Consider the following 56,369-nt stretch of genomic DNA (forward strand, 5'->3'; position numbering starts at 1 on the left):
GCGGCAACGCCCGGCGCCTGGTGGTGCAGGTCACCCCGCAAACCAACGGCTCCTTCTCCCCGGTGCAGTTCCAGGACGAAGTCGCCTTCCCCGGCGACATGAGCGACCTCGACCAGGACAAGGCCGCCAACATCCTCCTCTACTTCAAGCAGCGGGTCCTCGCGCCCTCGCGCCTCGCCGGCAACGTGCTGCTGGTCCACGAGACCATCGACCAGGTCAAGGAGCCGCGCCTGGCGTGGATCTACAACGCCGGCCAGCGTCGCGTGCGCCGGGCGCCGCAGGTCGCCTACGACGGCCCCGGCACCGCCGCCGACGGCATGCGCACCGCCGACAACTTCGACATGTTCTCCGGCGCGCCCGACCGCTACGACTGGAAGCTCATCGGCAAGAAGGAGATGTACATCCCCTACAACAGCTACAAGCTCGACTCCACCTCCCTCAAGTACAAGGACATCGTCCAGGCCGGCCACATCAACCAGGACCTGACCCGCTACGAGCTGCACCGTGTCTGGGAAGTCGAGGCCACGCTGAAATCCGGCGAACGCCACATCTACGCCAAGCGCCACATGTACATCGATGAAGACAGCTGGCAGGTCGCCCTGGTGGATCACTACGACGGTCGCGGCCAGCTGTGGCGCGTCGGCGAAGGCCACGCCGAGTACCACTACGGCCAGCAGGTCTCCGGCTACACCCTGGAGGCCCTGTACGACATCATCGCCGGCCGCTACATCGCCCTGGGCCTGAAGAACGAGGAGAAACACGGCACCGAATTCGGCTTCAAGGCCAGCGGCGCCGACTACACCCCGGCCGCCCTGCGCAACGCCGGCATCCGCTGATCCACCCGCTCCACCCGCGCCCCGGCATGTCCGGGGCGCGCGCGTTCCGGGGCTGCGTTATGGCGCACAATCATTCGCGGCCATAGCGCTTCACCTGCCGCTGCCTTGGGTCTAGTCTCAATGACCACGGTTCATCCCATAACAACAACATCCGCGAGAACCGCCATGCCCCGCAGCAGCTCCGGCGTTCCGTCCGTTCGCGCCCCTCACTCCAGCATCCCGCGCCTGCCGCCGGCCCATGTGCCGCGCCCCCGGCTGACCGAACGCCTGCTCGCCGAACAGAGCCGGCTGCGCCTGCTCTGCGCCCCGGCCGGCTTCGGCAAGAGCGTGCTGTTCAGCGAATTGCTGCTGGGCCTGCGCGACCCCGGCCAGGTGCTCTGGCTCAACCTCGCCGGCCAGCCGCTGCACCCCGAGCAGCTGATCGCGCAGATCGCCGGCGCCCTGCAGCGCCCGGTCCCCGACCTGCCCGCGCCGCTCGCCCTGCTGCAACTGCTCGATGGCGGCGGCAAGCCGCTGTGGCTCGTGCTCGACGACTACCCGAGCCAGCCCCCGGCAGCACTCGATGCCTGCATCGACCAACTGCTCGCCCGCGCCCTGCCCAACCTGCAGCTGCTGGTCAGCGCCCGCCAGCGGCCGGACTGGAACCTGCCACGCCTGCTGCTGGCCGGCGAACTGCAGGAACTGGACGCCACCCACCTGGCCCTGGCCCGCGACGAACTGGAGCGCCTGGTCGACCAGCTCGCTCCCCAGGCCAGCGACGCCCAGCGCGAGGAACTCTGGCAGGAGAGCGAAGGCTGGTGCGCCGGCGCCCGCCTGCAGCTGTCCAGCCGCAATCACCCGCACGGCCCCGGCACCGCTGCCGCCGCCAGCCATTGCTGGCTGAAGGAATACCTCGACCACGAACTGCTCGCGCGCCTGGGTGACGAGGAAGCCCGCTGCCTGTTCGCGCTGGTCCACCTGCCCAAGGTCTCCGCCGAACTGTGCCGCCAGCTGTGGGAGGAAAGCGACGGCGCCGAACTGTTCTCGCGCCTGCTCGCCCGCCAGGCCTTCTGCATGCCGCTGGACGAGGACGGCCACTGGTACCGCGTGCTGCCCGCGGTGGCCAAGGTCCTGCGCAACCGCATCTCGGCCACCGCCGCGGCCCACCTGCACCTGGCTGCGTGCCGGGTGTTCATCGCCGCCGGCCAGGTGGAAGACGCCATCGAACAAGCGCTTTGCGCCGGGCAACCGGAAGTCGCCGCCAACTACCTCGAACACCTCGGCCAGGAATGGCTCACCGGCGAGCAGCACCTCGCCCACCTGCTCGCCTGGCGCGGCCGCCTGCCGCCGCTGCTGCTGGAGAGCACGCCGCGCCTGCTCACCCTCAACGCCTGGGCGCTCTTGCTGGCCTGGCGCCTGGACGAAGCCGAGGACTGCATCCACAAGCTCGGCCGCTTCCTGCCCCAGGCCGATGCCCGCCGCAACCGCAAGCTGCTGGCCAACTGGCAGGCCCTGCACGGCGTGCTCGGCGCCCTGCGCGGCCGCCCCGGTCAGGACGCCGCGCTGCACTGCCAGCAAGCCCTGGAGCACCTGCCCGAGCGGGACTGGATGCCGATCCTGCTGTGCCACTCCGCCCTCGCCCGCATCGCCATGGCCAGCGGCCAGCCCGACCTCGCCCCGGTGCGCCTGCACGACGCCCTGGAGATCGCCCGGCGCCAGGGCAGCCTGCTGTTCGAAACCCTGATCAACCTCGACCGCACCCGCCTGCTGCTGCTGCGCGGCGAGTTCGCCCGCGCCCAGGGGCTGGTCACCCAGAGCTTCGCCCTGATCGGCCAGCGCAAGGCGGTGGACGGCCTGCTGCTCGGCCGCCTGCACCTGATCCAGGGCGAACTGCACCTGATCCACGGCCGCCTCGACGACGCCGAGACGGAACTGCGCATCGGCCTGGAACAGGCCCTGGAATGCGCCGACCCCTTCGCCCTGCACGGCTACCTCGGCCTTGCCGAACTCCGCTCGCGGCGCGGCGAGTTCGACCAGGCCTTCGTCCACCTGCGTGATGCCGAACGGGAAATGCATTGCCGCCAGGTCTGGCGCCTGTCCTTCAACGGCGTGCTCAGCCTGCAGAGCATGCGCGTGCTCGCCCGGCAGCAGCGCTGGGACCGCGTCGAGCCGGTGGGCCTGCGCATCCAGCGCTACTTCGAGGGCGACAGCCCCTGGATGCCACCGCTGGACTACCCCACCCTGCCGTTGCGCAACCTGCTCCTGCTGGCCCGGGGGCACCTGGCGGCGGGCCGCGCCGAACAGGCCGAGGCGATGCTGCGCCCACTGCTGCAGCGCTGCGAATTCCTCCAGTACCGACCGCTGGCCTGCGAAGTCGGCCTGGCGCTGGCCGAGGCGGCCCGCTGGCTCGGCCAGGGGGATGCCGCCAACCTGGAGCGCGAGGCTCGCCAACAGGCCGCCCACCTCGGCATGCAGGGCCTGCTGCAGGAGTGGCCCGCCGCCGGCCAGACCGGCGAGCGCAGCGGCACGGCGGGCACGGGCGACCACAGCAACCTGCTCAGCCAGCGCGAACGCTCGGTCCTGCAGCTGCTCGCCGAGGGTTTCTCCAACCAGGAGATCGGCAGCTACCTGTTCATCTCGGTGAACACGGTGAAAACCCACACCAAGAAGATCAACAGCAAGCTCGGCGTGAAGCGCCGCACCCAGGCGGTGATGCGCGCCAAGAGCCTCGGCCTGCTGGTTTGAGGCGCAACCGCGACAATCCACCACAGGGCGCGCCCGCCCGTCCTGCACTTCCCCCTCTGGAACGGGCTTTTCGGCGATATTTGACCCTGTAGTCAAATATTCATCAAAGCTACAGAAGCCCCGTTTTCCAGACACTTATGGCAACTATAAAAAACGCTGACTAACAGTCGCGCCGCCAATGACGGCAGGATGTCGCGGCCTCCCGGTGGGTCGGGCATGGCCTGATGGACATCCATTCATGTCAGGGATGTCATTCCCCGCCCACAGGGCCTCCGGATAGGCTGCGCAGCCAGTCCGGACGGCGCTTTGAATCAAATGGCCGTTTTCCCGGTCAATTGGTGACTTGTAGTTACTGCCGCGTTTTACTTCAGAACTTCTTGAAGCACTCGCGGTTCGCCTGCAAAATGCCGCGCCCGCCGGTCAGCACCCAGTGCACCGAGCGGTTTTGTGCTGATCCGCCCCCGCCAGAGCGCCAACGTAGTGCGCTGGTCAATCACAACGATCACGCAGGAGAATTTACGTGCACATCGGTGTTCCTCTCGAAACCCTGGCCGGTGAAACGCGGGTAGCCGCGACTCCCGAGACCATCAAGAAACTGATCGGCCAAGGCCATCAGGTCACCGTCCAGAGCGGTGCCGGCGTCAGCGCCAGCATCACCGACGCGGCCTATGAAGCCGTCGGCGCCACCCTCGGCAGCGACGCCGCCGCCTTCGGTGCCGACCTGGTGCTGAAAGTCGTCGCCCCGTCCGACGCCGAACTGGCCCTCATGAAGGCCGGCGCCGTGCTGGTCGGCATGCTCAACCCGTTCAGCAACGAGACCATCGCGCGCATGAATGCCCGTGGCATCACCGCCTTCGCCCTCGAAGCGGCGCCGCGCACCTCCCGCGCCCAGAGCCTCGACGTGCTGTCGTCCCAGGCCAACATCGCCGGCTACAAGTCCGTGCTGCTGGCCGCGCATCACTACCCGCGCTTCATGCCGATGCTGATGACCGCCGCCGGCACCGTCAAAGCCGCACGCATCCTCATCCTCGGTGCCGGTGTCGCCGGCCTGCAGGCCATCGCCACGGCCAAGCGCCTGGGTGCGGTGATCGAAGCCTCCGACGTGCGCCCCGCGGTGAAGGAGCAGATCGAATCCCTCGGCGCCAAGTTCGTCGACGTGCCCTTCGAGACCGATGAAGAGCGCGAATGCGCCCAGGGTGTTGGCGGTTACGCCCGCCCGATGCCGGCCTCCTGGATGGAGCGCCAGGCCAAGGCCGTGCACGAGCGCGCCAAGCAGGCCGACATTGTCATCACCACCGCGCTGATCCCGGGCCGCAAGGCACCGACCCTGCTGCACGAGGCGACCGTCGCCGAGATGAAGCCGGGCTCCGTGGTCATCGACCTGGCGGCGGCACAGGGCGGCAACTGCCCGCTGACCGAAGCCGAGCAGGTGGTGGTCAAGCACGGCGTCACCATCGTCGGCTACAGCAACCTGGCGGCCCTGGTGCCGGCGGATGCCTCGGCCCTCTATGCGCGCAACCTGCTGGACTTCCTCAAGCTGGTCATCGACAAGAACGGCCAGTTCCACGTCAACCTCGAAGACGACATCGTCGCCGCGTGCCTGATGTGCCGCGACGGGCAAGTCGTCCGCACCAACGGCTAAGGGGCAGCGGACATGGATATGATTTCTGACGGCATCTACAACCTGATCATCTTCGTGCTGGCGATCTACGTCGGCTACCACGTGGTCTGGAACGTGACCCCCGCCCTGCACACCCCGCTGATGGCCGTGACCAACGCCATCTCCGCGATCGTGATCGTCGGCGCCATGCTGGCCGCCGCCCTCACCGTCACCCCGCTGGGCAAGGCCATGGGCACCCTGGCCGTGGCCCTGGCCGCGGTCAACGTCTTCGGTGGCTTCCTGGTCACCCGACGCATGCTGGAAATGTTCAAGAAGAAAGCGCCCAAGGCGTCGGCGGAGAAGCACTGACCATGAGCATGAACCTGATCACTGTTCTCTACCTCGTCGCCTCGGTGTGCTTCATCCAGGCACTGAAGGGCCTGTCGCACCCGACCACGTCCCGTCGCGGCAACCTGTTCGGCATGATCGGCATGGCCATCGCGGTGTTCACCACCGTCGGCCTGATCTACAAGCTCGGCGCTGAGCTCGCCACCCAGGGCATCGGCTACGTCATCGTCGGCCTGCTGGTCGGCGGCACCACCGGCTCGGTCATGGCCAAGCGCGTCGAAATGACCAAGATGCCGGAGCTGGTCGCCTTCATGCACAGCATGATCGGCCTGGCCGCCGTGTTCATCGCCATCGCCGCCGTCGTCGAGCCCCAGTCCCTGGGTATCGTCGCCGCACTGGGCGACGCCATTCCGAAAGGCAACCGCCTGGAACTGTTCCTTGGCGCAGCCATCGGTGCCATCACCTTCTCCGGTTCGGTGATCGCTTTCGGCAAGCTCTCGGGCAAGTACAAGTTCCGCCTGTTCCAGGGTGCCCCGGTGGTGTTCAAGGGCCAGCACATGGTCAACCTGGCGGTCGGCCTGGCGATCCTCGGCCTGGGCCTGTACTTCACCTTCACCGGTGACATCCGCGCCTTCGCCCTGCTGGTGGCCCTGGCCTTCGTCATCGGCGTGCTGATCATCATCCCGATCGGTGGCGCCGACATGCCGGTGGTGGTGTCGATGCTCAACAGCTACTCGGGCTGGGCGGCGGCCGGTATCGGCTTCTCGCTGAACAACTCGATGCTGATCATCGCCGGTTCGCTGGTGGGCTCCTCGGGCGCGATCCTCTCCTACATCATGTGCAAGGCGATGAACCGCTCGTTCTTCAACGTCATCCTCGGCGGCTTCGGTGCCGATGCGGATGCCGGCGCCGCCACCGGCAGCAAGGAACAGCGCCCTGTGAAGTCGGGCTCCTCCGACGACGCGGCCTTCCTGCTGACCAACGCCGACACCGTCATCATCGTCCCCGGCTACGGCCTGGCGGTGGCCCGTGCCCAGCACGCGCTGATGGAGCTGGCCGAGAAGCTGACCCACCGTGGCGTGACCGTGAAGTACGCGATCCACCCGGTCGCCGGCCGTATGCCGGGCCACATGAACGTCCTGCTGGCCGAGGCCGAAGTGCCTTACGAGCAGGTGTTCGAGATGGAAGACATCAACTCCGAGTTCGGCCAGGCCGACGTGGTCCTGGTGCTCGGCGCCAACGACGTGGTCAACCCGGCCGCGAAGAACGATCCGAAGTCGCCGATCGCCGGCATGCCGATCCTCGAGGCCTACAAGGCCAAGACCGTGATCGTCAACAAGCGCTCGATGGCCAGCGGCTACGCGGGCCTGGACAACGAACTGTTCTACCTCGACAAGACCATGATGGTCTTCGGCGACGCCAAGAAGGTCATCGAAGACATGGTCAAGGCGGTCGACTGACCCCTGCCCCGCACCACCGAAAACCCCGGCCCAGTGCCGGGGTTTTCTTTTATGGGTACCAGGGAACACAGGGCCACACCGCAGGATGGGTAGAGCGAAGCGAAACCCATCACCGAGCCACGCCGGATCGCGAATGAATTCGCTCCCATGCCCATGGCCGCGCCCCGCTCGCTTGCCTCACCCCTACCCGGTCTTCGACCTTGGTATAGAAGGCGGCGGCCCTCGGAGCCCCTAGACTGCGCGGCTCGTTCCCCCCGTTGCCCGAGGTTCCCCCATGCACCCTGATCGCGTACGCCTGCCCTCGCTGCTGGGCAAGGTAATGAGTGCGGCCGATGCCGCGTCCCTCATCGAAGACGGCATGACCATCGGCATGAGCGGCTTCACCCGCGCCGGCGAGGCCAAGGCGGTGCCCCGGGCGCTGGCCGAGCGCGCCAGGCAGCAGCCGCTGCAGATCACCCTGATGACCGGGGCGAGCCTGGGCAACGACCTCGACAAGCAACTCACCGAAGCCGGCGTGCTGGCCCGGCGCATGCCCTTCCAGGTGGACAGCACCCTGCGCAAGGCGATCAACGACGGCAGCGTCATGTTCATCGACCAGCACCTGTCGGAAACCGTCGAACAGCTGCGCAACCACCAGCTCAAGCTGCCGGACATCGCCGTCATCGAGGCCGTGGCCATCACCGAGGAAGGCCACATCGTGCCCACCACCTCCGTGGGCAACTCCGCCAGCTTCGCCATCTTCGCCAAGCGCGTGATCGTCGAGATCAACCTGGCCCACGACACCAACCTCGAAGGCCTGCACGACGTCTACATCCCCACCTACCGGCCGACCCGCACGCCCATCCCCCTGACCCGCGTGGACGACCGCATCGGTACCACCGCCATCCCGATCCCCCCGGAGAAGATCGCCGCCATCGTCTTCACCGAACAGCCGGACTCGCTCTCCACCGTGCTGCCGCCGGATGCCGAGACCCAGGCCATCGCCGACCACCTGATCGGCTTCTTCGCCCGCGAAGTGGAGGCCGGGCGCCTGTCCAACAGCCTGGCGCCCCTGCAGGCCGGCATCGGCAGCATCGCCAACGCCGTGATGTGCGGGCTGATCGACTCGCCCTTCCAGAACCTCAGCATGTACTCCGAGGTGCTGCAGGACTCCACCTTCGACCTGATCGACGCCGGCAAGCTGCGCTTCGCCTCCGGCAGCTCCATCACCCTCTCCGCGCGCCGCAACGCCGATGTCTTCGGCAACCTCGAACGCTACAAGGACAAGCTCGTGCTGCGCCCGCAGGAGATCTCCAACCACCCCGAAGTGGTGCGGCGCCTGGGCATCATCGGCATCAACACCGCCCTGGAGTTCGACATCTACGGCAACGTCAACTCCACCCACGTCGGTGGCACGAAGATGATGAACGGCATCGGCGGCTCGGGGGACTTCGCCCGCAACGCCCACCTGGCCATCTTCGTCACCAAGTCCATCGCCAAGGGCGGCGCCATCTCCAGCGTCGTGCCCATGGTCAGCCATGTCGATCACACCGAGCACGACGTCGACATCCTCGTCACCGAACAGGGCCTGGCCGACCTGCGCGGCCTGGCCCCGCGCGAACGCGCCCGGGCGATCATCGACCACTGCGTGCACCCGGATTACCGCGCCGCACTGGACGACTACTTCGAGCGCGCCTGCGCCAAGGGCGGGCACACCCCCCATCTGCTGCGCGAAGCCATGGACTGGCACATCAACCTGGAAGAAACCGGGCGCATGATCGCCAGCTGAATCGGTACAGCGGGCGTTTTGCTGACGAACAGGTCAAAAAACAGCTTCCGGTAAAAGGCCAACTGTACTGCTGCCAATCCCTGCCGAAGTTCGCTTCGGCAGTGAAAAATCCGGTTTCCCGTCGTTCGCCGAGGGTTTCAACGGGGCACCAATACAGCTGATGGAAATTTCGCAGGCACAGTTAGTTAGCTTGCTCAGTACTACCCGTACAATTTCAATCAGCTGTGACTACTGGGTCGTTTGTTCTGGACAGAAAATAGGCACCAGACAAACCCCTCTAGCCCCGCCACAAGCGGGAAGGAAGCGCCACCATGGAACGTACCCTCAGTTCCGACCTGATCCTCAGCTCCTCCGAATCCAGCGCCAAGGCCTCCTGGCCGCTGCGCGTCATCTCCACCCTGCTGATGTGGCAGCGTCGCATCTCCAGCCGCCATCAGCTCGCGATGCTCGACTCCCGCCTGCTGGCCGATGCCGGCATCAGCGAGGCGCAGCGCGAACTGGAGCTGAACAAGCCCTTCTGGCGCTAAGCCCGAAGCGGCGCCAGCCGCACTGCAACACCTGACAGAACCCGCCGCAGAGGTATCGCCGGCGGGTTTCGTTTTTTCGGGGCCCGGAAACCTGCGTAACAGCGCGGCCCGATAGGGCCGGTACAGTTGGCCAAGTTGGGGCACTGACCCCCTACAATTGCGCCCCGCTGTCCCTGCCGCCACGCGCCCCGGCGCGCGAACATGGTCTCCCATAACCCGAACCCGCCCAGACGCGGGAAGGAAGACCGCCATGGAACGCAGCTTCGTTTCCCCTGCCCCCGCCGCCCCGTCCCTGCAACGCACCCCGCTGGCCATCCGCCTGTTCGCCCGCGTGGCCGAATGGCAGCGCAACATGCGCACCCGCTACCAGCTGGCACAGTTGAACGCGCAGCAACTGGCGGACATCGGGCTCAGCGAGTGCGACCGCAGCCAGGAGCTGGACAAGCCCTTCTGGCGCTAGGCGCGGACACCACGCGTGCCACCACTGGAACGACTCCCGCCGCTTCGCTAGGCTCTACACCACGGGGCGCTGCGCGTGCAGCGCCCTTAGTCCCGCACAGGAGTTATTCCCATGTCCCTCTCCCGCCTGCTCGGCGCAGCCGCACTGCTGGCCCTGGCCACCAGCGCCTCGGCCACCAGCTTCGTGGTCACCACCGATGCCGTCGTCGGTGCCGTCGGCGCCACCTTCGATGCCACCTCGGACGTCACCTCTTCCCTGCGCGACGACAAGCTCGTCCTCGCCGCCCGTGACGACGCCGCCAGCTTCGTCGCCAGCGCAGGCGACATCCGTGGCGCGCGCCTGGAGGCCGCCCTCGTGCACATCCGCAGCGTCCAGCCGCAGCTGCAGGCCAGCGACCTGCAACTGGCCCAGGCCATCCTCGCCCTGTGACGCCCCTCCCGGCGGGCGCTCCCCGCGCCTGCCGGCCCTGGCCGTGAACCCCGCATTCCGCTAGCCTTGGCGCCCGCCGCGCCCCGGGCCCGGCAACCTCCTGCGCCGCTTCGCTCGGTTTGAACTGCGCCAGGGGTTTTCCGTCCAATAACCCGTACAGTTTTCACCTTCGGAGAGATCCAATGCGTCGCACGCTGATTGCCGCCGCCACCGCCCTCACCCTCGTCGCCGGCGCCGTCCAGGCACAGACCCTGGTTGCCACCAGCAACATCATCGTCCGCGCCTTCGGCCGCAGCATCGACTTCACCTCCGATACCACCACCTCGATCCGCGACATGAAGGTGATCCGCGAAGCCCGCGACGATGCCGCCAGCTTCGTCGCCAGCGCAGGCGACATCCGCGGCGTCCAGCTGGAGGCCGCCTTCAGCACCCTGCGCGAGCGCCTGCCGGAGGCCCGCGACGCCAGCGACGAGGCCCTGGCCCAGGCCATTCTCGCGCTCTGATCACCCTCTGACCGCCGTCTTGGCCGTGCGCCTGCCCACTGTCCTGCGCTGGGTTTGCCTGGCGGGATTGCTGGCGAGCGCAACAGTTCGGGCCGAGCTGCAACTGGACCTGAACAGTGACGGCCTGAGCGCGCCCCAGCGCCAGGCCAGCCAAGCGTTGCTGGATGAAGCCCTCGCCGCCCTGCCACCGAGCTTCGTCCAGCGCCTCGACCGCCGCGTCGAGGTCACCTGGGCCGATGACCTGCCCGACAACGCCTACGGCCGCGCCACCCGCATCGACGCCCTCGACCTCAACCGCGCCCTGCTGCCGGAGCTGGCCGATGGCAGCGCCGCGCAGGAAAAAACCCGCCGCCCACACGGCACCGTGCGCCGCGAACTGCTGGCCACCGTGCTCCACGAACTCACCCACCTCTACGACCGCGCCCGCTGGCGTACCCCGGCCGAGCGCAGCCTGCAGTTCCGTTGTGGCCTGGCGGCCGACAGCACCGGGCTGGTGGGGCAGCGTGGCGAATGCCGGGGGCAGGTGGCGCGGCGCTTCAGCCTCAGCGACGACCCGCGCCTGCTCGACCTCGCCGGCTGGCCGCAACAGGTCGGCCGGCGCGGTGACCGCGAGGCGGAGAACCACCAGGTCGCGCGCAGCCCGGATCTCTACGAGCTGAGCAACCCGCGCGAGTTCGTCGCGGTGAACATGGAGTACTTCCTCCTCGACCCCGCCTTCGCCTGCCGCCGCCCGGCGCTTTACCGCTACCTGCGCCAGCATTTCGGCTGGGCCCCCGCGCAGCAGGCCGAGTGCGCCGGGGAGCTGGCCTACCTCAACGCCGGGCGCGACTTCGGGCGCGAACCCCTGGGCCGTCTCGACCCCGAGCGGGTCTACGAAGTGGACTACCTGTTCGCCGAAGCCAACGACAACTGGGTCAGCCGCTGGGGCCACAGCATGCTGCGCCTGGTCATCTGCGCCCCCGGCCGACCGCGCGGCCCGGACTGCCGCCTCGACCTCGACCAGCACCTGGTGCTGTCCTATCGCGCCTTCGTCGGCGACGTGCAGCTCTCCAGCTGGGACGGCCTCACCGGCGCCTACCCCTCGCGCCTGTTCGTCCTGCCGCTGTCCCAGGTGATCGACGAATACACCAAGGTCGAAATGCGCAGCCTCGCCTCGGTGCCGCTCAAGCTCGACCGCGACCAGGTGGAGCGCCTGGTGGAGCGCGCCACCGAGATGCACTGGAGCTACGACGGCGACTACTGGTTCCTCTCCAACAACTGCGCGGTGGAGACCCTCAAGCTGCTGCGCAGCGGCACCGCCGACCCGCGCCTGGCGGATCTCGACAGCATCATGCCCAACGGTTTGCTGGCCCTGCTCGAAGGGCGTGGCGTGGCCGACCCGCAACCGCTGCGCGACCCGAAGGAAGCCCTGCGCCTGGGCTACCGCTTCGACTCCTTCCGCGACCGCTACCAGGCCATGTTCGCCATCGCCCGCGAGCGCCTGGCCCTGCCCCAGGCCGATGTCGAGACCTGGCTCGACCTGCCCGCCGACCGGCGCCGACCCTGGATCGCCGACGCCGACCTGCGCGCCAGCGCCGCCCTGCTGCTGCTGGAGCAGGCGGCCATGCGCAAGCAGATGCTGCTGGCCCAGGACGAACTCAAGCGCCGCTACCTCGACAGCCGCGAGAAGCTCGGCAATGCCGAGTTCTCCAGGGCCGGCGGCACCCTGGAGCAGATCCTCGCCAACAGCGGCTTCCTCAGCCGCCCGGCGGACATGCTCGAAGGCGGCTACGGCCTGCCCCAGGCCAGCGAGTGGCAGCGCCTGGAGGCCGAGAGCAGCAGCCGCCAGCAGAAGCTGCGCAGCCTCACCGACGACCTCGACCGCGAAGTGCGCCACCTGATCGACCCGCGCATCCTCGCCGAGCTGGACGCCGTGCAACTCAACCTCGACCAGCTCAGCGCCCACCTGCGCCAGCTGCACAAGGACGCCGGCGGGCTCGAGCTGCCCTGACGGCTTTGCCCCACGTCCAGCCCCACCGGTGGGCTGAAGCCCACCCTACGATCAAGGCGCAGGCCGATAGGGAATGACTTGCGCCGAAAACCATCCGCGTGGGTTTCGCTCCGCTCTACCCACCCTACGGGGAGCGGCCACGCCGTGGCATGAGCCCCGTAGCTCGGGTGCGAACCGGCGTTCCGTGCACAGGACCTTCGGGGTTTCACCCGCCCTACGCAGAAGCAGTGCCCAGCAGGTCGTTACGTCGCCAGACTTATCCACATCCTCACTAAGCATCTTTACGCCCTTTCCTACACAACCGGATGAAGACGGTGCAGGAATCGGATTGGATCGCCTCCGTACAATCCGATTCCCCTGTGATCCCGTTGTTTGCGCGCTTTTGGCTCCCTAGTGTCGCCGCCGGTGCTCAACACACCTCTCACAGCGGCTACCGTCCCCGACAGCGCGGCGGTCAGTGTCATGGCCGGGTAGCGCGCAGCAATAAAAGACTCCTTCGGGGGGAAATCTGCGGGCCGTCTGTGAGCGGTGTTGAAGTGCCCGGCCACCCTCTCAACAGGGGTGGCATTCAACGAACTCACAGGAGCCATTCGATGATGGAGTCATCCCAAGCCGATCAGGCACAGTCCCCTGACACCCCAACCCTCTACCCCCGCATTTTCATCCGCCACCGTCGTCAGCTGCGTGCCTTCCTGCTCGACGACCAGGCCTGGTTCAGCGTGCGCGACCTCGGCCGACTAATGCAGCACCCGCTGGAGGAGCGGGTCCGCAACAACCTTGATGCCGATCAATGGCAGTGGGCCTGGTTCCTCGATGCCGAAGGCGCGCTGGAGCACGGCCTGCTGATCAGCGAGTCCGCCGTGTACGCCACGCTCATCCACTACTACCACCCGGAGAACCGCTGCATCCGCCATTGGCTGACCCACGAGGTGGTCCTGACCCTGCGCAGCGAAGAACGCGGCGACCTCGCCCAGCCCCGCCGCCGGCAGCTCGTCAGCGAGGGCCATCAGGTGAGCGTGCTGGAGTGGCAGGGGCGGCTGTGGGTGCCCTACGCCGACCTGCCCCGGGTCGCCGTGCTCAGTTGAGGGCGGCGCTCGCCCCTCACAGCTTCTCTTCCTGCTCCTCCGGCAGGCCCGGGTCCAGGTGCAGCCAGGGCAGCCGGCTGCGCACCCAGATGTGGCGGTCCGGCAGGGCCTCGGCCACGTCGTCCAGGGTGGCGATGGTCACGTCCATGGTGCCCGGGGCCTGCTGGGTGAAGAGGCCGAGCAGACAGCCGCAGCCGCCGCAGAAATAGCGCGAGCAGCCGGGGGAGGAGTGGTACTGCGCCGGCTCGCCACGGGTCCAGGTGAAGGACGCCAGCGGCACGGTGATCCAGGTGGTGACGATGCCGCCGGTGGTGCGCCGGCAGTCCGAACAGTGGCAGTGGGCGATATCGGTGAGCGGGGCTTCGATGCGGTAGCGCAGCCGCCCGCAATGGCAGCCGCCCATATGGACCTGGGTCATGGGTACGTCCTCCTGTGCAGTGGGAAAACCTAGTCGCTGCAAGGCGCATCGGCCAATGGTCGGCTTGCGGATGTGCGCGGCGTTGCACAAGATGGCCGCCTCCCGACCGGACCACCGGAACCCGATGTGACCGCACTGCTTGCAGCCCTCTGGCCCCTTTTCGCCCTGATCGTCGGCGGCTACGCGCTGCGCCTGAAGGGCTTCCCCGGCGATGCCTTCTGGCCCGCCGCCGAGCGCCTGAACTACTTCATCCTCTTCCCTGCGCTGCTGTTCAGCAGCCTGGCCACGGCGCCGCTGGACAACCCCGCGCTGCCGCGCCTGGCCCTGGCGGTGCTGCTGGGCCTGGGCGTCGGCTGGGCCGTCCTGCTGCTGGCCCGCCGCGTGATGGGCTGGCCGGCGGCACGCTTCGGCGCCATCACCCAGGGCGTGCTGCGCTTCAACACCTACCTGGGGCTGGCGGCCATCGGCAGCCTGTTCGGCAAGGAGGGCCTGGCCATCGCCGCGCTGATGCTGGCGCTGATGGTGCCGACGGTGAACCTGCTGTCGGTGTGGTCGCTCACCGCCGAGCGCGGCGTCAGCGCCCGGGGCCTGCTGCTGCCGATGGCGAAGAACCCGCTGATCCTCGCCTGCCTCGCCGGCGCCGCCTACAACCTTGCCGGGTTCGGCCTGGGTGGCGGCATCGACCGGCTGCTCAACCTGCTGGCGGTGGCCAGCCTGCCCCTGGGCCTGCTCTGCGTCGGTGCGGCGCTGCAGCCCCGCGAGCTGGGTGGCGAGCTGCCGGCCCTGGGGTGGAACTGCGCGGCGCGCCTGCTGGCCATGCCCGCCCTGGCCTTCGCCGTGGCACGCCTGCTCGGCCTGCCGGCGATGGAGAGCAGCATCCTGGTGCTATTCTTCGCCCTGCCGACCGCCCCCACCGCCTATGTGCTGACCCGCCAGCTGGGCGGCGACGGCCACCTGATGGCGGGGATCATCACCCTGCAGACGCTGCTCTCCGGCGCCACCCTGGTGCTGATACTGGCCCTGCTGCAGGCCATGGCATGAAGGCCCGCTGGCTCATTGGGCTGCTGCCCTGCCTGGCGCTCCAGCCGGCGCTGGCGGACATCGAGCAGGAGAACCCGCTTCTGCTGGGGTCGGCCTACGCGGCGATCCTCACGCTTTCGCCCTTCTTCATTACCACCCTGAGCGTGCGCTCCATGGGCGGCGGCGAGCCCAGGCTGGCCCTGGCGCGTGACGATGCGGCGAGTTTCCTCGCCAGCGACGGTGCCATCCGTGGCGCCCAGCTGGAAAGCGCGCTGCAGCTGCTGCGACAGCGTAGCGAGCTGGCCGGGCATAACGACCGGGCACTGGCCGAGGCAATCCTCGCCCGTACGCTCTGAGCGCCGCCCGTCTGGAATTCGCGGCACGTTCGCCGCCGATTCCCGGCGAAAGCTGGCTGAAAGCTTCGCCCCTTAGCATCGCCCCACCGCCGGCGAAGACCGGCCGCCGGGTGCTGCACCCGCTCCACCCGGCAACCCCGACAACAACAAGATGGGTGATTGCCATGCTCCGCTCCTGCTGCCTCAACGGCCTCGTTCCGCCCCCTCTCCGTACCCGACCCGCGCGCTGATCCAGCCCCGCCCTCGCCCTCGTCCGGAGATTCCCCATGCTGACCTTCCTCGGCTTCGCCATGGTCATGACCTTCATGTACCTGATCATGACCAAGCGCCTGTCCGCGCTGATCGCGCTGATCATCGTCCCCATCGCCTTCGCCCTGCTCGGCGGCTTCGCGGCCGGCATCGGCCCGATGATGCTGGAGGGCATCGGCAAGCTCGCGCCCACCGGCGTGATGCTGATGTTCGCCATCCTCTACTTCGCCCTGATGATCGACTCCGGGCTGTTCGACCCCGCCGTGCGCGCCATCCTGCGCCTGGTCAAGGGCGACCCGCTGAAGGTCTCGGTGGGCACCGCCGCGCTGGCGCTGATCGTCTCCCTCGACGGTGACGGCGCCACCACCTACATGATCTGCGTGGCTGCGCTGCTGCCGCTCTACAGCCGCCTGGGCATGAGCCCGCTGATCATGGCGGGGCTGATCATCCTCGCCGGCGGCATCATGAACATGACTCCCTGGGGCGGCCCCACCGCCCGCGCCGCCAGCGCCCTGCACGTGGACCCGTCGGACATCTTCGTGCCGATGATTCCGGCCATGATCGCCGGCTCCCTGGCCCTGTTCGGCCTGGCCTGGGCCTATGGCAAGCGCGAGCGCGCCCGCCTCGGCGTGCTGCACCTCCCGGACGAGCCGACCCGCCACGACGAGATCAGCGTCTCCCAGTACCCGGAAGCGCGCCGGCCGAAACTCCTGTGGGTGAACGCGGCGCTGACGGCTGCCCTGATGGTCACGCTGATCGCCGGCCTGCTGCCGCTGCCGGTGCTGTTCATGATCGCCTTCAGCATCGCCATGATCATCAACTACCCCTGCCTGCAGCAGCAGAAGGAGCGCGTCGCGGCCCATGCCGGCAACGTGCTGGCGGTGGTGGGCCTGATCTTCGCCGCCGGCATCTTCACCGGCATCCTCACCGGCACCGGCATGGTGGAAGCCATGTCCAAGAGCCTGCTGGCGGTGATCCCGCCATCCCTCGGGCCCTACATGGCGGTGATCACGGCGCTGGTGAGCATGCCGTTCACCTTCTTCATGTCCAACGACGCTTTTTATTACGGCGTGTTACCGGTGCTCGCCGAGGCGGCGGCCCATTACGGCATCAGCCCGGTGGAGATGGCGCGGGCCTCCATCGTAGGCCAGCCGGTGCACCTGCTCAGTCCGCTGGTGCCTTCCACCTACCTGCTGGTGGGCCTGGCGAAGATCGAATTCGGCGACCACCAGCGCTTCACGTTGAAGTGGGCGGTAATGATCTGTCTGTGTATCCTGCTCGCCGCACTGTTACTCGGCGTGTTCCCGCTGTTCGGTACACACTGAACCGCAGGCGACGCGCCCTCGCCGAAGCCGGAAATGCGCCTGCGCACGTTCCGGCTTCGGCGTGCTCCAACCCCCTGACCGCTGAAACACACGAGGAATCCGCATCATGGAATGGCTGACCAGCCCGGAAATCTGGGTCGCCTTCTTCACCCTGACTGCCCTGGAGATCGTCCTGGGCATCGACAACATCATCATGATCGCCATCCTCGTGGGCCGCATGCCGCCGCACATGCAGGCACGCACCCGCTTCTTCGGCCTGGCGCTGGCGATGGTCACCCGCATCCTCCTGCTGCTGTCGATCACCTGGATCATGCGGCTCACCGCCGACCTGTTCCACGTCTTCGGCCAGGGCATCTCCGGGCGCGACCTGATCCTGTTCTTCGGCGGCCTGTTCCTCCTGTGGAAGAGCAGCACCGAGATGTACCACAGCCTCGAAGGCGAGGACGAAGCCGAGCAGCCGCAGGCCGGCGGCGCCGCGCGCAACTTCATCGGCACCATCATCCAGATCGCCATCATCGACATCGTGTTCTCCCTGGACTCGGTGATCACCGCCGTGGGCATGGTGTCCCACGTGCCGGTGATGGTCGCCGCGATCGTCGTCGCCGTGCTGGTGATGATGGCCGCCGCCGGCACCATCAGCGACTTCATCGACAAGCACCCGAGCCTGAAGATGCTGGCGCTGTCCTTCCTGGTGGTGGTCGGTACCGTGCTCATCGCCGAGTCCTTCGAAGTCCACGTGCCCAAGGGCTACGTCTACTTCGCCATGGCCTTCTCCCTGGCCGTGGAAGCGCTGAACATCCGCATGCGCACCGCGCGCGGGCGCAAGGAAGACCCGGTCAAGCTGCGCAAGGACATCCCGGGGGAATGAGCCCGGGCATAAGCGCCAGCTGAAATGAAGAACGGGGCCCAATGGCCCCGTTTTTCATGGGTGGGTGAACGCCGGCTCACACCGGCTCGAACCGCTCGCCTCGGAAGCAGCGCACCGGGTTGCCGCGTTCCACCCGGTGGTGGAACAGGCGGCGCTCCGCGCGCAGGGCGCCGTCCGCCTCTTCGGTCCGCTGCGCCAGGCGCTGGCCGATGAGCAGGACGGCCAGGCGCTTGTTGGCGTGCTGGCTGCGCTCGCTCTGCACCTTGACGCTGATGCCGCTGGCCAGGTGGGTGGCGCGTACCGCCGAGTCGGTGGTGTTGACGTGCTGGCCGCCCGGCCCCGAGGCACGCAGCGCTTCGAAGCGGATCTCGCCTTCGAGGCTGGCCGGCGGTGCGGCGAACCGCGCCCCGCCGAAGAACCAGTTCTTGCGCCCGTGGTTGGGCCGGTAGGGGCTGGGGCAGGTCCATTGCAGGGAGCCTTCCCAGCGCCCGGCCACCGCGTCCGCATGCGCGCCGTCCAGCGCCAGGAGCACGGAGGCGAGGGTGCCGCGACGCGCGCCCTCCTCCCGCTCCAGCACCTGCGCCTGCACGTCCAGCGTGGCGGCTTCGTCCAGCAGCCGTTGCAGCGCCTTGGCCACCGCCAGGGCGCATTCGTCCGGCCCCTGGGCCGCCGAGAGTTGCAGGAGGATCATCAGCAGCACCCTCCGCGCGTCTTGTAGGTCAGCACCGGCTTGAGCCGCGCCAGCACCTGCACCAGCCCGGCGTCACGCAGGGCGCCGACCACCGAGTCGATGGCCTTGTAGGCTTCCGGCGCTTCCTCGTAGATCAGCGCGCGGTCGGCGCAGATCACCCGGCTGCCGAGCGCGGTGCGCTCCAGCTGCTCGACGCTGTAGCGCTTGGCGAGGCGGTCCTTGCACTCGCTGCGCATCCACTTGCGCCCCGCGCCGTGGGCCAGGGAATTGAGGCTGCGCTCGTCGGCCACCGGGGCCACCAGGTAGCTGTAGTCGCCGCGGGAGCCGGGGATGACCATCACGCCCTGGTCGGCAGGCGTGGCGCCCTTGCGGTGCAGCCAGCCGTCGACGCCGCCGAGGGTCGCGGCGGAAACGAGGTTGTGGTTCACATCCAGCAGCTGCTCGCCGTTCGCACGCAGGCGTTCCAGCATGCGTCGGGCGATGAGCTGGCGGTTGGCCTCGGCGAAGCGCAGGGCGCCGTCGTGGCGGGCCAGGTAGTGCTCGGCTTCCGGGCTGCCGGCCTCCAGCCCGGCGTGGCTGAAGCGGTCCACCTGCTCGCGCAGGATGGCTTCGCCCAGGCCGCGCGAGCCGCTGTGTACCAGCAGGAGCAGGTGCTTGCGGTCGATGCCCAGGGCCGCCAGGGCCGTATCGTTATAGGCCTCGTCGAGCTGCTGCAGCTCGGCGAAGTGGTTGCCGCCACCGATGGTGCCCAGGGAACGCTCGTGCCCGCAGGGCGGCAGGCCGAAGGCGGCGATCGCCGCCTGCCAGCTGTCGTCCATCGGCGCATCGAGGGAGCCCAGGCGCTTCTCCAGCTTGTCGAGGTGGAGCTTGGCGACGGGGATGTCGGTGCGCCAGAAGGCCATGCCGCAGCCGATGTCGTTGCCCACCAGCGCCGGGTAGAAGCGGCCGCTGGAGAAGAACGCGGCGCCCACCGGGTAGCCGCGCCCCGGGTGCAGATCCGGCATGCCGGCCACCCGTTGCATGCCCGGCAGGCGGGCGGTGGTTTCAAGTTGCTGGATCGCTTTTCCTTCGATCCAGGTGTCGTCCGCGGCGATCAGGGTGATGCCGTCGGCCAGATTGCGAATGCAAGTGCCCATGGTCCAATCCAAATGGGTTGAAACGAAAAATGCTTGGATTTGGCAGGTCTGGGTCGGGCAGTGCGGAACCGTCGCGAAGAAGGACGGAAGAAGCGTTTAAGCCAGGCGCGACCTGCAAGGGGTGATCAGTGTTTGCATGATGGACCTCCTTTGCTGTCGGTTGAGGGGAGAAGAAGGCGCGAATCCTAGGCCGATCCGCGCCGCCGCGCAATCCCGTCATGCCGGGGTCATGACTGCCCGCACAAAGCGCGCAGGGCCGGATCGCGCAGTTGCATCAGCTCGAACAGCCCCAGCGCCTGGAGCGCCGGCAGGGCCGCCAGCAACTTGCGCTCGGCGACTTGGCGCTGCTCCGCCGTTGCCGCCGGGTCGCACCAGAGCCGGGCGTTGATCAGGAAGGCGCCCACCGTGCCCTTGCGCACGCGGGTGCCGTTGAAGTCGCGGTGGTCGAGGTGGTCGGGGGAGCAGGTCTTCGGCGCGCATGGGATGTCCTCCTGTGGATGAGGGCTCATTCTGCGACCGGGCCAATGGCTAGACTGCCTTATCCCTGCCGATCGATAACGTGAAAATGCCAATGTCACAGCCCCTGCTTCTCCCTTCGCTCGTCCAGGCCGAGGGCGGCCCGCTGCTGGTCGCGGTGTGGCAGCACAGCCCCGGCGAGCGGCGGACCGCCAGGCATTCCCACGCCCGTGGCCAGTTGCTCGGTGCCGGTCGCGGCCTGCTATCGGTGGCAGCGGCCCACAGCCATTGGGTGGTGCCCGCCACCCACGCGGTGTGGGTGCCACCCGGTTGTGAACACGCCCTGCGCTCCCACGGGCCCTTCGATGGCTGGAGCGTCTACGTCAGGCCCGAGGCCTGCCAGGCGCTGCCGCAGTCGCCACGGATCATCGCCACCTCGGGGCTACTGCGCGAGGCGGTGCTGCGTGCGTCGAGCTGGGACGATGGGCTGCTGGATGAGCGCAGGCTGCGCATCGCCGGGGTGATCCTCGACGAGTTGCAGTCCTTGCCGGAAGAGCCCCTCGGCCTGCCGCTGCCGGTGGACCCGAGGCTGTTGAAGGTCTGCCAGGCGCTGGCCGATGACCTGGCGGACAACCGCAGCCTGGAGGCCTGGGCGCTGTGGGCGGGGGTCTCATCGCGGACGCTGGCCCGGCGCTTCGTCGAGGAGACGGGCTTCGCTTTCGGCCAGTGGCGCCAGCGCGCCCGCCTGTTGAGGGCCCTGGAGCGCCTGGCGGCGGGCGATGCGGTGACGCGGGTGGCGCTGGAAACGGGCTACGAGAACGTCAGCGCCTTCATCGCCATGTTCCGGCGCCACTTCGGCGTGACGCCGGGGCGCTACTTCGCGCGCTAGCCGGGGCTATTCGTCGCCGCCCACGGCGAAGTTGGGCAGGGTGTCCACCGGCTGGGCGAACTGGAAGGGGATGGATTCGAGCGCAAGGCCGACGTTGCGCTGGATGACGAAGTGCAGGTGCGGGCCGGTGCTGTTGCCGGTGTTGCCGGAGCGGCCGATCTGCTCGCCGATGGCGACGCGCTGGCCCTCCTGGACCTTCACCGAGCCGCGCATCAGGTGCAGGTAGACGCCCATGGTGCCGTCGTTGTGGAGGATGCGCACGAAGTTGCCGGAGGGGTTGTTGCCCCGCCCACTCTGCTGGTTCTCGATCTTCACCACCATGCCGGGCCGCGCCGCGACGATGGGCGTGCCTTCGGGCATGGCCACGTCCTGGGCGTAGCGGCCCTTGGGGGTGAAGTGGCTGTACTGGCCGTTGGCGCCCTGGGTCAGGCGGAACGGGCCGCCCACCCAGGGCAGCGGGTAGCGGTAGAGCGAGGGCTGCTGGCGCGGGTCGCCCAGGGCGTAGCGCAGGCGCGGCTTGTAGCGCATGGCCTTGCTGGCGTCGGCCGGGGCCAGGGTGGCGAGGCGGATCTTGCTGCGCGGCGGCAACACCCAGCGGATGGGCTTTTCCGGCGCACCCACGGCGTTGCTGACGTTGTTCAGGCTCAGCTCCACTTCCACCGGCGCATACAGATCGTTGCGCACCAGCAGGGTCTCGCCAGCGTCATGCTTCTGGGTTTCCAGCTTCACCGAGAGGTCGAGGCGCTCGACCATGCGATCGCGGAATACGAACACCTGCGCACCGGCGACGGCCTTGTCGGTGTAGGTCACCACGCCGTTGGCATCGGTGTACTTGTAGATGGTCAGCGCGCACGCCGGCAGGGCTGCCGCCAGCGAACCGCAGAGAAGGAGGATGCGCCCTAGCATGACTGCATGGATCTAGTGGTTATGGGTGTTCGAGCTGGCAAGCCTAGCAGCGCCGCCGGCACCGCGCGAGGCACCGGCCGTCGGGCTGTGACGGGGTTGGCTCAGGCGCCGGGTACGAAATGTTTCTGTGCCGAGCCACGGGCGATAAGCCGCGACAGGTAGTCGAGCTTCTGCGGATCGCGGTCGACGAAGCGGAAGGTCAGTTGCAGCCACTCGCTGTCGGGCTTGGGTTCGAGGGCCGAGACGGCGTGCAGGTAGCCGTTGAGGCGCGCCACCTCGCCGCCCTCGCCCTGTTCCAGGTCGAGCACGGCGCTTTCCAGCACCTGGGGCAGCGGCTCGCCGCGCTTCACCACGAGGTGGGCGTCCTTGAGGCTGATGGTCTTGATCACGCAGGACAGGACGCCGCTGGGCAGGCGCAGCTGGGCTTGCCCACGGCCTCCCGGCGCCTGGCCGGCAGCCTTGGCCGAAGGGGTGGGCGCAGCCGTCTTGACGGCGGCCTTGGGCGCCGCGGCGGGCTTGACCACCTCGGCCTTGCCACCGGTGAGGGCGGCGAGGGAATCGTTGGCGAAGCCGCCGGAGCTGAGCATCTTCGGCGGCGCGCCGGCGGCCAGGGCCTCCATCTTTCCGGCGCGGGCCAGCTGCTTCTTCACCTTGGTCACCAGCTGGTCGTTGGAGAAGGGCTTGCCGATGTAGTCGGAAACCCCGGCCTGGATGGCCTGCACCACGTTCTCCTTGTCGCCGCGGCTGGTCACCATGACGAAGGGCGTGGTCTTCAGCGTGTCCTGGGCGCGGCACCAGGTGAGCAGCTCGAGGCCGGACATCTCCGGCATCTCCCAATCGCACAGGATCAGGTCGACGGGCGTGCGCGCCAGCATCTGCTGGGCCTTGCGCCCGTTGATCGCTTCTTCGATCTGGATGCCGGGGAAATGGTCGCGCAGCCCCTTCTTCACCAGGTCGCGAATGAAGGACGCATCGTCCACTACCAGCACTGTCACCTTGCTCATCGACCACTCCTCAGAGAACGGGCGTAAGCATAGCCTCGGCTGATAGCGCTTTGCCAAGCTGAATGCGACATCGCGCACCCTTTCGCGTGAAAGGTGGCGCCAGGGCCTTGGTCGACAGGGGATTGGTGGGGCTCGCGGGACGTCGCCGCGGAGGAACGCATCGCGAATGAATTCGCTCCCACACGGCAGGAGACGCTTCGCGAGCAGAGCCCGCTCCTACGGTGGGAGGTAGAGAAAGGGGTGGAGCCACAAACGAAAACGCCCGGCATGGCCGGGCGTCTTGCCGAAGCGGGACGGATCAGCTGGCGGGGGTGTCGCCGGCCTTGTTGGCGGTGCCCTTCACTTCTTCCTGCATGCGCGCCAGGCCCATGTGGCGCACGTCGGTGCCGCGCACCAGGTAGATCACCAGTTCGGCGATGTTGCGCGCGTGGTCGCCGATGCGCTCCAGTGAACGCAGGGCCCAGATGATGTTGAGCACGCGGCTGATGGCGCGCGGGTCTTCCATCATGTAGGTGACCAGCTCGCGCAGGGCGGTCTTGTACTCGCGGTCGATGGTCTTGTCGTACTGGGCGACCGACAGGGCCAGGTCGGCGTCGAAGCGGGCGAAGGCGTCCAGGGATTCCTGCACCATGCGGCGCACCTGGTCACCGATGTGGCGGACCTCGACATAGCCGCGCGGCGACACGCCCTCCTCGCAGAGCTGGATGGCGCGACGGGCGATCTTCGAGGCTTCGTCGCCGATGCGCTCAAGGTCGATCACCGACTTGGACACGCTGATGATCAGGCGCAGGTCGGAGGCCGCCGGCTGGCGACGGGCGAGGATGCGTACGCACTCCTCGTCGATGTTGCGCTCCATCTGGTTGATCTCGTCATCGATCTCGCGCACCTGCTGGGCCAGGCCCGAGTCGGCGTCGATCAGCGCGGTGACGGCGTCGTTGACCTGCTTTTCCACCAGGCCGCCCATCGCCAGGAGGTGGCTGCGCACTTCCTCCAGTTCGGCGTTGAACTGCTGGGAGATGTGATGGGTGAGGCTGTCTTTGTCGATCATGTTTTCGCTCCGCGAAAGCCGCAAGCTTCAAGCTGCAAGCTTCAAGTCGGTTGATTCGTGTCCCTGAGCTGACTTGCCGCTTGAAGCTTGCGGCTTGCAGCTGTCGCGTCCCACGCGACTAGCCATAGCGACCGGTGATGTAGTCCTCGGTCTGCTTCTTGGCCGGGTTGGTGAACAGGGTATCGGTATCGCCGAATTCGATCAGCTTGCCCATGTACATGAACGCCGTGTAGTCGGAGACGCGCGCGGCCTGCTGCATGTTGTGGGTGACGATGACGATGGTGTACTTGCTCTTGAGCTCGTAGATCAGCTCTTCCACCTTGAGGGTGGAGATCGGGTCCAGGGCCGAGCAGGGTTCGTCGAGCAGCAGCACTTCGGGTTCGACCGCGATGGTGCGGGCGATGACCAGGCGCTGTTGCTGGCCGCCGGAGAGGCCGAGGGCGGATTCGTGCAGGCGGTCCTTGACCTCCTCCCACAGCGCCGCGCCCTTGAGGGCCCACTCGACGGCTTCGTCGAGCACGCGCTTCTTGTTGATGCCCTGGATGCGCAGGCCGTAGACGACGTTCTCGTAGATGCTCTTGGGGAAGGGGTTGGGCTTCTGGAACACCATGCCGACGCGGCGGCGCAGTTCGGCCACTTCCTCGCCCTTGCGGTAGATGTTGTTGCCGTCGAGGCGGATCTCGCCCTCGACGCGGCAGCCGTCCACCAGGTCGTTCATGCGGTTGAAGCAGCGCAGCAGCGTGGACTTGCCGCAGCCGGACGGGCCGATGAAGGCGGTCACGCGCTGTTTCGGGATGTTCATCTGCACGTCGTACAGCGCCTGCTTCTCGCCGTAGAACAGGTTCAGGCCCGGCACTTCGAGGGCAACCGTTTCCTGCGCCAGGCTCAGGCTCTGCTTGCTGCGGCCGAGGGCGGAGATGTTGACGCCGTGGCTGTGGCTTTCGTGTTGCATGGTTTCACTCCGTTCGTAGCGCCAGGCTACAAGCTTCAAGTTTCAAGCGGAGCGGCGTGCTGCACGCCGCTCGGGGCTGACTCAGTTATCCAGCGCCTTGTACTTCTCGCGCAGGTGGTTGCGGATCGCCACGGCCGAGAGGTTCAGCAGCGCGATCACCAGCACCAGCAACAGCGCGGTGGCGTACACCAGCGGGCGGGCGGCCTCGACGTTGGGGCTCTGGAAGCCGACGTCGTAGATGTGGAAGCCCAGGTGCATGATCTTCTGGTCCAGGTGCAGGTACGGGTAGTTGCCGTCCACCGGCAGGCTCGGGGCCAGCTTCACCACGCCCACCAGCATCAGCGGCGCCACTTCGCCGGCGGCACGGGCCACGGCGAGGATCAGGCCGGTCATCATGGCCGGGCTGGCCATCGGCAGGACGATCTTCCACAGGGTCTCGGCCTTGGTCGCGCCCAGGGCCAGGGAGCCCTCGCGCACCGCACGGGGGATGCGCGCCAGGCCTTCCTCGGTGGCGACGATCACCACCGGCACCGCGAGGATGGCCAGGGTCAGCGAGGCCCACAGCAGGCCCGGGGTGCCGAAGGTCGGCGCCGGGGCGGCTTCGGGGAAGAACAGGCGGTCGATGGAGCCGCCCAGCACATAGACGAAGAAGCCCAGGCCGAACACGCCGTAGACGATGGCCGGGACGCCGGCCAGGTTGTTCACGGCGATGCGGATGATGCGGGTCAGCAGGCCCTGCTTGGCGTACTCGCGCAGGTAGATGGCCGCCACCACGCCGAAGGGGGTGACGATCACGGCCATGATGAGGGTCATCATCACGGTGCCGAAGATGGCCGGGAAGATGCCGCCCTCGGTGTTGGCTTCACGCGGGTCGTCGGCGAGGAACTCCCACAGCTTGGCGAAGTAGAAGCCGATCTTCTGGAACAGGCCCATGGCGTTGGGCTGGTAGGCATGCACCACCTTGCCCAGGGAGATCTCCTGCTCCTGGCCACCGGCCTCGCGGACCACCACGCTGTCGCGGTTGAAGGCTTCGTGCAGGCCGCCCAGTTGCGCTTCGAGGCCCTTGTAGCGGGCTTCCAGCTCGGCGCGCGCGGCAGCCAGGTCGGCCTGCGCGGCGGCGTCCAGCTTGCCGTCCAGCTCCAGCTTGCGGCGTTCCAGGCGCAGGCGCTCGAGGCCGTGGTTGATGGCGCCGATGTCCTTCTTCTCCAGCTTGTAGAGCTGGGCGTAGAGGTCGTCGACGCGCTTCAGGCGCTTCTGCAGCTCGGCCATGGCGGCCTCGCCTTCGGCGACGACCTGGCCGTTCTCCTTCACGCTCACCAGGCGACCGTAGAAGTTGCCCCACTCGCGGCGCTCCATGGCGACCAGCTCGGCGGGTTTCTTCTGGTCCTGCAGCCATTCGCCCACCACCCAGGTGAAGTCGCTGCCGTACACCTCGCGGTTGCCCACCTTGACCAGCTCGCGGGTCATGAACTCGGGGCCTTCCTCGGGCACCGGCAGGCCGGCACCCTTCAGGCGCGCGCGGGAGACTTCCTCGATCTGCACCGCTTCGCCGATCAGCGCCTTGGGCGCCTGGCCCGGAACGCTGTACTGGGCTTCGATCAGGTCGGCCGGCCAGAAGTGGCCGAGGCCGCGCACGGCGATCACCGACAGCAGGCCGATGGTCATGATGACGGCGATGGATACCGCGCCACCGCTCATCCACACACCTGGCGCGCCGCTTTTGAACCAGTATTTGAGGGAAACCTGTTTCACGGAATTCTCCACCTTAAAGCGAGGCGTATTTCTTGCGCAGGCGCTGACGGATCAGCTCTGCCAGGGTGTTCATGACGAAGGTGAACATCAGCAGCACCAGGGCCGCGAGGAACAGCACGCGGTAGTGCGAGCCGCCCACCTCGGATTCCGGCATCTCCACCGCGACGTTGGCCGCCAGGGTGCGCATGCCTTCGAAGATGTTCACTTCCATCACCGGGGTGTTGCCGGTGGCCATCAGCACGATCATGGTCTCGCCCACCGCACGGCCGAGGCCGATCATCAGCGCGGAGAAGATGCCCGGGCTGGCGGTGAGGATCACCACGCGGGTCAGCGTCTGCCAGGGCGTGGCACCCAGGGCCAGGGAGCCGTAGGTGAGGCTGCGCGGCACGCTGAAGATGGCGTCCTCGGCGATGGAGAAGATGTTCGGGATCACCGCGAAGCCCATGGCCAGGCCGACGATCAGGGCGTTGCGCTGGTCGTAGGTGATGCCTAAGTCATTGCTGATCCACAGGCGCATGTCGCCCCCGAAGAACCAGGCTTCCAGCAGCGGGCTCATGCCCAGGGCGAACCAGCCCACCAGCAGCACCACGGGAATCAGGATCGCCGCTTCGAAACCGTCCGGCACGCGCAGGCGGATCGACTCGGGCAGGCGGCTCCAGAGGAAGCCGGCGAGCAGGATGCCGATCGGCGTGAGCAGCAGCAGGCTGAAGATGCCCGGCAGGTGCCCCTCGACGTAGGGCGCCAGGAACAGGCCGGCGAAGAAGCCGAGGATCACCGTCGGCAGCGCTTCCATCAGCTCGATCACCGGCTTGACCTTGCGGCGCATGCTCGGCGCCATGAAGTAGGCGGTGTAGATGGCGGCGGCGATGGCCAGCGGGGCGGCCAGCAGCATGGCGTAGAAGGCGGCCTTGAGGGTGCCGAAGGTCAGCGGTGCCAGGCTCAGCTTGGGTTCGAAGTCGGTGTTGGCGGCGGTGGATTGCCAGACGTACTTGGGTGCGTCGTAGCTTTCGTACCAGACCTTGCCCCACAGCGCGCTCCAGGAGACTTCCGGGTGCGGGTTGCGCAGGCTGAAGGGCAGCAGCTGGCCACCTTCCTCGATCACCACGCGGTTGGCGCGGGGCGAGAAGGCCATCAGGCCGGCGCCGTCGGTGACCTGCTCGATCAGCAGGGTGCGCTCGGCGGTGCTGTGGAAGACGCCGAGCTTGCCGCTGGCATCCAGGGCGAGGAAGCCCTTGCGACGCTCCTCGGGGGCGATCTGCACCACCGGCGCCTGGCCCAGCTGGAAGCTGCGGATGTGGGTCAGGCGGGCTTCGCCGTCGGCGCCACGGACCATGAACCACTGGCTCACATCGCCCTTGGAGTCACCGATCATCAGGGAGATGCCACCCAGCAGCAGGTTGCTGGAGGACACTTCGCGATCACCTTCCTCGAACAGCTTGTAGCGGCCGTTGAGGCTCTTGTCGTGCAGGCTGAAGACATCCACCTGGGCACGACCGTTGACCACGTACAGCCACTGCTGGCGCGGGTCGACGTAGATGGCCTTGATCGGCTCGGTCATCTGCGGCAGGGCGATGGCGTTCTGCTCGACCGTGGTCTCGCCGGTCATCATGTTTTCTTCGCTGACCAGTTCCTGCACGTGCAGCTGGTTGCCGGTGGAGCCGGCCAGCAGCAGGGTTTCGTCGTTGTGGTTGACCGCCACGTGCTCCAGCGCGCCGCCGTCCTGGTTCAGCACCAGGGGCTTGTCGCCGTAGGGGAAGTCGATCTGCGGGGTGATGACCCGCTTGTTGTCCGGGTAGGTCACCGCATAGCTGTGCTTGAACAGCAGCACCTGGCCATTGGAGAGACCCAGGGCCACCAGCGGGCTGCCGGGCTGGTCCTGGCCGATGGACACCACGCTCGCGCCGGCAGGCAGCGGCAGCGGGGTGCGCTTGAGCTCGGCGCCGTCCTTGGTGGCGAAGAACACCGCTTCGCCCTTGTCGGAAATGCGCATGCCGACCTGGTTCTGCTCCTCGATGGTCAGCAGCAGCGCCTTGCCGGCGTCCTGCTGGAGCCAGGCGGGGCTCTGCACCTTCTTCGCGGTCAGCTCGGCGCCCTGGAACAGGGGCAGCACCACGTAGGCGAGGTAGAAGAAGATCAGGGTGATGGCCGCGAGCACGGCCAGGCCGCCCACCAGTACGTACCAGCGGGTCAGGTTGTCTTTCAGCGCACGGATGCGACGCTTGCGCTGCAGCGCCGGCGTATTGAAGTCGATGCGCTCGGGGGGATTCGTCGAGGTCATGGGGGAACTGGCCAGGTCATTCATGGGCACACCCTAAAGCCTTCGTATGACAGAAAGATTACAGCGAGGTGACGCAACGAGGCCCACCCTGGGCATGCTGCCGGGGGCGGGCCTCCATGGCGGGGGTCTCCCGCCATCGTCGCGTCCTTGCGGGGCGGCCTGCGAAGCGGCCGCCCCCTTCATCTGTCCTGGATTACAGGCCCAGATCCTTCAGTGCTTTTTCAGCGACCTTGGCCGGCAGCGGGATGTAGCCATCCTTCACCACGACCTGCTGGCCTTGTTGCGACAGGACCAGCTTCACGAACTCGGCTTCCAGCGGGGCCAGAGGCTTGTTCGGGGCCTTGTTGACGTAGACGTAGAGGAAGCGGGACAGCGGGTAGCTGCCGTTCAGGGCGTTCTGCTCGTTGTCTTCGACGAACTCGCCGCCTTCCTTCTTGGCCAGGGCGACGGTCTTCACGCTGGACGTCTTGTAGCCGATGCCCGAGTAGCCGATGCCGTTGAGGGACTGGCTGATGGACTGCACGACGGAAGCCGAACCCGGCTGCTCGTTGACGTTGGCCTTGAAGTCGCCTTTGCACAGGGCTTCTTCCTTGAAGTAGCCGTAGGTGCCGGATACCGAGTTGCGGCCGAACAGCTGGATCGGCTTCTCGGCCAGGTCGCCGGTCACGCCCAGCTCGCCCCAGGTCTTGATGTTGCTCTTGCCACCGCACAGGCGGTTGGCGGAGAAGATGGCGTCGACCTGCTGCATGGTCAGGCCTTTGATGGGGTTGTCCTTGTGCACGAAGATCGCCAGGGCGTCGACGGCGACCGGGACGGCGGTCGGCTTGTAGCCGTACTTCTGTTCGAAGGCCTGCAGCTCGACGTCCTTCATCTTGCGGCTCATCGGGCCCAGGTTGGCGGTGCCTTCGGTCAGAGCCGGCGGCGCGGTGGAGGAACCGGCGGCCTGGATCTGGATGTTCACGTTCGGGTATTCGCGCTTGTAGGCTTCGGCCCACAGGGTCATCAGGTTGGCCAGGGTGTCCGAACCGACGCTGGAGAGGTTGCCGGATACGCCAGTGGTCTTGGTGTAGGACGGGATGGACGGGTCGACAGCGGCAACCGCGCTGGCGGTCGCAACGCCGGCGGCGACGAAAGTCAGGGCCGCCATCAAACGCTTCAGTTTCATGCCTTGCTCCTAGCAAAGGATCGGGTTGGATGAATCGGGGGCCAGTATCTGCAGGCCGTATGAACACTCTATGAACCGAATATGACAATTGGATGAATGGCCATCATGACGGTCCAAACCTGCTTGAATGAGCCCGCACCCTCAGGAGAACGACCATGCACCCCCTACGACTGATGCCCCTGGCGGTCCTCCTCGCCGCCTGCACGGCCTGCGGCGACAAGGCCACCCTCGAGGTGAGCGACGGCACCGGCGCCAACCCCAGGCTGCCGCCGCCGAACAAGACCCTGCTGCCCACGGTGAACGTGGCCCCGGCCAGGGGCTGGGCCGAAGGCGGCCTGCCGACCGCCACCACCGGTACGCAGGTGAAGGCCTTCGCCGAAGGCCTGGACCACCCGCGCTGGCTCTACCTGCTGCCCAATGGCGACGTGCTGGTGGCCGAGAGCAACGCCCCGGCCTCCGATGGCGGCTTCAGCCTCAAGGGCTGGATCGCCGGCAAGGTCATGGAGAAGGCCGGCGCCCGCACCCCCAGCGCCGACCGCATCACCCTGCTGCGCGACACCGACGGCGACGGCGTGGCCGACCTGAAGACGCCCTTCCTGGAAAACCTCCACTCGCCCTTCGGCATGGCCCTGGTGGGCGGGGACTTCTACATCGCCAACGCCGACGCCCTGGTGCGCGTGCCCTACCAGGAAGGCCAGACGCGCATCGACGCCACGCCGCAGAAGGTCACCGACCTGCCGGCGGGCATCAACCGCCACTGGACCAAGAACGTCATCGCCAGCCGCGACGGCACCAAGCTCTACGTCACCGTCGGCTCCAACAGCAATGTCGGCGAGAACGGCCTGGAGATGGAGCAAGGCCGCGCGGCGATCTGGGAAGTGGACCGCGCCAGCGGCACCAAGCGCCTGTTCGCCAGCGGCCTGCGCAACCCCAACGGCCTGGCCTGGGAGCCGGAGACCGGCGCACTGTGGACGGCGGTGAACGAGCGCGACGAGATCGGCAGCGACCTGGTGCCCGACTACATCACCTCGGTGAAGGACGGTGGCTTCTACGGCTGGCCCTGGAGCTACTACGGCCAGCACGTCGACGAGCGCGTCGAGCCGGCCAACCCGGATATGGTCGCCAGGGCCCTGGTGCCCGACTACGCCCTGGGCCCGCACACCGCCTCCCTCGGCATCGCCTTCGGCCGCGGCAGCGCGCTGGCGGACTTCCAGAACGGCCTGTTCGTCGGCCAGCACGGCTCGTGGAACCGCGAACCGCACAGCGGCTACAAGGTGATCTTCGTGCCCTTCAAGGACGGCAAGCCCAATGGCCAGCCGGTGGACGTGCTCACCGGCTTCCTCGATGCCGACGGCAACGCCCGGGGCCGCCCGGTGGACGTCATGCTCGACGCTCGCGGCGCCCTGCTGGTGACCGACGACGTGGGCAACAAAGTCTGGCGGGTGACCTCCACCGCCCAGTGATGGCCAGGCCAGCCCCGCCGAGCTTCACCCCTGTAGGAGCGAGCTCTGCTCGCGAAGTGCTCCCTGCAGGGGCATGGCGCCCATCGCCGCAGCGCATAGAGCCGGTCCGTAGGATGCGGTGAGCTCAGCGAACCGCATCGATGCCCCGTACGTGGCGGCCATGTAGATACCGTCTTGATTCCTAGTGAGCAAGGGCCAGTTTTGCGTCAAATGGCCGGCCCGATTTCAAGACGCCATAGGCGATGTTCAGCAGCTTGCGCATCGCTGCGCAGACGATCTGCTTGCCGGTCTTGCCCTTCGCCCTCAACCGTTCGCTCAGGGCCCTGATCGCCTCGTTGTACGTCAGGGCGCTGATCGCGGGCATGAACAGGCCGGCCCGCAGGCGCGATGAGCCCGTCTTGGAGATGCGCGTCTGTCCCCGGTGGTTCCCGGACTCCTGCAGCCGCGGATTGAGCCCGGCAAAGGCAGTGACGGCGCGGCTGTTGGCAAAGCGCAGTGGGTCGCCCAGCTCCGCCAGGAGCAGGGCGGCGGTCTTGTCGGCGATCCCGTCGATGCTGGTCAGCAGGTCGCGCTTGCCGCGCAGATCCGGGTCGTTGTCGATGTGGTCGTCGATCGCCTTGAGGGTCTCTTCGATCTCCTGCCCGACATGTTCCAGCACCGACTGGATCGAGGCCTGGACGCTGGCATCGGCCACTTCCAGGCGGTTGCGCTCCATCTGCTCGATTTCGCGCAGGTCCTCCAGGCGCCGTACCAGGGCTTTCAAGCGCCGCACGGCACGGGGCTCGGGTTGCCAGGGGCGCAGACTGTCCTGATGGCGCTCGCCGTATTCGGCGATCAGCTTGGCGTCGACCTTGTCGGTCTTCACCCGCTGCAACTGGCTACGGGCGTAGTGGGCGATTTGTGCCGGGTTGAGGACACAGACCCGATAGCCGTGCTCCAACAGCCATTCGGCCAGGGCTTCATGGTAGATGCCGGTGGCCTCCATCACGACCCAGGCACCGGGTTCGCTGTGTTTGTTCAGCCAGTCGCGCAAGACGGCGAAACCCGCTTTGTCGTTGGCCAGCTTGGCCTTGGTGCGGTACTTGCCGTTGGGCTGCAGGGTGGCGAGGTCAAAGGTGTGTTTGGCGATGTCGAGGCCGATGACGCTGGGCATGAGTACTCCTTCCGATCCGTTCAGACGCGATCATCACTGCACCCGACCCAACCTTGTAGATGCGAGCTCGAGGCTCTGGATACCGTTCGGATTTTTCGAGTGAGTGTGGAGGGGCGGAGCACTATCTACGTTGCAGGCTCGCGGCCTAAGGGTGGACACGACTTCCAGCCCCTCCCCCGATGATCAGTCGGGGACTATTACCCCTGTGGAGGTATTAGTCGAGATACAAGGGTGGGCCGGGCGGCGTTCCGCTTCAGCCCACCAGCGGGGGTCAGCGTGGGCTGAAGCCCACCCTAGGGGAATGCCCCAGCACGAAGTGCTCCTGCAGGGGCATGGCGCCCATCACCGCAGCGCCATGCCCTTGATCAGCGCTTCTTGCCGATCAGGTACAGACCAATGACCATCGCCAGCCCGCACAGCGCCGCCACGTAATAGGCCGGGCCCAGCGGGTCCCACTTCATCAGCAGCGAGACGATCATCGGCGTCAGCCCACCGAAGATGGCGTAGGCCAGGTTGTAGGAGAAGGACAGGCCGGAGAAGCGCACCACCGGAGGGAAGGCCTTGACCATCACATAGGGCACCGCGCCGATGGTGCCGACGAACAGGCCGGTCAGCGCATAGAGCGGGAACAGCCAGTCCGGGTGCGCCTTGAGGCTGGTGTAGAAGGTCCAGGAACTGGCCGCCAGCAACAGCCCGCCCACCAGGAAGGTACGGCCCGCGCCGAAGCGGTCGGCGATGGCACCGGAGGCGACGCAGCCGACCGTCAGGCAGACGATCGCCAGGCTGTTGGCCTTGAGCGCGGTGGCGGCCGCGAAGCCGTACACGGTCTGCAGCACGGTGGGGGTCATGAGGATGACCACGACTATGCCCGCCGACAGCACCCAGGTCAGCAGCATGCTGATGGCGATGGCGCCACGGTGCTCGCGCAGCACAGCCTTGAGCGGCACCTCCTCGGCCAGCGCCTTGCGCTGCTGCAACTCGGCGAACACCGGCGTCTCGTGCAGCCAGCGGCGCAGGTAGACGGAGAACAGGCCGAACACGCCACCCACCAGGAAGGGCACGCGCCAGGCCCAGGCCTGCACCTCTTCCGGGGTGTAGAGGGTGTTGATCAGGGTCGCCATCAGCGAGCCCAGCAGGATGCCGAAGGTCAGCCCCGACGTCAGGGTGCCGCACGCGTAGCCGATGTGCCGGGTCGGTACGTGCTCGGCGACGAACACCCAGGCACCGGGCACCTCGCCACCGATGGCGGCGCCCTGGATCACCCGCAGCAACAGCAGGGCCAGCGGCGCCCAGATGCCGATCTGCGCGTAGGTCGGCAGCAGGCCCATGATCAGCGTCGGCACCGCCATCAGGAAGATGCTCAGGGTGAACATGCGCTTGCGCCCCAGCAGGTCGCCGAAATGCGCCATGACGATGCCGCCCAGGGGCCGCGCCAGGTAACCGGCCGCGAAGATGCCGAAGGTCTGCAACTGGCGCAGCCACTCGGGCATCTCGGCGGGGAAGAACAGCTTGCCGACCACCGCCGCGAAGAATACGAAGATGATGAAATCGTAGAACTCGAGGGCACCGCCCAGGGCGGACAGGGAGAGGGTCTTGTAGTCGCTGCGGGTCAACGGCCGCGCGGGGGCCTCGGAGGCGGTAACGGTGGACATGGAAGGTCTCTTGTCAGTGCAGGCAGGGCATGCCCCGCCGCTGCGTTGGCGGCGGGCCGGTCCGCAAAATAGCAAAAAGCCGCCGGGCGCACACAATCTCTGACGTATGGGTGGTCAAAAGCGAAACCCGGCGGTCGTCGCCCGACGCGGCGAGCTATATACTGCGCGCTGTTGCGCGCGGGCGACATGCAGTGGGTCGGCGGGCGCAGGGGGAACTTTGCAGGGCACCTTGTCCTTCCCCGTCCATAGAAGCCATCCAGAGCAGCACAGGGGCAGAGGCACCCCAGGCATGATCGAGATCGAAGAAGAAGAAAACCTGACTCCCCAGGGCGACCTGGCCTTGCAGATCACCGCGCTACCGCGCGAAACCAACGGTTTCGGCGACATCTACGGCGGCTGGCTGGTCTCGCAGATGGACCTCGCCGGCACGGCCATGGCCAGCAAGGTCGCCGGCGGCCGCATCGCCACCGTCGCCATCGACCGCATGGCGTTCCTCGTCCCGGTGGCCGTGGGCGCCCAGCTCTCCTTCTATACCCAGGCACTGGAGATCGGCCGCAGTTCGATCCAGATGCTGGTCGAGGTATGGAGCGACGACCCGCTCTCCAGTGAATGGCGCAAGGTCACCGAAGCGGTGTTCGTCTTCGTCGCCATCGACGGCAGCGGTCGCACCCGCCCCGTTCCGCCGCGCCGCGGCTGAGCAGCACGAGGGGCGCCGCAGCCGCGAACGCCCCTTCTTCCTGATTTTGCTCACGCATTCGCCGGTTTCGGGGGAACCCCGCCGGCCCGCCCCTGCCCAATGGAGACGGCAAGCAGCCACAGGCCCAGGAGCCCCCGGATGAACAGCGAAAGCAAGGTTCCGCAGATCGAGCGGATCGAGATGGACGAACTGGCGTGCTGGCGCCTGCGCACCGCCGACGCGGAACTGCTGGTGGCCCAGCAGGGCGCCCAGGTGCTGGGCTACCAGCGCAACGGCGAAGAGCCGCTGATCTGGCTCAGCGAGCAGGCGGCGTTCAAGCGCGGCCAGTCGGTGCGCGGTGGCGTGCCGGTGTGCTGGCCCTGGTTCGGCGACCTGCGGCGCAACCCCCTGGACGTGCAGGCCCACTACCCGGCGGACAGCGAGGCCCCGGCCCACGGCGGCGTGCGCAGCCTCGACTGGGAACTCGAAAGCGTCGAGGCCCTGGAGGGCGCGGCACGCCTGGTGCTGTCCTGGGACAGCCGCCGCTCGCCCCTGCCCGGCTGGAACGGCGACGCCGAGCTGCGCCTGGAGATCCGCCTCGACCAGCGCCTGCACCTTAAACTGGAAACCCGCAACCGCGGCACCGCGCCCCTGGCCCTGACCCAGGCGCTGCACAGCTACTTCGCCATCGGCGATATCCACCAGGCCCATGTGGAAGGCCTGGACGGCTGCGACTACATCGAGACCCTGGAAGGCTGGGAGCGCCGCGTCCAGCAAGGCGATGTCGGCTTCGCCGGCGAGACCGACCGCATCTACCTGGGCACCCCGTCCCGCCTGGCCATCCGCGACCAGGCCTGGCAGCGCCGGGTGCTGATCGAAGCCAGCGACTCCGCCTCGGCAGTGGTGTGGAACCCCTGGATCGACAAGGCCGCCCGCCTCTCCCAGTTCGCCGACGACGCCTGGCAGCGCATGCTCTGCATCGAAACCGCCCGCGTGCTGGACGACGCCCTGCTGTTGCAACCCGGCGCCAGTCACAGCATGGCCGTCAGCCTTTGGAGCGAAGCGCTTGGCGACTAAAGTCGCCCCTACACAGGCTCGGACATGACCGTTGTGTAGGGTGGAGGTCGCTTTTTACCTCCACCAGGCAGAGCCAAACGCGGCAAATTGTGATGGCTCGACCCGGTATTGGCGGGGCGCGCCACCCGAACGCCGCCTCACTGGATATCCTCGTCCTGCACCACCCTCACCTCGCCCGCATCCAGCGCGTAGGCGGCGTCGGCCAGGTCGTTGCTGACCTGCTCCACCTTGAGGGTGCCGGTGACCCAGAGCGGCGTGTAGATATCGTCGAGGGCGACGCCCTTGGGGTAGCGCACCAGCACGATCTGGTTCGGCGGCGGCGGCGGAACGTGGATGCAGGCGCCCGGGTAGGGCACCAGGAAGAACAGCGTGCCACGCCCCTTGGCGTCGGTCTCCAGCGGCACCGGATAGCCACCGATACGGATCTTCCGGCCGTCGAGCCTGGCCACGGTCTTCGCCGAATACATCACCGCCGGCAGGTCCTTGTCCTGCTGCTTGAGGCCACCCTTGTTGCCGAAGGTGCCATCCGCCTCCGGGGTGTCGTGGCTGATCTCGGGCATCTCCTCCAGGGCCTTGCGGTCCTCGGGGGGCATCAGCTCGAGCCAGTCGGTTTCCGGCAGCTCGAGCCGGGCGTGGGCCAGGGTGCTGCACAGCAGCAGGGAGAAAAGCAGGGCGCGGCGCATCGGGCAGGACTCACGTAAAGAAACAGGCGCCAAGACTAGCAGGCTGTTGAAAAACTGACTGCGTTGCCGCTGCGGCGTTGAAACGCCCTCAAAATGCTCATTTACCCAAGTAAACTGCGCTTTCTCGGCCGTTTTCGCCTTGCATCGGCTGCCTCGTCTACGTTTTTCAACGGCCTTCTAGCGGCGCCCGTTCCCGGTTCCCAGCCCCTCAGCTCTTCTTGATGGCGCCGTAGATCACCAGAAGGATGACGGCACCGACCACGGCACCGATGAAGCCGGCACCCTCGCCGGCCTGGTAGATGCCCAGGGCCTGGCCGCCGTAGGTCGCGGCGACGGAGCCGCCGATGCCCAGGAGGATGGTCCAGATCCAGCCCATGCTGTCGTCGCCGGGTTTGAGGAAGCGCGCGACCAGACCGACGATCAGGCCGATGAAGATGGTTCCGATGAGCCCCATGGCATTTACTCCTGAATGAAAAAAGGGCGTGTCCGTGGACACGCCCTTTTTCAGACTGGAAGCAGCCACCGGGGTTCAGCCGGCGATCAGCGCCTCGACCTCGGCGATGCGCGCCTTCAGGGTCGCCAGGTCCGCGCTGCGCAGGGTGGCGTGGCCGACCTTGCGCCCGGCCTTGAAGGCCTTGCCGTAGTGGTGAAGGTGGCAGTCGCCGACGGCGATCACCTTCTCCACCGGCGGTACTTCGCCGATGAAGTTGAGCATGGCGCTCTCGCCCACCTTGGCAGTGGAACCCAGCGGCAGACCGGCCACGGCGCGCAGGTGGTTCTCGAACTGGCTGCACTCGGCGCCTTCGATGGTCCAGTGGCCGGAGTTGTGCACGCGCGGGGCGATCTCGTTGGCCTTCAGGCCGCCGTCCACTTCGAAGAATTCGAAGGCCAGCACGCCGACGTAGTCCAGCTCGCGCAGCACGCGGCCGACGTAGTCCTCGGCAAGGCCCTGCAGCGGGTGGTCGGTACTGGCGATGGACAGCCGCAGGATGCCGTTGTCATGGGTGTTGTGCACCAACGGGTAGAAGCGCGTCTCGCCGTCGCGGGCACGCACCGCCACCAGGGACACTTCGCCGGTGAAGGGCACGAAGCCTTCGAGGATGCAGGGCACGCTGCCCAGCTCGGCGAAGGCACCGGCCACGTCCGCCGGGGTGCGCAGGACCTTCTGGCCCTTGCCGTCGTAGCCCAGGGTGCGGGTCTTCATCACCGCCGGCAGGCCGATGGCGGCCACGGCGGCGTCCAGGTCCGCCTGGGACTGGATGTCGGCGAACTCGGGGGTGGGGATGCCCAGGTCCTTGAACATCGACTTCTCGAACCAGCGGTCACGGGCGATGCGCAGGGCATTGGCCGAGGGATAGACCGGCACGAACTGGGAGAGGAAGGCCACGGTCTCGGCCGGCACGCTCTCGAACTCGAAGGTCACCAGGTCCACTTCGTCGGCCAGCTGGCGCAGGTGGTCCTGGTCGCCGTAGTCGGCGCGGATGTGCTCGCCGAGCGCCTGGGCGCAGGCGTCGGGGGCCGGGTCGAGGAAGGCGAAGTCCATGCCCAGCGGGGTGCCCGCCAGGGCCATCATGCGGCCGAGCTGGCCGCCACCGATCACGCCGATCTTCATCTGTCAGGCCTCACGCGGGTCCGGGTTGTCGAGCACCGAGCGGGTCTGCTCGTCGCGGAAGGCCTTCAGCGCCGCGTGGTACTGCGGGTGCTGGTGGCCGAGGATGCTGGCGGCCAGCAGGGCGGCATTCACCGCGCCGGCCTTGCCGATGGCCAGGGTGGCGACCGGGATGCCCGCCGGCATCTGCACGATGGAGAGCAGCGAGTCGACGCCCGAGAGCATGGACGACTGCACCGGCACGCCGAGCACCGGCAGGTGCGTCTTGGCCGCACACATGCCCGGCAGGTGGGCGGCACCGCCGGCACCGGCGATGATCACCTGGATGCCACGGGCCTCGGCCTCATCGGCGTACTGGAACAGCAGGTCCGGGGTGCGGTGGGCGGAGACCACCTTCACTTCATAGGGGATGCCCAGCTTGTCCAGCATCTCGGCGGTGTGGCTGAGGGTGCTCCAATCGGACTTGGAGCCCATGATCACGCCTACCAGTGCGCTCATCGTCGTGCCTCATCAAGGGTCGAAAAACCAACAAGCCACGCATATGGCGTGGCTTGTCTGCGATGTGGGCCGGCGTGCGCTGCCGGCCGAAGGCCGCGCAGTATAACGCAAAGCCCGCCCTTGCCTACCGTCCGTCCAGCGGCTCGCCAAGGCGCCCGGAAATTGCCCTGGAGCAAGGGACCTCCCGGCTTGCGGGTGCACACTCCAGGCTCCTTTTCCAGGAGGTGCATGCCATGAACCAGACCATGAAAGCCGCCGTCGTCCACGCCTTCGGCGAACCGTTGCGGATCGAAGAGGTGAAGGTCCCGCTCCCCGGCCCCGGCCAGATCCTCGTGAAGATAGAGGCCTCGGGCGTCTGCCACACCGACCTGCACGCCGCCGAGGGCGACTGGCCGGTCAAGCCCGCCCTGCCCTTCATCCCCGGCCACGAAGGCGTCGGCTACGTGGCGGCGGTGGGTGCCGGGGTCACCCGAGTCAAGGAAGGCGACCGCGTCGGCGTGCCCTGGCTTTACACCGCCTGCGGCTGCTGCGAACACTGCCTGACCGGCTGGGAAACCCTCTGCGAAGGCCAGCAGAACACCGGCTACTCGGTGAACGGCGGCTATGCCGAATACGTGCTGGCCGACCCCAACTACGTCGGGCTGCTGCCCAAGAACGTCGGCTTCGCCGAGATCGCGCCGATCCTCTGCGCGGGCGTCACCGTCTACAAGGGCCTCAAGGTCACCGGCGCGCGACCCGGCCAGTGGGTGGCCATCTCCGGCATCGGCGGCCTCGGCCACGTGGCCGTGCAGTACGCCCGCGCCATGGGCCTGCACGTGGCGGCCATCGACGTCGACGACGCCAAGCTGGAGCTGGCGCGCAAGCTCGGCGCCAGCCTCACGGTCAATGCCCGCAACGAGAACCCCGCCGAGGTGATCCAGCGCGACATCGGCGGCGCCCACGGCGTGCTGGTCACCGCGGTGTCCAACAGCGCCTTCGGCCAGGCCATCGGCATGGCCCGTCGTGGCGGCACCGTGGCCCTGGTCGGCCTGCCGCCGGGCGACTTCCCCACGCCGATCTTCGATGTGGTGCTCAAGGCCATCAGCATCACCGGCTCCATCGTCGGCACCCGTGCCGACCTGCAGGAGGCGCTCGACTTCGCCGGCGAAGGCCTGGTGCATTCGACCTTCAGCACCGACCGCCTGGACAACATCAACGCCATCCTCGACCGCATGCGCGCCGGCCAGATAGAAGGCCGCGTCGTCCTGCAGATGTGACCGCCCCGCGGCCCCGGCTCAGGCCGGGGTCGCCCCCTCGCTGCCCGCCCCGCCTTCCAGCTTGCGCCACAGCAGGCGGATCGACGCCTTGCGCACCAGGGCGCAGCGGTACAGGCGGATCTCCAGCGGGATATGCCACTGGCTGCCCCCGCACACCACCAGCTCCCCGCGCGCCAGCTCGGCCTGCGCGCTCAGGCGCGGTACCCAGGCCACGCCCATGCCCTGCAACGCCATGCTCTTGAGGCTGTCGGCCATGGCCGTCTCGTAGACGGTGGTGGAACGTAGCGCGCGCTGGCGCAGCAGCAGGTTGACCGAGCGCCCGAGGAAGGCCCCGGCGGTATAGGCCAGCAACGGCACGCTCTGCCCGCTCTCCAGGCTGTAGAGCGGCTCGCCATGCGCATCCACGGCGCTCACCGGCAGCATCTCGGTGCTACCCAGGTGCATCGAGGGGAAGATCTCCGGGTCCATCTGCAGGGAGGCGTCGGGGTCGTAGAAGGCCAGGATCAGGTCGCAGCTGCCCTCGCGCAGGGAATGCACGGCATCGCCGACGTTAGTGGCGATCAGTCGGCTGGCGATGTTCAGGCCCTCGCCACGCAGCCGCGCGATCCACTGCGGGAAGAAGCCCAGCGCCAGGGAGTGGGCGGCGGCGAACTGCAGCACCTCGCCCTGCTGGCCTTCCAGGTGGTGCAGGTGGCGCACCACCTCGCCCATCTGCTCGACCATGCTGCGCGCCGTCACCAGGAACAGCTGGCCCGACTCGGTGAGTTCGATGGGCGTGCGCGAGCGGTTCACCAGGGTCAGCCCCAGGGCCGACTCCAGGCTGCGGATGCGCCGGCTGAAGGCCGGCTGGGTGACGAAGCGCTTCTCCGCCGCCTGGGAAAAGCTGCGGGTGGCGGCCAGGGCGACGAAGTCCTCCAGCCATTTGGTTTCCAGGTTCATCTCGGCCCCCTTGCCCGATTTTGGTGCACACGCTTCTCGAACGAAGCGGGTCACGGCCACATTATGCCGTTTATGCATGACCCAGCGGATAACAGCATTGGTCGACGAAAGGCTGGAAGCTTAGTCTATTGGGCATCGCGGCACTGGCCGTGTCCTTCCCGAGATGTATTACATCATGTCCTCCGCTGCATCCTTCCGCGTCGAAAAAGACCTGCTCGGCACCCTCGAAGTCCCCGCCGATGCCTACTACGGCATCCAGACCCTGCGCGCCGTGCAGAACTTCCGCCTCTCCGGTGTGCCCCTGTCGCACTACCCGAAACTGGTGATCGCCCTGGCGATGGTCAAGCAGGCCGCCGCCGATGCCAACAGGCAGCTCGGCCACCTCGATGCCGAGAAGCACGCCGCCATCAGCGAGGCCTGCGCCCGCCTGATCCGTGGCGACTTCCACGACCAGTTCGTGGTGGACATGATCCAGGGCGGTGCCGGCACCTCCACCAACATGAACGCCAACGAGGTCATCGCCAACATCGGCCTCGAGGCGATGGGCAAGCAGAAGGGCGAGTACAAGTACCTGCACCCGAACAACGACGTGAACATGGCGCAGTCCACCAACGACGCCTACCCGACCGCCATCCGCCTGGGCCTGCTGCTCGGCCACGACGCGCTGCTGGCCAGCCTCGACAGCCTGATCCAGGCCATCGCCGCCAAGGGCGTCGAGTTCTCGCACATCCTCAAGATGGGCCGTACCCAGCTGCAGGACGCCGTGCCCATGACCCTGGGCCAGGAATTCCACGCCTTCGCCACCACCCTGGGTGAAGACCTCGGCCGCCTGCGCAGCCTGGCGCCGGAACTGCTCACCGAGGTCAACCTGGGCGGCACCGCCATCGGCACCGGCATCAACGCCGACCCGGGCTACCAGCACCTGGCCGTCGAGCGCCTCGCCGCCATCAGCGGACAGCCGCTGAAACCCGCCGCCGACCTGATCGAGGCCACCTCGGACATGGGCGCCTTCGTGCTCTTCTCCGGCATGCTCAAGCGCACCGCGGTCAAGCTGTCGAAGATCTGCAACGACCTGCGCCTGCTCTCCAGCGGCCCGCGCACCGGCATCAACGAGATCAACCTGCCGGCACGCCAGCCGGGCAGCTCGATCATGCCCGGCAAGGTCAACCCGGTGATCCCGGAAGCGGTCAACCAGGTCGCCTTCGAAGTGATCGGCAACGACCTCGCCCTGACCCTGGCGGCCGAAGGCGGCCAGCTGCAGCTGAACGTGATGGAGCCGCTGATCGCCTACAAGATCTTCGACTCGATCCGCCTGCTGCAACGCGCCATGGACATGCTGCGCGAGCACTGCATCGTTGGCATCACCGCCAACGAAGCCCACTGCCGCGCGCTGATGGAGAACTCCATCGGCCTGATCACCGCGCTGAACCCCTACATCGGCTACGAGAACTCCACCCGCATCGCCAAGGAAGCGCTGGTCAGCGGCCGCGGCGTGCTGGAACTGGTGCGCGAGGAGAAGCTGCTGGACGAGTCCATGCTCGCCGACATCCTCCGCCCGGAAAACATGATCGCCCCGCGCCTGGTGCCCCTGAAGGCCTGACGCGACACCCGACTCACCAGGAGGGGCCCAGCCCCTTCATCCTTCAAGGATGGCGCCCGCCATCCTTTTTTTGCCTGTGGAAAAACGGTTATCCACAAGCCATTCGGCGGCACCGCTCCTCTCCGGACTTAGGGTGGATAATGCTCTTTTATCCACCGAGCGGAGCCGATCCCAACACCGCTCCTACAAGTGCCACCACCCTCTGCCGGGAGAACCGTGCGGGTGGCCCTGGGCGAATGCATTCGCCCCTACAGCTTCCACGCCCCGCGCAACGCCTGCAGCGCCTTGGCGATCTCCGCCTCGGGCACGGCGGCGAAGCCCAGCACCAGCCCCGCACGGTTATCCACAGGCGGCTCGTCCCCCGGCAGCCAGTAGCTGCTGAGCCCGGTGAGCTCGACACCGGCCGTGTCGGCCGCCGCGATCAGTTCGCGCTCGCGAGCGAGACCCGCAACCCGCACACACAGGTGCAGCCCGGCCTCCACCGCCGGCATCGGCGCGCAACCGGGGATATCCACAGGCCAGCCCGCCAGCAGCGCATCGCGGCGGCTGCGGGCGGCAGCGCGCATGCGGCGGATGTGCCGCTGGAAGTGCCCGGCGGCGATGAACTCGGCCATCACCGCCTGGGTGCCGATCTCCGAGTGGCGCATGTCCAGGGCACGGCGCCGGGCGAAGGGTTCCACCAGCGCCGGCGGCAGCACCAGGTAGCCCAGGCGCAGCGCCGGGAAGGCGATCTTGCAGAAGGTGCCGACGTACAGCACCCGCCCCTGCCGGTCCAGCGCCGCCAGGGGGGCCAGGGGCGTGCCGCTGTAGCGGTACTCGCCGTCGTAGTCGTCCTCGACTATCCAGCCGTCATGGCGCTCGGCCCAGTCGAGCAGCTCCAGGCGCCGCGCCAGGGACAGGGTCACCCCGATGGGGTACTGGTGGGACGGCGTGACGTAGACCAGGCGGCAAACCCCGGCCCGCTCCAGGGCAGCGGTATCCAGCCCTTCTGCGCCCACCGGGATGCCGGCGAGCTGCGCGCCGGCCACGGCGAAGGCATGCCCGGCGGCGCGGTAGCCGGGGTTCTCGATGGCCACCCGGTCCCCCGGCTCGACCAGCAGCTGCGCGCAGAGGCTGATGGCCTGCTGGGCGCCGCAGGTGATGATCACCTGCGCCGGGTCGCAATGCAGGCCGCGGCTATTGCGCAGGTAGGCGGCGATCAGCTCGCGCAGCTGCCCGTCGCCCGCCGGGTCGCCATAGCCCAGGCGCGCGGGCGAGGGCTTGCGCCAGAACCGCGCGGATAGCCGCGCCCAGGTCTGGAAGGGGAACAGGTCGAAGGCCGGCACGCCGACGCGGAAGGCCCGGGGCGGCCCGCTCAGCGGGGGCTTCAGGTGGTGGGCATCCAGGCGCGACAGCGCCTCGCCGGCGGCCGCCCGCACCGGCACGGGGGGCGCAGCGCGCGGGGCTGTGGATAACTCGGCCACGTAGGTGCCATCGCCGATGCGCCCCTCGATGTAGCCCTCGGCATAGAGCTGGTCGAAGGCACGGGTCACGGTGTTGCGCGAAATGCCCAGCAATGCTGCCAGGTCGCGGCTGGCCGGCAGCCGCGTGCCGCCCTGCAGGCGTCCATCGAGGATGCGCTCGCGCAACCTTTCATAGAGCTGGCGGGCCAGGCCCTGGCGCGCATCCAGGCGGATGCCGGATAGATCGACGGGAAGCGGTACGGCGATCGGCATGGATTGGCCCTGTGAAAGTCGCGGGAAATGGCTCTTACAACGGACCAATATCCTGCCTAGCATGCGTCCATCACGCCAGGAGAATCGCCATGTACCTGCCCGCCGCCTTCCGCCAGGAAGACCTCGCCGAGCTGCACCTGCAGATCCACCAGAGCCGCCTGGCGACCCTGGTCTGCCAGGGCGCCGGAGGCCTGGTGGCCAGCCACCTGCCGCTGCTGCTGGAGCCCGGCGAAGGCGAGTACGGCACGCTCTACGGCCACCTGGCCCGGGCCAACCCGCACTGGCGCGCACTCGCCGATGGCGTCGAGGCGCTGGCGGTGTTCAACGGCCCGGACGCCTACGTCACCCCCAGCTGGTACGCGGCCAAGGCCGAGCACGGCAAGGTGGTGCCGACCTGGAACTACATCGCCGTGCACGCCCATGGCCAGGCCGAGGTGTTCGACGACGCCGAGCGCCTGCTGCACCTGGTCGGCCGCCTCAGTGACCGGCACGAGGCCGGGCGACCGCAGCCCTGGGCGCTGGGCGACGCACCGCGCGAGTACATCGACGCCATGCTGCGCGCCATCGTCGGCTTCGCCCTGCCGATCCGTCGTATCGAAGGCAAGTGGAAGCTCGGCCAGAACCGCAGCCAGGCCGACCAGGACGGCGTGCGCGAAGGCCTGGGCGCCAGCACCGACGAGCGTGATCGCGAGCTGGCCCGGCGCATGGCCCCCTCCCTCTGACCCACCACGACAAGGAAGCAGCATGTCCCTCGAAATCCGCCCGGTTGGCGTCGCCGACCACGCCGCCTGGCTGCCGCTGTGGCAGGGCTACCAGCGTTTCTACAAGACCGAGATCGCCGCCGAGACCACCGCCATCACCTGGCAGCGCTTCCTCGACGGCGCCGAACCCATGCACGCCGCCCTCGCCTGGCAGGGCGAGCGCGCCGTGGGGCTGGTGCACTTCATCTACCACCGCTCCTGCTGGACGGTGGGCGACTACTGCTACCTGCAGGACCTCTACGTGGAGGATGGCCTGCGCGGCGAAGGCATCGGCCGCGCGCTGATCGAACACGTCTATGCAAAGGCACGGGCGGCCGGCGCCTCGCGGGTGCACTGGCTGACCCACGAGACCAACACCGACGCCATGCAGCTGTACGACCGCATCGCCGACCGTTCCGGCTTCCTCCAATACCGCAAGCTGCTCTGACCAGGGGCCTTCCATGAACGACGAAATCCAACTCGACTGGCACCCCGTACCCACCCCGGCCCGCGCGCCCCTCGACGGCCGCTTCGTGCGCCTGGAGCCGGTGGACGCCAACCGCCACGGCGACGACCTGTGGGTGGCGCTGCAAAGCCCGGACGGCGACCCCCGGCTCTGGGACTACCTCGGCTACGGCCCCTTCGCCAACCGCGCGCCCTTCGACGCCTGGCTGGCGGGTTGCCAGGCCAGTGCCGACCCGCTGTTCTTCACCGTCATCGATCGCGCCAGCGGCCGCGCGGCAGGCCTGCTCAGCTACCTGCGCATCGCCCCCAACGACGGCTGCATCGAGATCGGCCACATCGCCTTCGGCGCCCCCATGCAGCGCTCGCCCACCTCCACCGAGGCGGTCTGGCTGCTGGCACGCCTGGCCATGAGCGAGCTCGGCTACCGCCGCCTCGAATGGAAGTGCAACGCCCTCAACGCCCGCTCCATGCGCGCCGCCGAGCGCCTGGGCTTCACCTACGAGGGGTTGTTCCGCCAGCACATGGTGATCAAGGGCCGCAACCGCGACACCGCCTGGTTCTCCATCATCGACAAGGAATGGCCGGCGATACGCGATGCCTTCGAGGCCTGGCTGGCTGTGGATAACTTCGATGGCGACGGCCGGCAGAAGCGCCGCCTGGAAGACTTCAGGAAATCCTGAGGGCGGCCCGCGCCTCGTAGGATGGGTAGAGGTACGAAACCCATCATTGCGGAGTGCCCCATAACCGCATGGGTTTCGCTTCGTCGCCCGGCCCATTCGAACCAGCCCCCACGGAAACGGGAGTCCATCAAGAAAACCTCCCTTATTCCGGTAACCCTTCTGTTACGAAACCGTAAGACTTCTTCCTTATAAACAGCGGCCAACCAACAAGATCACGACAAAGGTTGCCGCCATGAACCGCACGCTGACCCCGCTCGCCCGCTGCGTCGCCCTCGCCCTCACCGGCTTCTCCTCCTTCGCTGGTGCCGCCACCGTCACTGTGGACAACGCCACCACAAGCGGCCAGGTGCTCACCGGCGAGACCACCCTGCAGGTGGGCAGCGCCGGCAGCATCACCACCAGCGGCAAGAGCGTGGAGTTGAAGAACGCCACCAGCGGCGCCGGGGTGATCGTCGACAACCGCGGCCTGATCAAGTCCACCGGCGATCGCGGCCTCGACAGTTCGGGCAGCAACCCCTCGCGCACCTACCAGATCATCAACCGCGAAGGCGCCACCATCGACGCCTCCAAGCAGGCCATACGCATCAGCGGCGACCTGGCCGGCACCCACGTGACCATCGACAACGCCGGCACCCTCGTCTCCCAGACCGACCGCGCGATCATGCTCAAGGACCTCAAGACCAATGTGCAGATCGACATCACCAACCGCGCCACCGGCCTGATCCGTGGTGTGAAGGAAGACGCCATGCGCGTCGGCAACAACGCCACCATCACCAACTACGGCACCATCAGCAGCGGCGACATGACCAGTGCCGACGCCAAGTTCGACGGCATCGACTTCGACGCCTCCACCGGCGGCAAGGTGGAGAACCACGGCACCCTCTCCGGTGGCCGCCACGGCATCACCACCGACGCCGGCGCCGAGCTGGTCAACTACACAGGCGGCGTGATCATCGGCCGCAACGGCTCGGGCTTCGGCTCCGACGGCAACGGCCGGGTCACCAACTACGGGCGCATCACCGGTGCCTACAACGGCCTGGTGCCCGATGGCGACGGCGATGGCGTGGACATCGACGGCCAGGGCTGGATCGACAACCACGGCATCATCGAAGGCACCGGCGCCGGCGGCTCCAAGGACGGCTCGGCCAACACCAGCGAAGGCATCGCCATGGGCGGAGGGACGATCCTCAACCACGCCGGTGCCACCATCAGCGGGGCGGCCAACGCCATCCTCATCGACGACAGCGCCACCGGCGGCGCGCCCTATGCCACCCACCTGGAGAACTTCGGGCAGATCCTCGGCCTGGGCGGCGATGCGGTGCGCATCATCGGCGAACAGGCCGACAGCGTGATCAACGGCGGGCTGATCAGCAGCACCGGCGGCGTGGCCCTGGACCTGGGCGGCGGCGCCGACAGCCTGACCCTGCGCAGCGGCAGCCAGTTCGTCGGCCGGGTGGACGGCGGCACCGGCCGCGACGTGCTGACCCTGGACGATGTCGGCGGCGGCAGCTTCGGCAACAGCGCCCACTTCGAGTGGTTGCAGGTCAGCGCCGGCCGCTGGACCCTGGATACGCAAGACTTCAGCGAAGGCGGCGAAGTGCTGGCCGGCGCCGAGCTGGTCAACCTCGGCCGCATCGGCGGCACCCTGGGTATCGCCTCGGGCGCCACCTACGGCGGCGGCGGCCATGTGGATAACCTCGACCTGGCCGCCGGTTCCACCCTGGCCTTCGCCGTCGCCGCCGATGGCAGCCACAGCCCGCTGCTGGCCGACGGGCACGTCGCCCTCCACGGCGCCCGCCTGGAGGTGCGCGCCAGCGCCGGCACCTACCCGAACACCCGCCACTACCAGGTGATCCAGGCCGCCGACGGCGTCAGTGGCCGCTTCGCCAGCGTCACCTGCAACTTCGCCTTCCTCACCCCGACCCTGCGCTACGAAGCCGACAGCGTGGAGCTGGACCTGACCCGCAACGACGTCGCCTTCGCCGATATCGCCGACAACGGCAACGGCGCCAGGGTCGCGGGCAGCATCAGCGCCCAGGGCAGCCCGCAGCTGTATAACGCCCTGGTCACCAGCAGCACCGGCGAAGCCCGTGACGCCCTGAACCAGCTGGCCGCGACGAGCAACGCCAGCCTGGCCGGCAGCACCCTGGGCAGCACCAGCCAGGTCAGCGGCGCCATGCTCGGTGCCCTGCAATCCTTCAGCGGCGGCCTCGGCGGCAACCTGCAGAGTTCGCTGAACGTCGAAGACGGCCCACTGCTGGCCGCCACCGGCGTGTCGGCAGATGCCCGCAACCTCAACGACCCGTCCGCGCGCGGGCGTCTTTGGGTCCAGGCCCTGGGCAGCCACGGCAACCTCGATGGCACCCAGGGCGGCCACGACCTGGACAGCGACACCCGGGGCGCCGTAGTCGGTGTCGACTGGGCCGTGGGCGGCGATTGGCGCCTGGGCGTGCTCGGCGGCTACTCGCGCACCGACCTGGAAGCCGGCAGCGGCTTCGAGGGCGATGTCGACAGCTTGCACCTGGGCGTCTACGGCCTGCGCCAGGACGGCCCGGTGGCCCTGCGCCTGGGTGCCGCCTACAGCCGCCACGATGGCGACAGCAAGCGCGAGGTGGCCTTCGGCGGCTTCACCGACCACCTGCGCGGCCGCTACGACGCCGAAAGCTTCCAGGCCTTCACCGAGGTGGGTTACGCCATGGGCAGCGGCAACGTGCAGGCCGAGCCCTTCGCCGGCATCGGCTACCAGTACTACGCCCGCGACGGCTACGACGAGAAAGGCGGCGCCGCTGCCCTGCACGTGGACGACCAGGACCAGGGCAACCTCACCAGCACCTTCGGCGTGCGCATCGCCCGCCTCGATACCCTGGACAACGGCATGGCCTTCACCCCGCGCCTCTCGGTGGCCTGGCGCCACGTCTACGGCACCGTCGACAGCAGCACCCGCCAGTCCTTCCTCAGCGGCGGCAGCGCCTTCAGCGTCGAAGGCAGCGCCCTGGACCGCAACAGCCTGCTGCTCGACGCCGGCTTCGACATCGGCCTGAGCAGCACCCAGAGCATCGGCCTCGGCTACAGCGGCGAGCTGGGCGGCAACGCGCAGAACCACGCCATCGTCGCCCAGTGGCAGATGGGGCTCTGAAAGCAAAGGGGCTGCTACGCCGCCCTTTCGCGGCTGAAGCCGCTCCCACAGGTGGCATCGAGCGTCGCCCGGACCGAGGTGCATCCCGGTGCGTGGGGTGGATAACGCTTTTCCATCCACCGAGCGGAGCCAGGCCCAACCCCCATGCCACCTGCGAATTCAGGCGCCATGGGGTGACTCGCCGCCTACGGGGAAGCGCCTGCTTCAATAGGTGCGGCAGGCGCCCTGGGCCACGGTCTCCAGCAGGCGCTCCTTGCGCTGGCTTTCGCCGTCGAACTCGGCCAGCGGCTGGCGCTTGTTGGTAGGCTCGGTGAACTCCAGGCTCACCAGCAGCCGGTAGATCTGGTAGCGGTTGCGCACGGAGCGGGTGCCCGGGCAGTCGGGGAAGTTGCCGTTCTCGGTCACCAGCACCTCCTGGCAGCCTTCGTCACCCAGGTGTTTCTCGTAGCGATCGGTGCCGCTGCGGTAGGTCTTGCCGGCGCACTTGAGGCGGCGCACCGTCTTGCTGCAGAAGCCGGGCGCGGCGCAGCTCTCGCTGCTGTCGCGCTCCACCTTGTCTTCCTTCGATTCGCGCCAGCGCGCCTGGATGTCATAGCGCAGGCCGCTCTCCCGGCTGGCGAGGAAGAAGGACCGGCCCTGGTAGGCGCTCGACGGGACGCTGACGCTGAAGTCGCTGCGTTCGTTGTGCAGGCGCAGGTCGGCGGACCACATCGGGTCCGGGTCGAACTCCAGCTCGATGTGGCCCTGGCGCAGTTGCGCCTCGTCGCTCAATTGCAGGGGCTGGCTGTCGCGGGTGAAGAGGTAGCCCTTGCCGGTGAGGCCACCGCAGCCGGTCAGCCCCAGCAGGAGGGAAGCCAGCAGGGCGCCGCGTGCGGCAGAAGGGGAAGGCGAAATCATGAGGTTCGGTCCTTGATCGGAAAATGGACGGTCCATCGGTGCAGCGGTCTTGCGCTCACTCGATCTCGAAGAGCCCGTTCTTCAGCGGCGCGACATCCAGGCGCTGGCGGATGTCGGCGTCGATGCGCGGGTCGTCTGGGCGGTACAGCATCACCTGGCGGTAGGCGCTGACCCGGTTGATCTCCGGGCCCAGGTATTCCCACACCACGCGGGTGCAGGCGGGGTTGCGCCGGTCGCCGCTGGAGACGCCGGTCTTCAGGCCGTTGAGGCGGGTGATACGGCTCTTGAAGCTGGGAATGAGGATGGTCTGGCTCATCTCGTTGACGGTGAGCGACTCGTAGTCCATCAGGAACACGCGATCCTGCAGCTGGAAGGCGGCGCCCAGGTAGCGGCAGCGCACCCAGTCCTCGGCCTGCACGTCGGTGCTGCTGGAGCGCTCCTGGCGTTCCTGGCGCTCGAAGAGGAAGGTGCCGCGCTCCTCCCACAGGTGCACCAGCGACAGCAGGATGGTGCCGGGCACCGACATGCAGTTGGAGTATTCGAAGTAGTAGCCGCAGTAGCGCGACAGGTTGCCGGACTCCTCGCGCAGCGGCCGCAGCAGGTCCAGCAGCGGGTCGCTGGCCGGGGAAGCATCGCCTTCCCGGCGGCGGGCGCCGATCAGGCGGGCGAACTGCTCGGTCGGCTGGCTCAGCTCGTAATCCTCGACGCCGAAGAAATCGCCGATGCGCTTGAGGTTGTAAGCCGTCGGACGGCTCTGCCCGCTGAGGTACTTGTTGAACTGTGCACGGTTGATCGCCAGCTTGCGGCAAACCTCCGCGATAGAGCGGTAGTGGCTGCAGAGCAGCTTGAGGTTTTCCCCCAGATTGTCCGACAAGGTCTGAACTCCACCGATGCGAGCGGCGCGAATATAGCATCAACTCGCGCCACTTCGAATCGACCTGCGAAATTGCCTGACCGGCGGCCGTTGGCCAAACATGCGCGCCTTGATCGCGACCGGGTCGCGGCGTTCACCGTCCGAACAATAAGAATCGAGGAATCCTCCATGCTCGAAATGCTCAACGACTTCCTGTCCGGGAAGGTGCTCATCGTGCTGATCGTCGGCCTGGGTACCTACTTCACCCTGCGCTCGCGATTCGTGCAGTTCCGCCATTTCGGCCATATGTTCGGCGTGTTCAAGGAGTCCATCCGTGGCCAGGCCGGCCAGCTGAGCTCCTTCCAGGCCCTGATGCTGAGCCTCGCCGGCCGCGTCGGCGCGGGCAACATCGCCGGCGTCGGCATCGCCGTGACCCTCGGCGGCCCGGGCGCCGTGTTCTGGATGTGGGTGACCGCCCTGGTCGGCATGTCCAGCAGCTTCTTCGAGTGCACCCTGGCCCAGGTCTACAAGCGCGCCGACGGCGACGGCCTGTACCGCGGCGGCCCGTCCTACTACATCCAGCACGGCCTGAAGCTGCGCTGGATGGCGATGGTGTTCGCCGTGCTGCTGCTGGTCACCTACGGCTTCGCCTTCAACGGCCTGCAGTCCTTCACCGTCACCCACTCTCTGGAAAACGCCTTCGGCCTTCCGGTGCAGTACACCGGCATCGGCCTGGCCGTGCTGCTGGGCCTGGTGTTCATCGGCGGCATCAAGCGCATCGCTTCCGTCTCCGACCTGCTGGTCCCGGTGAAGACCCTGGCCTACATCGGCGTGACCCTGTACGTGATCGCCACCCAGATCGAACTGGTCCCGGGCATGCTGGTGACCATCGTCAAGAGCGCCTTCGGCCTCGAGCCCGCCTTCGCCGGCCTGCTCGGCAGCGCCATCGTGATGGGCGTGAAGCGCGGCGTGTTCGCCAACGAAGCCGGCCTGGGCAGCGCCCCGAACGTGGCCGCCGTGGCCGCCGTGAAGCACCCGGCCGCCCAGGGCGTGGTCCAGGCGTTCAGCGTGTTCCTCGATACCTTCGTGATCTGCACCTGCACCGCGCTGCTGATCCTGCTGTCCGGCTTCTACACCCCGGGCTTCGAAGGCGACGGCATCGTCCTGACCCAGAACTCCCTGGCCGCCGTGGTCGGTGACTGGGGCCGGATCTTCGTCAGCGTCGCGCTGAGCCTCTTCGTCTTCACCTGCATCCTCTACAACTACTACCTCGGCGAGAACGCCCTGCAGTTCCTCGCCGGCCGCAGCCGCACCGCCCTGCTGACCTACCGTGGCCTGGTACTGGCGCTGATCTGCTGGGGCTCGATGCAGAACCTGGGTACCGTGTTCGCCTTCGCCGACATCACCATGACCTGCCTGGCCTTCGTCAACCTCATCGCCCTCGCCCTGCTGATCAAGGTCGGCCTGCGGGTGATGCGCGACTACGACGAACAGCGCAAGGCCGGTATCGACCAGCCGGTGTTCGACGCCGCCAAGTTCGCCGACCTGGACCTGGACCGTGCCGCCTGGCCGGCCAACCCGGCCGTCGAGGCAGCCCCGCAACAGGCCCCTGCGGCCCTGGCGGAAAGCCACCGCTAAGCGCTCCCGAGCGCTGCACCGGATGCCGCTTCTCCGCCACGCGGGGAAGCGGCATCGTCGTATCAGGCAACAGTTTCTGGTGGGATCGGCTCGCGATGGCAGCCGGATTCAGCGTTATGCTGGCCCACCGTTTTATTCCCCGAGTGAGCCAGGACAAGGCATGAGCGCAGTCAACAACCTCTTCGTCCTCTATACCGGTGGCACCATCGGCATGCTGCAGACGGCCCAGGGCCTGGCACCGGCCGGCGGCTTCGAGGCGCGCATGCGCGAGCACCTGGCCAGCGCGGGCACGCCCGCACCGCAGTTCGTCTTCCAGGAGATGCTGCCGCTGCTCGACAGCGCCAACATGACCCAGGCCCAGTGGCTGGCCATGCGCGATGAGATCGTCGCTGCGGTGGTCGAGGGCGGCCATGACGCCGTGCTGCTGCTGCATGGCACCGACACCCTGGCCTACAGCGCCGCCGCCCTGAGCTTCCTGCTGCTGGGCCTGGGCGTACCGGTGGTGCTGACCGGCGCCATGCTCCCGGCAGGCTGCGATGGCAGCGACGCCTGGCCCAACCTCTGCGGCGCCCTCGCGGCACTGCAAGGCGGCGTGGAGCCGGGCGTGCACCTGTATTTCAACGGCGGGCTGATGCATGGCGCGCGGGTGAGCAAGCTGCGCAGCGATGCCTTCGACGCCTTCACCGTGTTGCCGCGCCAGCGCAGCGGCGAGCGCGCCGACGCCCTGCCCGCCCTGCTCGGCTTCAACACCCGTCGCGTACCGGTGAACCTGGCGGTGCTGCCGCTGTTCCCCGGCCTGCAGGCGGGCCATGTGCAGGCGCTGCTGGATTCCGGCGTGCAGGGTCTGTTGCTGGAGTGCTACGGCAGCGGCACCGGCCCGTCGGACAACACCGAGCTGCTGGCCGTCCTCAAGGCCGCGCACCAGCGCGGCGTGGTGTTGGCGGCGATCAGCCAGTGCCCGGCCGGGCACGTCGAGTTCGGCGTCTACGCCGCCGGCAGCCAACTGGCGGCCAGCGGCCTGGTCTCCGCCGGCGGCATGACCCGCGAAGCCGCCCTGGCCAAGCTGTTCGCCCTGATCGGCGCCGGCCTCGCCCCTGCTGACGTCGAGCGCTGGTTCGCCCTGGATTTGTGCGGCGAACGGGTGGAGTGACGAACCCGTAGGGGCGACTTCAGTCGCCAAGGGCCGCAGAGCGGCCCCAACCACCACCCGCACGACCTGGCCGGCTCGCGTAGGGTGGACCCCGCTTCACCGGTCCACCGTTGCGGAGTACCAGGCAGCACCGCTGGTGGACGTAAAGAGCGACGTCCACCCTTGCCCGGAGGAGGGACCGAAGCATGCGCATCACAGTCACCCTCGACGACACGCTCTACCAGCAGGCATTGGAGATGGCCGGTCCCGATATGGACGAGGCGTGACCATAGGCTTCCCGGCAACGCGAATCAGGCCATCTCACCCCGGATGTACTGCTCCAGGTGCTGGATCAGTGCGTCCTGTTCGGCGATGGCTTCCTTGACCAGGTCGCCGATGGACAGCAGGCCGACCAGTTGGCCGTCCTCCACCACGGGCAGGTGGCGCAGGTGGCGGTCGGTCATCAGCGCCATGCATTCGCGGATGCTCTGCCGGCCGTTCACCGTCAGCACCGCCTCGGTCATGAAATCGCGCACCGGCGTGGCCACCGACGAGCGCCCTTGCAGCACGCCACGGCGGGCGTAGTCACGCTCGCTGACGATGCCCACCAGGCGGCCATCCTCGACCACCGGCAGGGCGCCGATATTGTGTTCGGCCAAGAGGCGCAGGGCATCGAGCATCGGCACTTCGGCGGTGACGGTGTGCACCTGCTGCAGCGGCTTGGTGTGGAGCATCTGGGCAACGGTCTTCATCGGTGATCCTCCTGGGTTGAACCTGATGGGCGCCCAGCATGGCTTCGGCGGCCAGGGCCCGGCCAGACGGCTATCTGCATGGCGGCCATTGAAAATATTTCGGCCCGGGTAAAGACAAAAAAGGGGAGCCCGAGGGCTCCCCAGGGGACTTCTAGCTCGCGATCATTCGATCTCGATCAGGACCTCGCCCGGGTTGACCCGGTCGCCCTTGGCGATGTGGATCGCCTTGACGGTGCCGGCGATGGGCGCCTGCACTTCGGTTTCCATCTTCATGGCTTCGGTGATCAGCACGGCCTGGCCGGCCTTGACGCTGTCGCCTTCCTTGACCAGCACATCGACGATGTTGCCCGGCATGGTGGTGCTGACATCGCCGGGCGCACTGGCGTTCTTGCGCTTGCTGCTGTTGCCGGCTACGAAGTCGTTGAGCGGCTCGAACACCACTTCTTCCGGCATGCCGTCGATGGACAGGTAGAAGTGGCGCTTGCCGTCGCTCTTCACGCCGACCCCGGTGATGTCCACGCGGTAGCTCTCGCCGTGCACGTCGACCACGAACTCGGTGGGCACGCCTTCGCCGCCAACCGGGGCCGCGCCCTGGCCATTGGGGATGGGCAGCAGCTCCTCGGGCTTGAGGGTGCCGGCTTCACGCTCTTCGAGGAACTTGCGGCCGATGTCGGGGAACATGGCGAAGGTGAGGACGTCCTCCTCGCTCTTGGCCAGGGCACCGATTTCCTTGCGCAGCTTGTCCAGCTCGGGCTTGAGCAGGTCGGCCGGGCGCACGTCGATGACGTCCTCGTTGCCGATGGCCTGGCGGCGCAGCTCTTCGTTGATCTGGCCGGGCGCCTTGCCGTAGCGGCCCTGCAGGTAGAGCTTCACCTCGTTGGTGATGGTCTTGTAGCGCTCGCCGGCCAGCACGTTGAAGAACGCCTGGGTACCGACGATCTGCGAGGTCGGAGTGACCAGGGGCGGGAAGCCGAGGTCGGCGCGCACGCGCGGGATCTCCTCCAGCACTTCGCCCATGCGGTTGAGGGCACCCTGCTCCTTGAGCTGGTTGGCGAGGTTGGAAATCATCCCGCCCGGCACCTGGTTGACCTGCACGCGGGTGTCGACGCCGGTGAACTCGCTTTCGAACTGGTGGTACTTCTTGCGCACGGCATGGAAGTACATGCCGATCTCCTGGATCAGCGCGAGGTCCAGGCCGGTGTCGTAGGGCGTGTTGCGCAGGGCCGCGACCATGGATTCGGTGCCCGGGTGGCTGGTGCCCCAGGCCATGCTGGAGATGGCGGTGTCGATGCGGTCGGCGCCGTTCTCGATGGCTTTCAGCTGGCACATGCTGGCGACGCCAGCGGTGTCGTGGGAGTGGATCACCACGTCCAGCGGCAGCGCGTCCTTCAGCGCCTTGACCAGTTCGCCGGTGGCGTAGGGGGTCAGCAGGCCGGCCATGTCCTTGATGGCGATGGAGTCGACACCCATGGCGGCCATGGCCTTGCCCTGGGCAACGAAGGCATCGATGGTGTG

At 67.7% G+C, this 56,369-nt stretch carries 50 protein-coding genes and 1 pseudogene (2 of these 51 cut by a window edge); 28 read left to right on the forward strand and 23 right to left on the reverse strand.

Annotated elements, in window-relative coordinates; all coding sequences use genetic code 11:
• The 12 genes from PHLH3_RS29635 to PHLH3_RS29690 all read left to right on the forward strand — a co-directional run.
• Nucleotides 1-836: the 3' portion of a DUF1329 domain-containing protein gene (locus tag PHLH3_RS29635; protein WP_043243041.1), read on the forward strand. The gene continues 535 nt to the left of window position 1, outside the view; 836 of the gene's 1,371 nt are visible here — the last part of the coding sequence; its start codon lies beyond the left edge, outside the window; the stop codon is at nt 834-836.
• A gap of 165 nt (nt 837-1,001) precedes the next feature.
• Nucleotides 1,002-3,560, forward strand: a complete 2,559-nt coding sequence (locus tag PHLH3_RS30770; protein ID WP_213627271.1) for a LuxR C-terminal-related transcriptional regulator — start codon at nt 1,002-1,004, stop codon at nt 3,558-3,560.
• Between the two features lie 520 nt (nt 3,561-4,080).
• On the forward strand, nt 4,081-5,202 hold the full coding sequence (locus PHLH3_RS29645; protein ID WP_213627273.1) for a Re/Si-specific NAD(P)(+) transhydrogenase subunit alpha: 1,122 nt from the start codon (nt 4,081-4,083) through the stop codon (nt 5,200-5,202).
• Between the two features lie 12 nt (nt 5,203-5,214).
• Nucleotides 5,215-5,529 (forward strand): NAD(P) transhydrogenase subunit alpha, encoded by a 315-nt coding sequence (locus PHLH3_RS29650; RefSeq protein ID WP_021217425.1) that lies wholly within the window; start codon nt 5,215-5,217, stop codon nt 5,527-5,529.
• Nucleotides 5,530-5,531: 2 nt separating this feature from the next.
• Nucleotides 5,532-6,968, forward strand: a complete 1,437-nt coding sequence (locus tag PHLH3_RS29655) for an NAD(P)(+) transhydrogenase (Re/Si-specific) subunit beta (RefSeq protein WP_213627275.1) — start codon at nt 5,532-5,534, stop codon at nt 6,966-6,968.
• A 274-nt stretch (nt 6,969-7,242) separates the two neighbouring features.
• On the forward strand, nt 7,243-8,736 hold the full coding sequence (locus PHLH3_RS29660; protein WP_213627277.1) for an acetyl-CoA hydrolase/transferase family protein: 1,494 nt from the start codon (nt 7,243-7,245) through the stop codon (nt 8,734-8,736).
• A 311-nt stretch (nt 8,737-9,047) separates the two neighbouring features.
• Nucleotides 9,048-9,263, forward strand: a complete 216-nt coding sequence (locus tag PHLH3_RS29665; RefSeq protein ID WP_111263305.1) for a DUF1127 domain-containing protein — start codon at nt 9,048-9,050, stop codon at nt 9,261-9,263.
• A 250-nt stretch (nt 9,264-9,513) separates the two neighbouring features.
• Nucleotides 9,514-9,723: a DUF1127 domain-containing protein gene (locus PHLH3_RS29670; protein WP_213627279.1), complete on the forward strand. Its 210-nt coding sequence runs from the start codon at nt 9,514-9,516 to the stop codon at nt 9,721-9,723.
• A gap of 111 nt (nt 9,724-9,834) precedes the next feature.
• Nucleotides 9,835-10,152, forward strand: a complete 318-nt coding sequence (locus PHLH3_RS29675; protein ID WP_213627281.1) for a DUF2388 domain-containing protein — start codon at nt 9,835-9,837, stop codon at nt 10,150-10,152.
• Between the two features lie 182 nt (nt 10,153-10,334).
• The gene (locus tag PHLH3_RS29680) at nt 10,335-10,655 is read left to right on the forward strand and encodes a DUF2388 domain-containing protein (RefSeq protein WP_173178206.1); all 321 of its coding nucleotides are present in this window, start codon (nt 10,335-10,337) and stop codon (nt 10,653-10,655) included.
• A 31-nt stretch (nt 10,656-10,686) separates the two neighbouring features.
• On the forward strand, nt 10,687-12,645 hold the full coding sequence (locus PHLH3_RS29685; RefSeq protein WP_213630739.1) for a DUF4105 domain-containing protein: 1,959 nt from the start codon (nt 10,687-10,689) through the stop codon (nt 12,643-12,645).
• Nucleotides 12,646-13,238: 593 nt separating this feature from the next.
• Nucleotides 13,239-13,730 (forward strand): Bro-N domain-containing protein, encoded by a 492-nt coding sequence (locus tag PHLH3_RS29690; protein WP_244862957.1) that lies wholly within the window; start codon nt 13,239-13,241, stop codon nt 13,728-13,730.
• A gap of 16 nt (nt 13,731-13,746) precedes the next feature.
• On the opposite strand, the gene PHLH3_RS29695 is transcribed toward PHLH3_RS29690, so the two are convergent.
• A complete protein-coding gene (locus PHLH3_RS29695) occupies nt 13,747-14,148 on the reverse strand; it encodes a GFA family protein (RefSeq protein ID WP_213627283.1) in 402 nt (133 codons plus the stop codon).
• 126 nt (nt 14,149-14,274) lie between these two features.
• On the opposite strand from PHLH3_RS29695, the gene PHLH3_RS29700 reads away from it, so the two are divergent.
• From PHLH3_RS29700 to PHLH3_RS29715, 4 genes are all read left to right on the forward strand, one after another.
• Entirely contained in the window at nt 14,275-15,189 is a 915-nt protein-coding gene (locus PHLH3_RS29700; protein WP_213627285.1) for an AEC family transporter, read from the forward strand.
• On the forward strand, nt 15,186-15,524 hold the full coding sequence (locus PHLH3_RS29705; protein WP_213627287.1) for a DUF2388 domain-containing protein: 339 nt from the start codon (nt 15,186-15,188) through the stop codon (nt 15,522-15,524). Before PHLH3_RS29700 ends, PHLH3_RS29705 begins: the two co-directional genes overlap by 4 nt.
• Before the next feature lie 266 nt (nt 15,525-15,790).
• On the forward strand, nt 15,791-17,098 hold the full coding sequence (locus PHLH3_RS29710) for a CitMHS family transporter (RefSeq protein ID WP_213627289.1): 1,308 nt from the start codon (nt 15,791-15,793) through the stop codon (nt 17,096-17,098).
• Between the two features lie 106 nt (nt 17,099-17,204).
• Complete coding sequence (locus PHLH3_RS29715) at nt 17,205-17,966, forward strand: TerC family protein (RefSeq protein ID WP_213627291.1); 762 nt, start codon at nt 17,205-17,207, stop codon at nt 17,964-17,966.
• 76 nt (nt 17,967-18,042) lie between these two features.
• Here PHLH3_RS29715 and prfH read toward each other — a convergent pair whose 3' ends face one another.
• The 3 genes and pseudogenes from prfH to PHLH3_RS29730 all read right to left on the reverse strand — a co-directional run bounded on the left by prfH (nt 18,043) and on the right by PHLH3_RS29730 (nt 20,273).
• Nucleotides 18,043-18,657 (reverse strand): peptide chain release factor H, encoded by a 615-nt coding sequence (gene prfH / locus PHLH3_RS29720; protein WP_213627293.1) that lies wholly within the window; start codon nt 18,655-18,657, stop codon nt 18,043-18,045.
• Nucleotides 18,657-19,793, reverse strand: a complete 1,137-nt coding sequence (locus tag PHLH3_RS29725; protein ID WP_213627295.1) for an RNA ligase RtcB family protein — start codon at nt 19,791-19,793, stop codon at nt 18,657-18,659. Before PHLH3_RS29725 ends, prfH begins: the two co-directional genes overlap by 1 nt.
• Before the next feature lie 227 nt (nt 19,794-20,020).
• Nucleotides 20,021-20,273: pseudogene (locus tag PHLH3_RS29730) on the reverse strand (hypothetical protein).
• A gap of 91 nt (nt 20,274-20,364) precedes the next feature.
• Here PHLH3_RS29730 and PHLH3_RS29735 point away from each other — a divergent pair.
• A complete protein-coding gene (locus PHLH3_RS29735; protein ID WP_213627297.1) occupies nt 20,365-21,138 on the forward strand; it encodes a helix-turn-helix transcriptional regulator in 774 nt (257 codons plus the stop codon).
• A 6-nt stretch (nt 21,139-21,144) separates the two neighbouring features.
• On the opposite strand, the gene PHLH3_RS29740 is transcribed toward PHLH3_RS29735, so the two are convergent.
• From PHLH3_RS29740 to PHLH3_RS29770, 7 genes are all read right to left on the reverse strand, one after another.
• Nucleotides 21,145-22,044 (reverse strand): peptidoglycan DD-metalloendopeptidase family protein, encoded by a 900-nt coding sequence (locus PHLH3_RS29740; RefSeq protein WP_213627299.1) that lies wholly within the window; start codon nt 22,042-22,044, stop codon nt 21,145-21,147.
• Between the two features lie 101 nt (nt 22,045-22,145).
• Nucleotides 22,146-23,048, reverse strand: coding sequence for a response regulator (locus PHLH3_RS29745; protein ID WP_213627301.1), 903 nt, complete (start codon nt 23,046-23,048; stop codon nt 22,146-22,148).
• Nucleotides 23,049-23,346: 298 nt separating this feature from the next.
• The gene (gene phoU, locus PHLH3_RS29750) at nt 23,347-24,096 is read right to left on the reverse strand and encodes a phosphate signaling complex protein PhoU (protein WP_173178196.1); all 750 of its coding nucleotides are present in this window, start codon (nt 24,094-24,096) and stop codon (nt 23,347-23,349) included.
• A gap of 118 nt (nt 24,097-24,214) precedes the next feature.
• Nucleotides 24,215-25,048, reverse strand: coding sequence for a phosphate ABC transporter ATP-binding protein PstB (pstB, locus tag PHLH3_RS29755; RefSeq protein WP_213627303.1), 834 nt, complete (start codon nt 25,046-25,048; stop codon nt 24,215-24,217).
• An 81-nt stretch (nt 25,049-25,129) separates the two neighbouring features.
• Entirely contained in the window at nt 25,130-26,746 is a 1,617-nt protein-coding gene (gene pstA, locus PHLH3_RS29760) for a phosphate ABC transporter permease PstA (RefSeq protein ID WP_213630742.1), read from the reverse strand.
• 67 nt (nt 26,747-26,813) lie between these two features.
• Nucleotides 26,814-29,102 carry an ABC transporter permease subunit gene (locus tag PHLH3_RS29765; protein WP_244862958.1) on the reverse strand — a complete coding sequence of 763 codons (2,289 nt, stop codon included), beginning with the start codon at nt 29,100-29,102 and terminating at the stop codon, nt 26,814-26,816.
• Nucleotides 29,103-29,271: 169 nt separating this feature from the next.
• Nucleotides 29,272-30,243, reverse strand: coding sequence for a phosphate ABC transporter substrate-binding protein PstS (locus tag PHLH3_RS29770; protein WP_111263322.1), 972 nt, complete (start codon nt 30,241-30,243; stop codon nt 29,272-29,274).
• Nucleotides 30,244-30,398: 155 nt separating this feature from the next.
• Here PHLH3_RS29770 and PHLH3_RS29775 point away from each other — a divergent pair, with 155 nt between their 5' ends.
• Entirely contained in the window at nt 30,399-31,706 is a 1,308-nt protein-coding gene (locus PHLH3_RS29775) for a sorbosone dehydrogenase family protein (RefSeq protein WP_213627305.1), read from the forward strand.
• 181 nt (nt 31,707-31,887) lie between these two features.
• On the opposite strand, the gene PHLH3_RS29780 is transcribed toward PHLH3_RS29775, so the two are convergent.
• Together PHLH3_RS29780 and PHLH3_RS29785 are read right to left on the reverse strand one after the other, a co-directional pair.
• Nucleotides 31,888-32,859: an IS110 family transposase gene (locus tag PHLH3_RS29780; protein ID WP_213627307.1), complete on the reverse strand. Its 972-nt coding sequence runs from the start codon at nt 32,857-32,859 to the stop codon at nt 31,888-31,890.
• 365 nt (nt 32,860-33,224) lie between these two features.
• Nucleotides 33,225-34,511 (reverse strand): MFS transporter, encoded by a 1,287-nt coding sequence (locus PHLH3_RS29785; RefSeq protein ID WP_213627309.1) that lies wholly within the window; start codon nt 34,509-34,511, stop codon nt 33,225-33,227.
• Between the two features lie 289 nt (nt 34,512-34,800).
• Here PHLH3_RS29785 and PHLH3_RS29790 point away from each other — a divergent pair, with 289 nt between their 5' ends.
• Together PHLH3_RS29790 and PHLH3_RS29795 are read left to right on the forward strand one after the other, a co-directional pair.
• Nucleotides 34,801-35,208 carry an acyl-CoA thioesterase gene (locus PHLH3_RS29790; RefSeq protein ID WP_213627311.1) on the forward strand — a complete coding sequence of 136 codons (408 nt, stop codon included), beginning with the start codon at nt 34,801-34,803 and terminating at the stop codon, nt 35,206-35,208.
• A 138-nt stretch (nt 35,209-35,346) separates the two neighbouring features.
• The gene (locus tag PHLH3_RS29795) at nt 35,347-36,264 is read left to right on the forward strand and encodes a D-hexose-6-phosphate mutarotase (RefSeq protein WP_213627313.1); all 918 of its coding nucleotides are present in this window, start codon (nt 35,347-35,349) and stop codon (nt 36,262-36,264) included.
• A gap of 137 nt (nt 36,265-36,401) precedes the next feature.
• On the opposite strand, the gene PHLH3_RS29800 is transcribed toward PHLH3_RS29795, so the two are convergent.
• From PHLH3_RS29800 to purE, 4 genes are all read right to left on the reverse strand, one after another.
• Nucleotides 36,402-36,947 carry a DUF3299 domain-containing protein gene (locus PHLH3_RS29800; protein WP_213627314.1) on the reverse strand — a complete coding sequence of 182 codons (546 nt, stop codon included), beginning with the start codon at nt 36,945-36,947 and terminating at the stop codon, nt 36,402-36,404.
• Between the two features lie 208 nt (nt 36,948-37,155).
• Nucleotides 37,156-37,401 (reverse strand): GlsB/YeaQ/YmgE family stress response membrane protein, encoded by a 246-nt coding sequence (locus PHLH3_RS29805; protein WP_173178190.1) that lies wholly within the window; start codon nt 37,399-37,401, stop codon nt 37,156-37,158.
• Nucleotides 37,402-37,476: 75 nt separating this feature from the next.
• Nucleotides 37,477-38,559 (reverse strand): 5-(carboxyamino)imidazole ribonucleotide synthase, encoded by a 1,083-nt coding sequence (locus PHLH3_RS29810; protein ID WP_213627316.1) that lies wholly within the window; start codon nt 38,557-38,559, stop codon nt 37,477-37,479.
• A 3-nt stretch (nt 38,560-38,562) separates the two neighbouring features.
• Nucleotides 38,563-39,054, reverse strand: a complete 492-nt coding sequence (purE, locus tag PHLH3_RS29815) for a 5-(carboxyamino)imidazole ribonucleotide mutase (protein ID WP_111263329.1) — start codon at nt 39,052-39,054, stop codon at nt 38,563-38,565.
• Between the two features lie 233 nt (nt 39,055-39,287).
• Here purE and adhP point away from each other — a divergent pair, with 233 nt between their 5' ends.
• The gene (adhP, locus tag PHLH3_RS29820; protein ID WP_213627318.1) at nt 39,288-40,310 is read left to right on the forward strand and encodes an alcohol dehydrogenase AdhP; all 1,023 of its coding nucleotides are present in this window, start codon (nt 39,288-39,290) and stop codon (nt 40,308-40,310) included.
• A gap of 18 nt (nt 40,311-40,328) precedes the next feature.
• Here adhP and PHLH3_RS29825 read toward each other — a convergent pair whose 3' ends face one another.
• The gene (locus tag PHLH3_RS29825; RefSeq protein WP_173178187.1) at nt 40,329-41,249 is read right to left on the reverse strand and encodes a LysR substrate-binding domain-containing protein; all 921 of its coding nucleotides are present in this window, start codon (nt 41,247-41,249) and stop codon (nt 40,329-40,331) included.
• 175 nt (nt 41,250-41,424) lie between these two features.
• Here PHLH3_RS29825 and PHLH3_RS29830 point away from each other — a divergent pair, with 175 nt between their 5' ends.
• Nucleotides 41,425-42,849, forward strand: coding sequence for an aspartate ammonia-lyase (locus PHLH3_RS29830; RefSeq protein ID WP_213627320.1), 1,425 nt, complete (start codon nt 41,425-41,427; stop codon nt 42,847-42,849).
• Nucleotides 42,850-43,097: 248 nt separating this feature from the next.
• On the opposite strand, the gene PHLH3_RS29835 is transcribed toward PHLH3_RS29830, so the two are convergent.
• Nucleotides 43,098-44,564: a PLP-dependent aminotransferase family protein gene (locus tag PHLH3_RS29835; protein WP_213627322.1), complete on the reverse strand. Its 1,467-nt coding sequence runs from the start codon at nt 44,562-44,564 to the stop codon at nt 43,098-43,100.
• 89 nt (nt 44,565-44,653) lie between these two features.
• On the opposite strand from PHLH3_RS29835, the gene PHLH3_RS29840 reads away from it, so the two are divergent.
• The 4 genes from PHLH3_RS29840 to PHLH3_RS29855 all read left to right on the forward strand — a co-directional run bounded on the left by PHLH3_RS29840 (nt 44,654) and on the right by PHLH3_RS29855 (nt 49,585).
• Nucleotides 44,654-45,286, forward strand: coding sequence for an FMN-binding negative transcriptional regulator (locus PHLH3_RS29840; protein WP_213627324.1), 633 nt, complete (start codon nt 44,654-44,656; stop codon nt 45,284-45,286).
• Between the two features lie 22 nt (nt 45,287-45,308).
• Entirely contained in the window at nt 45,309-45,752 is a 444-nt protein-coding gene (locus PHLH3_RS29845) for a GNAT family N-acetyltransferase (protein WP_213627326.1), read from the forward strand.
• 13 nt (nt 45,753-45,765) lie between these two features.
• Nucleotides 45,766-46,449, forward strand: coding sequence for a GNAT family protein (locus PHLH3_RS29850; protein ID WP_213627328.1), 684 nt, complete (start codon nt 45,766-45,768; stop codon nt 46,447-46,449).
• Nucleotides 46,450-46,681: 232 nt separating this feature from the next.
• Complete coding sequence (locus tag PHLH3_RS29855; protein WP_213627330.1) at nt 46,682-49,585, forward strand: autotransporter outer membrane beta-barrel domain-containing protein; 2,904 nt, start codon at nt 46,682-46,684, stop codon at nt 49,583-49,585.
• 204 nt (nt 49,586-49,789) lie between these two features.
• On the opposite strand, the gene PHLH3_RS29860 is transcribed toward PHLH3_RS29855, so the two are convergent.
• Together PHLH3_RS29860 and PHLH3_RS29865 are read right to left on the reverse strand one after the other, a co-directional pair.
• Nucleotides 49,790-50,482 carry a hypothetical protein gene (locus tag PHLH3_RS29860; protein WP_173178180.1) on the reverse strand — a complete coding sequence of 231 codons (693 nt, stop codon included), beginning with the start codon at nt 50,480-50,482 and terminating at the stop codon, nt 49,790-49,792.
• A gap of 55 nt (nt 50,483-50,537) precedes the next feature.
• Complete coding sequence (locus PHLH3_RS29865; RefSeq protein WP_173178179.1) at nt 50,538-51,356, reverse strand: helix-turn-helix transcriptional regulator; 819 nt, start codon at nt 51,354-51,356, stop codon at nt 50,538-50,540.
• A gap of 168 nt (nt 51,357-51,524) precedes the next feature.
• Here PHLH3_RS29865 and PHLH3_RS29870 point away from each other — a divergent pair, with 168 nt between their 5' ends.
• A complete protein-coding gene (locus tag PHLH3_RS29870; RefSeq protein ID WP_213627332.1) occupies nt 51,525-52,973 on the forward strand; it encodes an alanine/glycine:cation symporter family protein in 1,449 nt (482 codons plus the stop codon).
• A gap of 160 nt (nt 52,974-53,133) precedes the next feature.
• Nucleotides 53,134-54,123, forward strand: coding sequence for an asparaginase (locus tag PHLH3_RS29875; RefSeq protein WP_213627334.1), 990 nt, complete (start codon nt 53,134-53,136; stop codon nt 54,121-54,123).
• 290 nt (nt 54,124-54,413) lie between these two features.
• Here PHLH3_RS29875 and PHLH3_RS29880 read toward each other — a convergent pair whose 3' ends face one another.
• On the reverse strand, nt 54,414-54,854 hold the full coding sequence (locus PHLH3_RS29880; protein ID WP_213627336.1) for a CBS domain-containing protein: 441 nt from the start codon (nt 54,852-54,854) through the stop codon (nt 54,414-54,416).
• A gap of 162 nt (nt 54,855-55,016) precedes the next feature.
• Nucleotides 55,017-56,369, reverse strand: partial view of a sodium-extruding oxaloacetate decarboxylase subunit alpha gene (gene oadA / locus PHLH3_RS29885; RefSeq protein ID WP_213627338.1) — the 3' portion only. 468 nt of this gene lie beyond the right edge of the window; 1,353 of the gene's 1,821 nt are visible here — the last part of the coding sequence; the start codon falls outside the window, past its right edge; the stop codon is at nt 55,017-55,019.

Source organism: Pseudomonas sp. Pc102, assembly GCF_018408275.1.
Taxonomy (GTDB): domain Bacteria; phylum Pseudomonadota; class Gammaproteobacteria; order Pseudomonadales; family Pseudomonadaceae; genus Metapseudomonas; species Metapseudomonas tohonis.

Bases quoted from the DNA above. Each gene is read 5' to 3' on its own strand.
- PHLH3_RS29710 (WP_213627289.1), top strand. From the start codon at position 15,791: ATGCTGACCTTCCTCGGCTTCGCCATGGTCATGACCTTCATGTACCTG.
- PHLH3_RS29805 (WP_173178190.1), bottom strand. From the start codon at position 37,401: ATGGGGCTCATCGGAACCATCTTCATCGGCCTGATCGTCGGTCTGGTC.
- PHLH3_RS29670 (WP_213627279.1), top strand. From the start codon at position 9,514: ATGGAACGCAGCTTCGTTTCCCCTGCCCCCGCCGCCCCGTCCCTGCAA.
- PHLH3_RS29680 (WP_173178206.1), top strand. From the start codon at position 10,335: ATGCGTCGCACGCTGATTGCCGCCGCCACCGCCCTCACCCTCGTCGCC.
- PHLH3_RS29665 (WP_111263305.1), top strand. From the start codon at position 9,048: ATGGAACGTACCCTCAGTTCCGACCTGATCCTCAGCTCCTCCGAATCC.
- PHLH3_RS29715 (WP_213627291.1), top strand. From the start codon at position 17,205: ATGGAATGGCTGACCAGCCCGGAAATCTGGGTCGCCTTCTTCACCCTG.
- PHLH3_RS29655 (WP_213627275.1), top strand. From the start codon at position 5,532: ATGAGCATGAACCTGATCACTGTTCTCTACCTCGTCGCCTCGGTGTGC.
- PHLH3_RS29790 (WP_213627311.1), top strand. From the start codon at position 34,801: ATGATCGAGATCGAAGAAGAAGAAAACCTGACTCCCCAGGGCGACCTG.
- PHLH3_RS29770 (WP_111263322.1), bottom strand. From the start codon at position 30,243: ATGAAACTGAAGCGTTTGATGGCGGCCCTGACTTTCGTCGCCGCCGGC.
- prfH (WP_213627293.1), bottom strand. From the start codon at position 18,657: ATGATCCTCCTGCAACTCTCGGCGGCCCAGGGGCCGGACGAATGCGCC.
- PHLH3_RS29845 (WP_213627326.1), top strand. From the start codon at position 45,309: ATGTCCCTCGAAATCCGCCCGGTTGGCGTCGCCGACCACGCCGCCTGG.
- pstB (WP_213627303.1), bottom strand. From the start codon at position 25,048: ATGCAACACGAAAGCCACAGCCACGGCGTCAACATCTCCGCCCTCGGC.
- PHLH3_RS29850 (WP_213627328.1), top strand. From the start codon at position 45,766: ATGAACGACGAAATCCAACTCGACTGGCACCCCGTACCCACCCCGGCC.
- PHLH3_RS29835 (WP_213627322.1), bottom strand. From the start codon at position 44,564: ATGCCGATCGCCGTACCGCTTCCCGTCGATCTATCCGGCATCCGCCTG.
- PHLH3_RS29675 (WP_213627281.1), top strand. From the start codon at position 9,835: ATGTCCCTCTCCCGCCTGCTCGGCGCAGCCGCACTGCTGGCCCTGGCC.
- PHLH3_RS29795 (WP_213627313.1), top strand. From the start codon at position 35,347: ATGAACAGCGAAAGCAAGGTTCCGCAGATCGAGCGGATCGAGATGGAC.
- purE (WP_111263329.1), bottom strand. From the start codon at position 39,054: ATGAGCGCACTGGTAGGCGTGATCATGGGCTCCAAGTCCGATTGGAGC.
- phoU (WP_173178196.1), bottom strand. From the start codon at position 24,096: ATGATCGACAAAGACAGCCTCACCCATCACATCTCCCAGCAGTTCAAC.
- PHLH3_RS29825 (WP_173178187.1), bottom strand. From the start codon at position 41,249: ATGAACCTGGAAACCAAATGGCTGGAGGACTTCGTCGCCCTGGCCGCC.
- PHLH3_RS29830 (WP_213627320.1), top strand. From the start codon at position 41,425: ATGTCCTCCGCTGCATCCTTCCGCGTCGAAAAAGACCTGCTCGGCACC.
- PHLH3_RS29860 (WP_173178180.1), bottom strand. From the start codon at position 50,482: ATGATTTCGCCTTCCCCTTCTGCCGCACGCGGCGCCCTGCTGGCTTCC.
- PHLH3_RS29735 (WP_213627297.1), top strand. From the start codon at position 20,365: ATGTCACAGCCCCTGCTTCTCCCTTCGCTCGTCCAGGCCGAGGGCGGC.
- PHLH3_RS29800 (WP_213627314.1), bottom strand. From the start codon at position 36,947: ATGCGCCGCGCCCTGCTTTTCTCCCTGCTGCTGTGCAGCACCCTGGCC.
- PHLH3_RS29785 (WP_213627309.1), bottom strand. From the start codon at position 34,511: ATGTCCACCGTTACCGCCTCCGAGGCCCCCGCGCGGCCGTTGACCCGC.
- PHLH3_RS29880 (WP_213627336.1), bottom strand. From the start codon at position 54,854: ATGAAGACCGTTGCCCAGATGCTCCACACCAAGCCGCTGCAGCAGGTG.
- PHLH3_RS29810 (WP_213627316.1), bottom strand. From the start codon at position 38,559: ATGAAGATCGGCGTGATCGGTGGCGGCCAGCTCGGCCGCATGATGGCC.
- PHLH3_RS29765 (WP_244862958.1), bottom strand. From the start codon at position 29,102: ATGAATGACCTGGCCAGTTCCCCCATGACCTCGACGAATCCCCCCGAG.
- PHLH3_RS29870 (WP_213627332.1), top strand. From the start codon at position 51,525: ATGCTCGAAATGCTCAACGACTTCCTGTCCGGGAAGGTGCTCATCGTG.
- PHLH3_RS29875 (WP_213627334.1), top strand. From the start codon at position 53,134: ATGAGCGCAGTCAACAACCTCTTCGTCCTCTATACCGGTGGCACCATC.
- PHLH3_RS29650 (WP_021217425.1), top strand. From the start codon at position 5,215: ATGGATATGATTTCTGACGGCATCTACAACCTGATCATCTTCGTGCTG.
- PHLH3_RS29690 (WP_244862957.1), top strand. From the start codon at position 13,239: ATGATGGAGTCATCCCAAGCCGATCAGGCACAGTCCCCTGACACCCCA.
- PHLH3_RS29780 (WP_213627307.1), bottom strand. From the start codon at position 32,859: ATGCCCAGCGTCATCGGCCTCGACATCGCCAAACACACCTTTGACCTC.
- PHLH3_RS29745 (WP_213627301.1), bottom strand. From the start codon at position 23,048: ATGAGCAAGGTGACAGTGCTGGTAGTGGACGATGCGTCCTTCATTCGC.
- PHLH3_RS29740 (WP_213627299.1), bottom strand. From the start codon at position 22,044: ATGCTAGGGCGCATCCTCCTTCTCTGCGGTTCGCTGGCGGCAGCCCTG.
- PHLH3_RS29855 (WP_213627330.1), top strand. From the start codon at position 46,682: ATGAACCGCACGCTGACCCCGCTCGCCCGCTGCGTCGCCCTCGCCCTC.
- PHLH3_RS29775 (WP_213627305.1), top strand. From the start codon at position 30,399: ATGCACCCCCTACGACTGATGCCCCTGGCGGTCCTCCTCGCCGCCTGC.
- pstA (WP_213630742.1), bottom strand. From the start codon at position 26,746: ATGAGCGGTGGCGCGGTATCCATCGCCGTCATCATGACCATCGGCCTG.
- adhP (WP_213627318.1), top strand. From the start codon at position 39,288: ATGAACCAGACCATGAAAGCCGCCGTCGTCCACGCCTTCGGCGAACCG.
- PHLH3_RS29725 (WP_213627295.1), bottom strand. From the start codon at position 19,793: ATGGGCACTTGCATTCGCAATCTGGCCGACGGCATCACCCTGATCGCC.
- PHLH3_RS29695 (WP_213627283.1), bottom strand. From the start codon at position 14,148: ATGACCCAGGTCCATATGGGCGGCTGCCATTGCGGGCGGCTGCGCTAC.
- PHLH3_RS29705 (WP_213627287.1), top strand. From the start codon at position 15,186: ATGAAGGCCCGCTGGCTCATTGGGCTGCTGCCCTGCCTGGCGCTCCAG.
- PHLH3_RS30770 (WP_213627271.1), top strand. From the start codon at position 1,002: ATGCCCCGCAGCAGCTCCGGCGTTCCGTCCGTTCGCGCCCCTCACTCC.
- PHLH3_RS29840 (WP_213627324.1), top strand. From the start codon at position 44,654: ATGTACCTGCCCGCCGCCTTCCGCCAGGAAGACCTCGCCGAGCTGCAC.
- PHLH3_RS29660 (WP_213627277.1), top strand. From the start codon at position 7,243: ATGCACCCTGATCGCGTACGCCTGCCCTCGCTGCTGGGCAAGGTAATG.